Origin of the sequence: Desulfopila sp. IMCC35008, from assembly GCF_010646885.2 — a bacterium.
Classification (GTDB): domain Bacteria; phylum Desulfobacterota; class Desulfobulbia; order Desulfobulbales; family Desulfocapsaceae; genus Desulfopila.
The window spans coordinates 1,535,856-1,593,526 of the sequence record NZ_CP050700.1 but is presented as its reverse complement, the minus strand read 5'-3'; the positions used below and the strand labels follow the sequence as shown (position 1 = coordinate 1,593,526).

Genomic DNA, 57,671 nt, shown 5'->3' with positions numbered 1-57,671 from the left:
TTCTTTCACCCTCAATGGTCTCTACCTCAATAGTGTAAAGATCTCCCATATTGGTTCTCCCTGGCAATTATACGAAACGTCACAATGCTGCTTGCTGTAAAGTCGCTCCGCGTCCTAAACCGAATTTCTGTTAGGTGGGTTGTTATTCAACAACCATTATTGGAGTTGAGTAAATGATCTTCAGAAACCTTTTCCCTGGTAACAATGAGTTTATTCGACACTTCAGACAGCTTGGTACTACATGAACGGGTCACCACGCCATCTATCAGCACGTTGCAGGCTCCGCACATCTCAATACCGCAGCCAAATTTGGTGCTGGTCAGGCCGATTTTCTCCCGCAAAACCCAGACCAGCAATTCATCTGGTTCTGCCTCAACCGTATGTTGCTGACCGTTTACATTTAATTCAATCATAATTCACCAATTCTGTATAGAGATCCTACAAAGGATAATACCTGGACCAGACCTTGAAATTCGTCTGTTTGCTTAAATGAAAAAAATAATCACTAATTTCCGGAAAACAGTATATGGGTAATATCCATATGCAAATTCGACAGATTTCCGGCAAATGACCTGACAATAAATATTAGTTACTTGTCAATTTGCTGAAGGCGACATATTCTATTCGTAACTCTGGAGATATTCAGCTCTTCAATTATCAATAAGGGGCTGCATATCTGTTCTATTTCACAAATATAGTGAGGGAGATAATCATGAGCATGAGAGGCGAAATTATTTCTGAGGAATACAAGAAAATGGTATTTATCCAGGATAAAGATGGCAAGGAATATGCCTGCTATATCGATGATCTTAAAAACATAAAACGAAAAGAAGATCTTACAGACGAAGAAAAAGAAAAATGCACTGATATCAGTCAAGTCCTAGGTGACAGCTGGTAATAGGCAGAACCCGTTTATGTTAAATATAAATCCCTCTGTTCCTTATAGGTACAGGGGGATTTTTTCGTTCAATTTGCTGAACACTCACATTGAGCATTATCTCGTCAGTCGCATATTGATAAAAAATACAAGCTTTTACTAAATCAATCTTGAGGTCAGCCATAAATTCAGATGCCCTGAAAAGTGGAGTTACTACGCAGACAGAACAAGCTAATCGAGCAATGTATCCTATCATACGGTTACAAACTTCCAACAGTAGTGCAACCAGATAGGGATCTTGTCAATTATGAATCCTGATGACCCATGAATCGCAGCGCCATTGGCCAGGAGAGGCTGGAAACAATGGGGTCACGGATGTCTGTGGCCAGGACGGCCACAGACAAGTTCCAATGGACAGGTTTATGGCGTCCTAACGTGCAAAGATGATGAACACATATTCAAAACTTTGCAGCTACAAGCTATATTTTAAACTGCTCCACCATTTGCTTCAGGCTTTCAGAAAGCCGTGACAGTTCCTCAGCGCTGGCGTTGACCTGTCCACTTCCATCCGCCATCTCATTTGCTGCCTGATTGACCTCAACAACGTCCTCGGCAATTGTGGCAGCAACAGTTGAACTTTGAGCAACATTTTCATTTACATCCTGAATACCCTGTGCTGCCTGATTGACATTGCCGGCAATCTCTTTTGTAGAAGCTGATTGCTCTTCGATGGCGGTTGCAATAGTGCATACGATGTCATTGATATCAGCGATAACTTTCTCAATTTTATTGATCTCCACCACCGTACCCTCCGTAGAACCCTGTATCCCTTCCAGCTTGAAACGTATATCCTGGGTGGCTTCGGCGGTCTGCTTGGCCAGTTCTTTTATTTCATTGGCAACAACCGCAAAACCTTTGCCTGCTTCACCTGCGCGGGCGGCTTCGATGGTAGCATTGAGCGCCAGCAAATTGGTCTGCTCAGAAATATCATTGATAGTTTCAGTCACCTTACCAACATCAGAGGCAGCCTTGCCGAGTTCTCCCACACGTCCGGACACCGTCTGTGCCAACGTTACCGCTTCACCGGTAATCACTCGGCCTTTTTCCGTATTCCCAGAAATTTCATTGATAGTTGCGCTCATTTCCTCCGACGCCGCCGCTACCATCTGGATATTAGTGGAGGCCTGCTCGGAGGCAGCTGCCACACTATTCATATTAGCGCTCATTTCTTCCGCTGCTGAAGCAACCTGATTGGATTTTCCGGAAGTCTGCTCCGCACCTGCGGCCATCTGTTGGGAAATTGCAGAGAGTTCAGTTGAAGAAGAAGAAATGGTTTCAACGCCCCCGTTTATATCCTGAAACATACCCCTCAGGTTTTGAGCCATACTGTTCAACGCATTTGCAAGTATCCCGATCTCATCCTTCTGGTGAATGTCCAGCTTTTTGGTCAAATCTCCGTTTGACATAATTCGGGCAAACTCAACACCTTTGGCAATAGGTCCGGTAATCCCTTTGGCAATAAGAAGAGAAGCCAATATCCCGATGACAACAGCACAAACTGAGAATATCAGATTATAGAGTATGGCACTGTCTATACCCGTCATCATCTCTTCATCCATTCGGACATACTCATTTTGATAGCTTTCCCGGATCTCATCTAATATCTTCTTGGTATCGGCCAACGCTAACAGAGTCTCATTGTTAAAAATACCCTGGGTTTCGCCCACTTTTTCCGAAGATGCGTCGATCCACCCCATTGTATCTTCAAATTTTTCTTCAAGTAGACCGAGAGCAGAAATCGTTTCGTCTTGATATATCCTCATTGCACCTTCCATGTCACCGCGGTCAAGATAGGATACAATTTTTTCAGCAGAACCATGCAACCGTGCGTGGGGCTCTTCCCAGCCCTTCAGTAATGCGGCAAATTTCTGGTTCATTGGTTTATAAGAGTGGTACCACTTGCCGAAAGCACATGCTTTCGGATCCAGACCTCCAGTGAATTCAGTTTCAGTCATTATTGACTGGCTCAATTTTTTAATCCATACAAGATGGTCAATCCAGCGGTCAGCAAGAATACCATCCAGTGCCCTGTTGAAAGGGACATAGGTTTCCTGGATTTTAATCGCAGTATGGTGAAGTCTTTTGTGAGGCTCTTTTATATTCTCCAGAAGTGCGCCGATTTCCTTATTCTCAGCTGCCAGTTTTTTGGTTTCCTCACCATAAAGCCATTTACCGAAACCACATTTCGTATCATCGGTTTGGATATTTATGGAATGAACATCATCCTTGAACACCAGTGTGCTCAAGCTGGATACCCAATTCAGGTGATCAATCGTCTTGAGTAAAACGAACTGGTTCCCACTAGACATTTCTTCAGTTTCGTGGGCCAGATGGTCCACCTTGTTAAAACCAAAATAGGTATAAATGGCAATTCCTGTAAGTAGGAATAGTACTGAGCCAAACCCTACACCTAATTTTTTCCCGATTGATAAATCCTTCCACCTCATAATCCCCTCCATCAAAAGTATATAATTATCTAGTAATCCATATATTTACTATATTGGCATGTTCTGGCGCTTCCTGATGACGACATCAATTAGCTCAAAGTCTTTTTCATTATCAACAAGCAAGCGAGGATAGAGTTTTCGGCACTCCTGCAGCAAATCTGCATCAGCACTATCGGTCACAATGATAAGAAAGAGATCGTCAAAGAGTTTTTGTAAGATTTTTAGAGAAGTGATCCCGTCCATACTGCAAATCTGGACCACCAGAATCGGTTTTCCTATCCGATACTTCAACAACGCCATTGTTAAGGCTTCCGGGTCACTGGTGAAACAGACTTCTTCTCTGGATACTGCAGAAGTAATAATATTCTGTAATTTCAGATTGAAATCAGATGTTGATGCATTGTGGATTAGTATGTCCATTATTTCCTTTTTTAAAATATTTACGGAAACTTGCAATCCATATGCCAGGGTCAAAAACCAAAACAAATAGAATATATTCGTGTCATATCAGGTGCTTGATAATTACGAAATGTCAGGAAAATACGTCGAGAAGTGAGACTGTCCAGATATCTGGACGGAAAGTGTCCAGATATCTGGACGCGTCCAGCGTGAGGCATGAAGATCAGAATAGATTTATTGCCAGGAAAAGCCGGTTAGGAAAATCGATCGATATTATACTTTTTCAACCTGGCATACAAGCTGGAGCGGGATAGACCGGAAATACGACAGGCTTCCTGAATATTCCCCTCAGTGTAATGTACCAACGATCGCATGTACCTCTTTTCAGTCTCCTCAAGCGACATACTCAGAGATGGTAATTCACTGTTTTTAAGATGTTCATCAGAAAAGTCCTTCCTTCCTGGAGTACCATTATTTGTCATGGAATACAGCTTTGTGCTGATCCTCACATCAGTCGGCAAATGGATAGGCAGCAACACATCGTACATATGCGAATTGGCAATGGATAAATCGATGACATTGGCCAGTTCACGGACATTACCTGGCCAGTGGTACATTTTCAGGAGATCCATGAATTCAGCAGAGACACCTTTAATTAACAGGTTATAACTCTTGCAGAACAGGCCGACATAGTGAAGCACCAGTGTTTCTATATCAGACGCTCTCTCATGTAGGGTCGGCAGTTTAATTGTCGAGGCTTTGAGCCTATACAGGAGATCCTGCCGAAACTTTCCTTCGTTCACCATCTGTTCCAGATCTCTGTTTGTGGCTGTTATCAGGCGAAAGTTACTGTGCAACTCCTGTTTGCCGCCCACAGGGCGGAAATTCTTCTCCTGGAGAACACGTAAGAATGTTTTCTGCATCGATAGAGGAAGTTCGCCAACTTCATCCATGAAAAGTGTTCCTTTGTCCGCCTGGAGGATTAACCCATCACGGCTTTGATCAGCCCCAGTGAATGCCCCTTTCTCATGTCCGAAGAGTATGCTTTCAACAAGTTGTTCAGGGAATGCAGCACAATCGAGGACAACGAACGGAAACGTTGCCCGGCGACTGTTCTCATGAACCGCCCTTGCAAACAGCTCCTTGCCGGTGCCGGTCTCACCGGTTATCAGCACCGAGATGTCAGTACCGGTATATTTTGCCACTTTTTTCAGGCAAGCAAGCAACTTCGGATCACTGCCGATTATCGCATTACGCTTAAGTATCATTACTGGTTTTTCTGCCAGCTTCTCTTTTCGATACTCGAGCGCACGAGTCACCTGGAGAGATAACTCCCTTACAGATAGAGGTTTTAAAATATAATCCCAGGCGCCTGTCTCAATGGCAAGTTCTGCACCATCAGGGTCTCCCTCCCCTGTGATAATGATAATTTCAGGTTTGGAATCAATATGTTTGAGCCTGGGTAGTGCCTCGATGCCACTCCCGTCGGGGAGTCGCACATCCAACAGCACCAAATCAAATGCTCGTTCTCCAGTCTTCCTGAATCCTTGCTCCAAGGTATGAGCGACCTCAACGTCATGCTCCAGATGGCGCAATTTCTTGCACACCATTCCGCACAACATTTCGTCATCGTCTATGATTAGAATGAGGGCCATTGATTATTATTTTTTCTATTTCAAGCGAGAACTTTACGAATTGTCCGAGCTAAATCCATCTGGGTAAAAGGTTTCGATAAAAAGTCAGAGATCCCGAGTTCCTTTGCTTGTTCCCTGTTTATCAGATGACTATAACCGGTGCAAAGAATTATGGGAGTATCGGGCCTGATAGATAAAATTCTGCGAGCCAACTGGTCAGCTCTCAATTCAGGCATGGTTTGATCAGCAATAACAAGTTGAAAGTAATATGGATCCTGGACAAGGATATCAAGCGCATCTCGACTATTTGTTATCAAGGTAACCGTGTAGCCAAGCTTTTCAAGTCTCTTCTTCGTCACAGCACCAACAACAGGTTCATCGTCAACTACCAGAACCCTTTCATCTCCTCCCGGCATCTGAGAAGCGGGTCCAGCAATTACTTCCTCTCCATCTCCAAAATCTGTCAACTGAGGAAAACAGACCTTGAAAGTGGTGCCTTTGTTTATCTCACTGTCGACAATGATAGCACCGTTATGATTTTTAACTATCCCATGCACCATTGACAGCCCCAGACCTGAACCTTCTTCTTTTGGTTTGGTTGAGAAGAAAGGATCAAATATTTTATCCAAAATAAGGGGGTTAATCCCCAAACCTGTATCGGTAACTGTGATTTCAACATATGGTCCATGTTTCAACTCAAATGGCCGCTCTTGATCTTCAGGTCCAAACTCAACTGACGTAATGACCACATCTAATGTCCCCCCCGTATCCCGCATTGCATGCCCTGCGTTGACACCAAGATTTGTAACTACCTGGTGGATCTGGGTGGGATCTCCATAAATTCGAGTATTTTCAGTAAAAAAATGTTTACGGATTTTGATATTGGACGGCAATGACGCCTGCAGTAAATTGATTGCCTCTTCCACCACAGGGCCCAAAGACATCGGCCGTTTCTTAAGTTGAGAATGGCGGTTGACTGCCAGAATTTGTTTGACCAACTCTTTCGCCCGCAAGCCAGCTGCCAAGATCTCTTGCAGGCTTTCCCTGGCCGGCGAATCATCCGGGAGTTCGTCATCCAAAATGATTTCTGCATAACCAACTACTGAAGACAAAATATTATTGAAATCGTGTGCTATACCACTGGCAAGCCTACCTATGGATTCCATTTTCTGAGCATGCACGAGTTGAGCCTGAAGTTTTTCCCGCTCTTTCTCAGCTTTTCTCTGATAAGTAATATCCTGAATGATGCAATAGGTCTGTTGAAATCCTCCCTGATCGTTTTTTCCAACCCTGCCATCAAGCCTCACAGCCAGATGTGAACCATCCTTTTTACGCATCTCAAATTCGAAGCCAAGTATCTCTCCAACAGCTTTCAGTTTTGGAAAGTTTTCTTTAAACTGGTCCCTCCACTTACCAGCCAGCAAATCTCCGAAATTTTTTCCAAGAACTTCCTGCTTCTCATAACCCAGTATTTCAAGCCATGCCTGATTGATTTCGATCAAACACCCGAACGCATCAAGGGATTGATATCCCAAAGGAGAACGATTGTACAATTCTCGAAGATATTTATTTTCCCGCAATAAGGATTTTTCTCTGCTTTCAAGTTCTGCGACTCTCTTTTTCAGTTGGGTAAGGTCTGACTGTTGTTGAGTATCATTAATGGATATGGTCATCTCGGAATTACACTAATTGCACGACAGGTTACATTTATGGAGTGTGAACAAACTAACAGAATCAAAAAGTACCTTAATGTGCTGAAAATAGCAAAACCAGACCGTAATGGTAGCCAGAAGGTTGTCTGGAACAGGAACCTTGTACCCATTTGCCATCGCCCCCTTCTGTTAGTTAGTTCCCGTCCTAAAACTACCCTTCTGCCCAATCTCAGCGTTCCGGCTAAATTATTTATCCTCCGAATATCGTACATATGCGTGCGGTAAATAACTAAGCCACGCCTCGATATTGAACAGAATGCTGAGCTTTAGGGTGGGAACTAATTATGATGAACTTCAATGTAATAAAAAGAACGAGGAATGACCACTTCCTCCTCACTTCCAGATAGTTACTATCAATGCTCGACACAAAGGGTGTGCATCGACTTTTTCAGCAATGCAAGTAAGTTAAATATATCCTTCAATCCTGAGCAGACACCTGGTTAACACTGTGTAAAAGTTGGTGACATACACCAAAATAGTACACGTCATTTCACAGATCATGCTTTGCGAGACCGTATCTTTTGATCTTCCGCCAGAGAGAGACCCGGTCTATTCCCAGGATTTTTGCAGCTTCCGACTTCTTCCCCTCGACCTCTTCCAGGACCTCTAAGATATATTTTTTCTCATGTTCCTCCAAGGTCGGCCAAAGGGCGCCCTGATATTCAGAATCAGCGACAGAACCGGAAATGATATCACTCATGATATGGTGAGGTTCTATCAACTCTTCCCTGCAGGTAATCAGAAGACGTTGCATGATATTTTCAAGTTCCCTTACATTCCCTGGATATTCATACCCTTTGAGGCGTTCAAGAGCCATGTCTGACAATTGAGGAGTTTTCCTTCCAGGTTCAACGTGTTTATGAAGAAAATGATTTGCCAACAGAGGAATGTCGTTTCTACGCTCTGCAAGGGAGGGGACCTGTATGGTCATAACATTCAAGCGATAGTAAAGATCTTTACGAAAGCTTCCGGTTTCCGAAGCGTCCTTGAGATCCTTGTTGGTGGCGGCCAGCACCCTGATATCCACAGGTATTTCTTTTGAACCACCTATGCGCATCACCGTTCGTTCCTGAAGTACCCGCAGGAGCTGTACCTGGAGTTGCAACGACATCTCCCCAATCTCATCAAAGAAAACGGTTCCCCCCTCAGCACACTCAAGCAACCCTTTATGAGTCTTATCTGCACCGGTAAATGCCCCCTGCTCGTGCCCAAAAAGCTCATTCCCGATAAGTTCCTCGGTAAAAACACCACAGTTGAGTGCGACAAAACGTTTATTCGAGCGATGACTCAATTCATGTATCGTCTTGGCAACCAATTCTTTACCGGTACCTGTTTCACCAAGAATCAACACATTGCAGTCCAGTTGGGCGACCTGGCTTATCTGCTCACGCAGAGCGAGGGTTTTAGTACTACGACCAACTATTTTCAAGGTCCCCTCACCCTCTGAGACCTGTTTCCTCAATCGCCTCAACTCATTGTGCATTGCACTGCGCTCGAGCGCTTTGGGGATTATCGTAAGAAGTTCCTGAACGTTAAGAGGTTTGGCAAAATAATAATAAGCTCCTTTCTTCATGGCATCGACAGCATTATCGATACTCGCATACCCGGTGATGATGAGAACCTCTGCAGCTGGCCAGAGCTCCTTTGTGGCCTCCAGTACCTCCATTCCCCCTTTGCCCTTCATCCGTAAATCCGTAACAACGAGATCGATCTCCTGATCCTTCATGAGCCGAATCGCCTCATTGCCATCCTTGGCAAGCAAGGGATGATAACCCTCTTTTTTAAGGATGTGGGCCAGGTTTTCACGGGCTATTTTTTCATCGTCAACGACAAGAATTTTTTTCAGGCTTTCTCTCGTCTCCACTATTTATGCCTCCCTCTCTTTGACTTTAAGCGGGAGACTTATTTGAAAGGAAGCACCCTCGCCGGGCTCGCTGATAATGCGTATTTCACCCTGGTGTTTCTTGATAATTCCATAAACGACGGAGAGTCCCAGGCCGGTTCCCTTCCCTTCGTCCTTGGTAGTATAAAAAGGATCGAAGAGTTGTCCCTGAATATTCTTTGGAATACCGGGGCCGGTATCGCGCACTTCAATAACAACCGTGTCATCATTTTCACTGATGACAGCAGAAATTGAAATTTCCCCTTTATCTCCAATAGCCTGACTGGAATTTATGATGAGATTGAGAAACACCTCCTGCATGCGCTGAACATCCATCGGGATCTCCAGGTCTGGAGAGATGTTGACCCTTATCGATATATTTGCAGGAACCTGACTCTGGACCAACCTGACTGCACGTGAAGCAACTTCTGCAAGATTTGCGGTACGAAGCTTAAATTCCTGCACTCTTGAGAATTCAAGCAACCCTTTTACTACATCACGAGCACGTAAGGTCTCCTGCTCTATATTGCCGAGCATTTTTTTTATAAAATCCATATCTGCAGAACCCAAATCTTCCATGGCAATCTGGCAGGAGGTGGAGATATTATTCAGGGGATTATTGAGCTGATGCGCCACGCCTGCCGTCAGGGTGCCGATAGATGACAACTTTTGCGACTGGACCAGCTGGTCCTGCTGCTTTTCGAGTTCGAAGACCATGGTATTAAATGCCTCCATCACCTGCTGCATCTCATCTCTCGTTTGAAGAACTGTGATATGTTTGAACCTCCCCTGCGCGATATCGTCCGTGGCTTTTTTTATAATACTGAGGGGACGGATTATTTTTAAAAAGGTGATGACAGGCATGAGTATCCCAAGGATTATCGCCACAATCGACCAGAAGGACATCCGGGTTTCCAACTCTCGCAGTATACTCTGTAATTGGAATCTTTCAAATTCAAGCAGGTTTGAACTCTGGGCAGTAAGCAACTGTCCTATATCCCTTGTTTTTACTACATTAGCCTTGTATTCTTCACTCCCTCCCTGATCGCTTTTTACCAGTTGTTCAAAAGCGTAATGGTATTGATGCATGGAGTCTTCCAGCTCCTTCAGCATAGGTGCGGCTTTAAGTTTCTCCAGTTGGCGCCTGAGGGTCGCAATACTGTTTTCAGCCTGGGTGAGGTACTTTTTATGCTCTTCGAATGCCTTCGGTGTATTATAGAGTAAAAAATTTTTCTCGTACCTCCTCACCTCCAGGATAATGTTGTCCAACCTGTAGGCAGCTTCCAAAAAATTGAATTTTTCCTCAGCTGTGTGGAGATCTTCCCGGGAAACATCCCACATCAGGATGATACCAGATATATAGCAGAGCAGGAAAAACAGAATTTTAAAGGTGAAACCAAAGTGGAACTGCTTCATTGATCTCCTCCACCAGTAATGAGAGTAGAATTATTGTATCATTCCGGAGCTGCAAGGCACGAAAACTTGAAAGACTCCTTATTTTCCCCAAAAATCAGGATTCAACATCACCAGACAGGGTATCAGTTCCAGCCTGCCGACTATCATGTTGATGATAAATATCATTTTGGTGAGGGCAGAAAGGTTGCCAAAGGTGCCCATAGGGCCAATATCACCGAATCCGGGGCCGATATTGCCTATAGTTGCCGCGGCACCAACAAAACCTGTTGCATAGTTATCTTCTATGATTGCAACAAACAATCCCGAGAAAAACAGCAGTACCAGGTAGAGCAGTAAAAAACTGAGTATTTGATACTGAATGTCGTTAGGGACGGCCCTCCTGTCGATTTTTACTGACAAAACAGCACGAGGATGCAATACCTGGTTAAGCTCACGCCTGATGTATTTTGCCATAAACAGGATACGGACCACCTTGATACCACCACCGGCGGAACCGGCACACCCACCAACAAGCATGACGATGAGAAGCACCGCCTGGGCAGGAACAAGCCACAGGGCAAAATCAGCTGAAGAGAAACCAGCTGTAGTGATAATAGAGGTAACCTGAAAAAAACTGTCCCGCAAGCTGACGAGAAAGGACTGTCTGTGAGCTATCAACAAGAAGCAACACAACGCTGCACTGAGAGCGAAAACAATACCGCAATACAGCCGGAATTCTTCACTTTGTAAAAGTGGTTTGGGTTTCTGCTGAATCAGCAAACGATACTGAAGTGCGAAATTACTCCCTGCCAGAAACATAAAGAATGTAATTATCCAGGTTGCCAGCGAATTCTGATACCCCATTATCGATTGTGGATGTGGCGAAAATCCACCTGCTGCCATGGTTGATAGAGCATTGCAGACGGCATCGAAAAGAGGCATATCTGCCAGCCAGAGGGACAGTATTTCGAGGATTGTCAGCAAAACGTAAATAAGCCACAGTGACTTTGCAGTATGAGTAATACGAGGGGTGATCTTTTCATCTACCGGGCCAGGCGCCTCGGCAAAGAATATGCTGCGGCCGGCAACTGCGAATTGAGGAAGAATTGCGACAAAGAGAACAATGATGCCCATCCCTCCCAGCCACTGAGTGAGGCTTCGCCAGAAGAAAAAGTCTTTCGGGTACAGTGAAAAATCTGTGAGAATAGTAGCCCCTGTTGTTGTTATCCCGGAGACCGATTCAAAATAGGCATCTAAAGGCCCAAGGTTGTAGAAAAGATACGGTATTGCACCTACCGCGGCGGTTAGCAGCCAGGCAAGCGTTACAATCAATAACCCTTCCGGGCGACTGATCTTATCAAAATTTCGGTCCCGGCCCCCTTTCCATCGGCAGAGCAGACCGAGACCGATACCAGTGCCGGATGCAACACAAAACGGGACGATAGAACTATACTCCTTTTCTATGAGGGCGACCAGAATGGGCGTTAATACGATACCACCGAATCCGGTGAGGATGAGACCAACGGCGTTAAGGACTCTTTCTGTTTTCATAAATTAAATCTTGAAGACATCCTGAATCGAGTCGGTAGATTCAGTATGAGTAAAAACTTTGAGTGTATCCCCAGCGCAGACTGTTGTTTGACCATTCGGAATGAGAACTGCTCTTCCTCGTTTTATAGCTCCAATAATTGCCTGCTCAGGCAGTCGCAGATCCATAACCTGGGTGTCGGGAAATGTTTCGGGCACCTCGATACGCAAGACCTCACCCTGCCCCCCCGCGACAAAGGCCAGGATGTCTTCATCCCGGACCTCCATAAGGTTCAGCAACTCTTTCATGGCCGACTCCCGCGGCGAGACAACAACATCAACACCAACCCGTTCAAAAAGATCTCCATTCCGCTCATTGCTGGTGCGGGTAATGATACGTTGTGCTCCCAATTTTTTTGCAAGTAGTGAGCAAAGCAGGTTTTTTTCATCATTATTGGTAACGCAAATAACAACATCCTGTTGACCGACAGCCTCTTCTTCAAGAAGTTCAATATCAGTGCCATCACCCTGTAACACCAGACTTTTCCCTAAATTCATAGCAAGAAATGCACAACGTTTCTCGTCATGGTCGATGATTTTGGCGCGTATCCCCGACTGCTCCATCTGGCGGGCAAGAAAGAATCCGACATTTCCGCCTCCGATTATCACAGCGGAATCGATTTTATTCTTTTTCTTGGAGAGTTGAACGGCCAACAGATCAAGCGCCTGCCCTGTTCCCATGAAGACCACCTTGTCATCGAGGCGTATCATTGTCTGCCCTCGTGGAATCGATAAACTGCTGTCATGGGTAATTCCGACGATAATCACGTTATCCGGAAAGTCGCAGTCCATCACCCGCATGTTGCAGAGCGGGGAGTCCTCCTTAACCCTGTATTCAAAGAGTTTGGTACGGCCTCCGTCGAAGTATTCAACATCTAAAGCTTCCGGGACAAGAATTATCCTGAAGATATCCTCTGTGAGCAGTTGTTCAGGCCAGATGACATTATCGATATCATATCTGGTGTGGTAACGATGCTGCACATCACTGACCAGGTTGTTGTAGATGTCACCCCTGCTGACAAAACAAACTGTTTCGATATCGGAAATCTTCTTTATCGTCCAACAGGCAACTATATTGGCCTCATCATTCTGAGAACAGGCGATAAACAGTCTGGCCTTTCCTTCGTCTGCATTCTCAAGGGTAGAGATATCCGTTCCGCTGCCAGTGACATGACGAACATCCAGGGCGTTGAATTTCTCGGGCAGACGCTCGCTCTCATCGACGAGCGTGATGTCATGTTCCTGGCATAATCGCCCAGCTATCATATAACCGACTTCGGTTGCGCCAAACACTATGAGCCGCATTATTCATTCCTTTGCAAAGTTCAAGTTCAATATCATTGAGCTACTCACTTTTCTTGGCTATCAGGATAGGACATTGGGCAAGTGAGGTTATTCTCTCTATAACGCTGCCAAAAAACATTTCTAACCCCCAATGTTCTTTTGGGGCTCCCAACGCGATGAGGTTGATTTTCTTCTCTCGTGCATATTCCACAAGACTGCTCTCAGGTAGGTTTCCACGGACAGCCGTAATAACAGGAGCCTCATACTCTCTTGAGAGAGTAAGGAATTCTTGTAATATTTTCCACCCTTTCTGTTCCGCATCCCTCATGGCACCATAACGGAGAAGTCGATCCGTTGATAAGTCAGTCGCATAAACAGCATGAACTTCCCCCCCATAGGACGATGCCAATCCCAGGGCTCTGACACCAGCTTCCAAACTTTCAGCTGAACCATTTATTCCAACAAGAATTCTTTCAAACGATATTTCCCTATCCTCAGGTAACAGCATGACATCACATGGACCATTGCAGATCACCTCAATTGTTGTACGGCCTAGCAGAATTCTTTCAACCTGCAACCTTTTCGAGCACCCGAGGAGAATGAGATCAGCATTCATTTCATGTGCTATTGCAGAAATTTCATCTGAAGGTTTACCTACCCGGTGAAGAGTACTCATCTGAAGACCAAGAGAGGACGCATATTCCCCAGCTTCATCCAGAACTGTTTTCAGTGGTATTTCAAGCTGTTTCTCCGCATCATTCAGGAAAACACGATTCATATTACCTTCATAGCGTGGTGTTATCGAAGTAACAACCACTTTCGCCCTCATAGAAGACGCAAGTGCAAGTGCCTCTTTGAAAAGAGACCTGTTCTCCTTGGAATTATCCATTGCTGCCAGAATGTTCTTAATCGAGTGTGTTGTCATGACAAGAGGCTTTAGTGTTTATTTTTATGCCACTATAATTGGCCAATCTTTACATATTATCAATGACTTTTTAGTCACCTCAAGAGGAATATTTGTCTCTATCTTCCAACTCTTTGTCCGGGGTATCTTCCGGCTCTCTCAATTTACAGGCAAGGGCAGGAATTCGATCAGTCTCCAACTGTCCAGGCCCCCGAAGTTGCCTTTTTAGTGTATTATCACAAACCGTGAAAACCGGTACAGTTGAGCTGAGGGCGACGCTGTGTGCCTTGACTCCAGAGTCGGCAATAATAAACTCAAGGTTGTTCAACATGCGGCACAATCGGCTGACTACTTTACTGATTTTACCGGAATCCTGAACAGAATTGACGCTGACACCATACATTACAGCATCTCGCTGCAGCTCCATACTATCCTGCCGTGCAGCCTCATTGAAACTCCGGTGCCGACTTCCTCCATCTGAGAGAAGCGGCATCGTATTGATATATGCTACAAGTAATCTCAAGTCGAGCCGTTTTGCGACATTCAGACCATGGCTTTTGACTTTTTCTGATAAGTGCCCACGATGGGTGACGATGAGAACACAGGGTTTTTTCATATCGTTTGAAATTATACCATTCAAAAGTTTAGAGAGTTTTGGTTAGCGTACATATCAGACAAAAAAGGTGCACTGAATTCCCCTAATGATTTTATTCAATTTCCTCAATAAGTAATGGTTACATTTCACTGCAAAAGATATTCCGGTTTGATAGTAGAACGTAATTGTTCGATATAGATGAATTTCCTGCTTTATGCCTTAATATATGCCCTGGGAGCGTTGCAAATTGTAACACCCCACAGGAAAACCAGGGTATATATTTTTTACAAACTCGGATTCGAATTCCGACAATCATCTATCAACATATAAAGTTTATTTATATCTTATACTTAAATTGACATGTGGATTCCAGAAGTCCAGACCGTTCTTGGCCAGAACCACTCTTTGCCGTTGCAATTCGCAACACTTCTTTAATTTATCTGATTTTTCCACCTATTATACTGATATCGCTACTTAAAACAAATCAGACTCCTGTTTTAACGTTGCATTATGCAACACCTCCTTTCCCGACCACCAACTATTCAACGTACTAATATTTAACGTTTTATTGGTAACATTCTGTATGGCACTCATGTTGCAACTTTGAAGGTGTTTCTTCCTCCTGCATGAAAAAAGCCGCACATTGCAGGGGATGGCTGAGCAGAACATCCTGTATCACGAGCGAAATTGCACTTTCATCAACAGTGGAAGTTTAACAACCTTCAAAACAACAGAGGAGGATAGTATGAGAGCAACAGATCCCTATCAGACCCGGTTAGTTGTCAATAAGACTACTGATACGAAAACCCACGTCGGTACAACAACGACCACCGACAAAAGAAAACAACCGATGGTCAGGAAGAAACGTCCCGTCGCCAAGATGCTGTTTTTCGGAGCGGCATCCGGAGGGGCCTACATGCTTCTTTTTTCAAACGCAGCCCTGGTTACCAACACCTACACCCTTGGAGGATGGCACGCAATATTCCCGGTGGGAACCGCTTTTGCGTTCTCCTTTATCCATGGTGCATTCGCCAGCAACCTGCTCAGTGTACTCGGACTTGAAGCCAAACAATCATAACATTCTGCCCTGATTAATTGGAGAAATAGCTCATGAAGAAGATCATCATTTTGATGCTTGCAGTATTAACAGCCTTCACATTTGCCAGTAATTCCTTCGCTGGCGGTCCTCCTCCAAAAAATGTTGTTAAGGGGATCTTTACTCAAGTTGACGGGACAAAAGGTACTGCAGTCATCAAGGTAGACGGCCATGATGAACTGCGCACCTTGTCACTCGGCAAAGATATGACTGTAGAAGACATCATACTTGAGAAAAAAGTAATGGTCAGTCTCAATACAGAAGCTGGTCCGAATGTTATCAAAGACGTTTCTGTCATGTTTTTTGACATGACGATAACGAAAATCATTGCTCTTCTCGTAGTCGGCCTCATCGGCGGGCTTCTCTCAGGGTTCATCGGTTCTGGAGGGGCATTTGTCCTGACACCGGCGATGATGTCACTCGGGGCTCCCGGGGCTGTAGCAGTTGCCAGCAACATGTGTCATAAATTCCCCAAAGCAATGGTCGGTTCGTACAAGCGTTGGAAATACGGCCAGGCCGATATTAAACTTGGTCTGGTGATGGCAGTTACGGCGATCATAGGTGTTGAGGTGGGGATCAAAATGCAGAAATGGATCCTCTCCCACTGGGGAAATGCCGGATCAAACCTTTACGTCAGCGTGGTCTTTGTCTTCGTCCTGATAACTGTGGGAGCCTATGTCCTTCGAGATGCCCTACGGTCATCAAAAGGTGTTGTCGAAGAAAAGACCTCAAACCTCGCACTCTCACTCCAGAAAATTGAACTCTGGCCAATGATGGAATTCAAGGTTGCCAAGGTTCGAATATCCGCCTGGGTCACTATCCCTGTCGGCCTTTTTACAGGCTTGCTTGCAGCGACAATTGCGGTGGGCGGGTTTATCGGTGTTCCCGGGATGATCTATGTAGTGGGTGCTTCAGCCATGGTTGCCAGTGCCACTGAACTTGTGGTGGCATTTGTCATGGGTGCCTACGGTTCTGTTCAATGGGGTATTTCCGGCCTGATCGATATCCGCATGACACTGCTCATACTTGCAGGTTCCCTCATTGGCGTACAGCTCGGCGCACTTGGCACGACATACGTGAAAGACCATACAATCAAGCTGGTCATGGCTGCGGTTATGCTCATCGTGGCACTATCTCGTGGAGCGAAAGTCCCGGGATATCTTGCCGATCTTGATCTCATTCCAGCATTAAAGTCACAGTTGGGATACCTGTTGAACGGCATTAGTTTCTGGGCCCTGATCGCAGCCCTGGCAGTAGCCGGAGTTATCATCTCAGTGGCGATGATTAAGGGAATTCTCCAGGATAAAGCGGAAAAACGGCAAAATCAAGGAGTGCAAGAGGCTGTCAGTTAAGAATAACAATGAAGCCGGCCTTCGTTAGGGCGAAGGCCGGGATTGAACCCCATGGGATCTTGCCAAGAAAAACATAGGTAAAGACCCACTTGCTAAAGAGGTGCAACCATGGAACTTAACATGATCTTTTCCTCTCTCATTCTTCTCATCGGTGCATTCCACCTGGCTGCTCAGGTGTCATCCTTCATCCAACGTTATTTCTTTTCAACTAATAACAAGGTTCTCGGCACCGAAAAAAAAGCAACTGTTCGAGATGACTGGTACTTATTTTTTCATTGCTCCAAGCTTACCGGGAACCCAAAAGAAAAGAAACAAACAGTACCGAGCAGTGAACAGTTGACAACCAAAACAAAAACCGTAACAACAAAAGATGATCGACACAAACGAGCACATCGCATGGCGTGCTGATCTCTGTACCCAGATAGTTACCATCAGACACGGTTTTCGACGAATACCATCATTTTACTGTTGGCTTGGGACATTCCATTTTCATGGACTTCTCCCCCCGGAGGTAATCGCCAAAGCGAAGAACCCAGGTATTCGAAACTGATTTTCCATACACCAAGTGTTGATGGTTGCAACCAGGTAAGCTAGTTATTTTGAGATGGCGAAACGAACAGGGGAACTCTATGTTCTTTAGAAAACCGGCACCAGACGTGAAACCAGAAGAAGAGCCACCTGAAAACAAATTTCCGTTATCTTCTCTTCGTGACAAAATCGATAAAACCGCTCTTCCTGCTCACGCCTCAGATGCCGCAATCAGGGAATTCGAAAAGCTTCAGAAAACTGACCCTGCTGTTGCAGAATACACGGTTGGCCTCAATTATATCGAGTTGCTTCTTGACCTGCCCTGGCAGGAACATTCCCAATGTAATTTCGATCTTATACGAGCGCAGAAGATCCTTGATTCACGTCACTGCGGCCTCAAGCAGGTAAAACAGCGTATTCTCGAATTTCTCGCAGCAAAAACACTTCGTGGCAGCGTACAACCCCATATCCTGATTGTGGATGACGAGGAAATCGCCAGAGAAAACATGGCTCACGCCCTCAATAAGGCAAAGTATCATTGCGAAACAGCCGCGAATGGCATTGAGGCCGTAAACATCCTGAACAATTGTGACATCGACCTGGTCATCACTGACCTCAAAATGGATGGCATGGATGGTATTGAATTGCTGGAACACATCAACAGGCAATGTCATGAAACGCAGGTGATCATGGTCACCGGTTTTGCCACTGTCAACTCTGCAGTTGAGGCTTTAAAAAAGGGAGCAGCACACTATCTTGGTAAACCGGTCAATCTTGAGGAGCTCAAACGTACTGTTGATGAAGTCCTTACCAAAAAATTAACCGTGGAGATGGGCAGAGGCCCAATCCTGTGTTTTTCCGGGCCACCTGGTACCGGAAAAACTTCAGTTGGCCAGGCAATAGCAGAATCATTACATCGGCATTTTGTTCGGGTCTCAGTAGCCGGTTTGCGGGATGAAGCAGAACTGCGTGGTCACAGAAGGACATATGTAGGGGCGATGCCTGGCAGAATCCTGACAGAGTTGCGAAGAACCGGGGTCAGTAATCCAGTGTTCATGCTCGATGAAATTGACAAGATAGGTCAGGATTTCAGAGGTGACCCCGCTTCGGTTCTCCTCGAAATTCTCGACCCGGAACAAAACAGTAAATTCGTCGATCATTACCTGGATATTCCGTTCGACCTGTCAAACATCATGTTTATGGCAACAGCCAATGATCTGTCCAAGTTGCCCGGTCCCCTTCTTGACCGTATGGAACTTATCCAGTTTACCGGATACACAGAGCATGAAAAACTGCGCATCTCAAAACACTTCATCATCCCCAGACAGTTGAAAGCTGCCGGACTCAACAGGGAGAATGTCACATTTTCTGATAATGCCATATCCAACATCATTAATAATTACACCAGGGAATCAGGGCTTCGGAACCTGGAACGTGAGATTGCCAACGTTTGCAGGAAAATCGCGTTGTTGAAACTCAATGCAGAAAAGAGCCAGGAGATAAGCTCCATTGACCAGGATACCATTACCTCCTTTCTCGGCCCCAAAACATTCTTTCGGGAGGTAGCTGAAGAGGAAGACCGGGTAGGGATAACAACAGGTCTTGTCTGGTCGGAAACCGGAGGGGAAATTATCAGCATAGAGACTGCAAAAATGCAAGGTAACGGTGCTCTGATCATGACCGGTTCACTCGGTGAGATACTCCAGGAGTCGGCCCAAACGGCATTGAGTCTCATTCGTAGCAAAGCAGATGAATTTGGTGTCCCCGCAGACTTCTTCCCTAAATGGGATATTCACATTCATATTCCGGCGGGCAGTGTCTCAAAAGACGGCCCATCCGCTGGAATTACCATATTTGCTGCCTTGTTATCCCTTCTGACAGAACGACCTGCAAAAAGAAGTGTTGCCTCAACAGGGGAGATGACCTTGAGTGGTAAAATCCTTCCCATCAGCGGTATTCGTGAAAAGCTTCTCGCCGCTCAGCGTGCTGGAATAACCTTGGTACTGGTGCCGGAAGCTAACCGGGACGAAGTAATGTCACTCCCGCAGGATATGTATAGCGGGCTTGAGGTGATGATGGTGAAAAATGCGGAGGAGATGATAGAGAAGGTCCTTACATAATGCATGCCTGCCCTCGCTTCTGAGCCAATAGATGCGGGTCAAGGTATCGCTTAGGCCCGCATATCAATCCCTTACACACGTAAGTATTGCCAAATGTTAACCAACTTTCTCAATTTTCACTCTGGTACTGCTGAGTACATTTAAAAGGGCGACACAGAAAACCCCATAGGTAGCGTTGCTGTAACAGGAAAAACCGTTCTTCTTTGCGGCCTCCATGAGGCAGCGGTTGTACTCCATCTTGGGCTGGCCCCAAGTGCGGTTGATCCGGCAAGGCCAAGCAGGAACACCTCTGTTCGTTTCAGAAAAGTTCTACGCTCTTCCATAACTTCATTCTCCATAACGATGGTGGATTGCTGCACCAAAAAAAATGGGACCATCGAATGACGGTCCCATAAAGAGAGGTAAGTAGTTGCTTCAGCCTACTTGGTATAGGTAATGGTGTATTTGAATGAGGCGGGATCAAGCCAGTCGATTATCTCACCACCAACCTCAGCATAAGGATAGCCGAAGGTATTGAGAGGTTTTCCCGCCTGGGGGGGATTTAACAGTAAGTCACGGCCCACAGCCAGTTTTACGCGATACTGATCCCACGCTCCCCAGAAATATTCACGATACTCCTTGGTTTTTTTGTCCTCAAGTTTCAGGTCATGTTTCAGCATCATTTTACGGACATCCGCAGGGTCAACAGGTACCCAGCCATATCCTGGCAGGAAAAATTCAGCCCAGCAATGCTGCCATTTGGTGATATCGACCACACTTTCTTTCCCTTGGCGGATCCCAAAGACCTCCCTTGCCGGTACGCCGACAGCACGCGCAAGTGCCACAAAAACAGAGTGAATGTCGGTGCACTTTCCTCCCGGAGTCGCGAGCAGAGAGCATACATCACCGGGGCCGCAGCCTTTGGTTTCAGGATCTCTGTACATGTTCTCACAGATCCAGTCATATATAGCCTTAGCCTTGTCGTAAACGAAGGTTTTATCAGCCACAATTTTGTCTGCCAGGTCTTTCACAATACCATCAATTGGACCAAGGCTGGTTGGGCTCAGGTAGATTGTATAGTCCGCAGGATTCCATGTACCCTCTTTGTCAGGAAAATCCTTTTTTACAACTTCGTTACGTACTGCATGAAAACTGAAAACGAGTTTACGACTCGTTGCCTCCTTGTCCCAACGGGCATAAAGCATTGGTGTTGAGTATTTCTGATCAGAATAGACTGCTGACTCCGCAAAATCCCCGCTGATCGAGACCTTTGTGACAAGCTGGTCATCATCCGATAAAGGGTAGGGTATCCAGAGCTTTGCCTCTTGACCGGCAGGCTGTTCAGACAGATCGAACTCCATGGATATTGTTCCAGATGCCTGTTTAGCTGCCATACCTGCAAGCGGCCATAAGAGGCACAGTAAGGTTCCTATCAGTAGAAATGCTTTTTTCATGTTGTATACTCCTATTGTTGGGTGTTTTTATATATTCATCACAGTGGGAACCAGTCGAATATCACCAAATTATCTGTAATCATTAATAAAGTACAATATTTTGTTTCGATTAATGTAACCCATGAAATAGGACATGACGATACTACACTCATTGAACAAAACATAAATAACGACGGGTCTCGACTCTCCTCCCCCAAAAAAGCATTGCACCAGGATTAACTGATAAGAGATAGCGTATATCCATAAATCTGTTAGATTCCAGTTTGGAGTGCAAAACTGGTTTTGAAAAATCGGTTTACCAGAGAGAGATTCTTTTTTGTTTGGTAAAGAATCCGGATTAATATACAAGTGAAATTGAAGCCTTGCTCAATCATCACTCATAGGATTTGATAAGGTATGAAATTTATTAAAGAATCAAGCATCGTTGGCAAGATGTTTTTGAGTTATTGTTTGTTAATCGTCATATTTGTGTTGTATGGCCTCCTCTCTTTTTATGATCATCGTACACTTTTCGGTTTAACCCAGAACTTGTTCAATCATCCACTCGTTGTCTCGAATGCAGCGCTTCAGGCCAACGTCTCCATAGCAAAAATGCACCGCAACATGAAAGATGTTGTCCTGTTCAAAACTCCAGATCGAATCAAGCAGTCAGTCGCAGCAGTAGAGAAGGAAGAACGCAATGTTTATAAAAACCTTGATATCATCAAAAGTGAAATTTTAGGTTCAGAGGGAAAACATCTTGAGGGTGAGTCCAGGATTCTATTTGATAATTGGCGGCCAATCCGTAGCAGAGTTATTCAACTTGTAGGTGATAACCAGACTGAAGTGGCTGCCGCAATAACACTTAATGAGGGAGCAAACCACGTCTTATTGCTTGAACAGAAAATGCTGGAGCTTACCAGATATGCAAGGAATAAGGCGACATTATTTATGACGGAGTCGCAAGACACCTACCATGGTCTCATTATTAAGTCGAGTTTCTTTTTGTTCCTGGGGATTGCACTATCACTGGCCATTGCGCTTTTTACCTTGAAGAGGATTGTTCGAACCGAAAACGCACTTATAGAAAGTGAAGAAGTGTATCGTTCACTGGTTGAGAGTCAGATCGATCTTATCTGCCGTGTCAAGCCTGATGGCAAATTAACGTATGTCAATAAAGTGTTTTGTGATTTTTTTGATAAACCAAAAGAGAGTTTGATCGGCACAGCATGGAAACCGGTTCCTGTCGATGATGATCTAAACATAGTAGAAGAAAAGCTGGCATCACTGTCTATTGAAAATCCCACAGTCATAATAGAAAACAGAGTACGTTCCGGTACAGGAAAGGTACACTGGGTACAATTTATTCATTCCGGCTTTTTTGAACCAACTGGTGATTTGGTTGAGATTCAATCAGTAGGAAGAAATATTACCGGACAGAAGCAATCAGAAAAAGAAAAAGAGGCCTTAGAGGCACAGTATCGTCAGGCCCAGAAAATGGAGTCAATTGGCAGACTTGCCGGAGGCGTGGCCCATGACTACAACAATGCTTTAAGTTCTATTATTGGCTTTACTGAACTGGCACTCGATCAGGTCGACCCTACAGGACCTGTACGTAATGATCTTCATGAGGTGCTCTCAGCTGCAAGACGAGCGACTAAGATAACAAAGCAGCTGTTGGCTTTTGCTCGAAAACAGACCATTGCTCCCAAGGCTATTGACTTAAACGATAACATTGAAAAAACACTCAAGATGCTTCGTCATCTCATCGGGGAAGATATTGATTTAAACTGGTTACCGGATTCAGATCTGTGGGCCGTTAAAATGGATCCATCACAGCTCGATCAGATTCTTGCAAACCTTTGCGTCAATGCCAGGGATGCCATTGACGGAGTTGGCAAGGTTACGATTGAAACCAATAATGCAATATTTGACGAGGCTTACTGTGCAAACCACAACGGGTTTTCACCTGGTGAATATGTCATGTTAGCTATAAGTGACAACGGATGCGGAATTGAAAAGGAGCATCTGGACAAGATTTTTGAGCCATTCTTCACCACCAAGGATGTGGATAAGGGTACAGGGCTGGGATTGTCCACAGTCTATGGAATAGTTAAACAGAATGAGGGATTTGTTAATATCTATAGTGAGGTTGGCTCAGGAACCACCATCCGGGTTTATCTCTCCCGCTATTATGGCGAGATTGAAGAGACTCAAGAAGAGTTCGCCGAAAATTTACCATTAGCCAGAAGTGAAACTGTCCTGGTTGTTGAGGATGACCTGTCAATCCTGAAACTTGCTCAACAGATACTCGTGGGACTGGGGTATAAGGTGATAACAGAGGGAAACCCTAAAAAGGCAATAAACTTAGCTAAGAATTACCAGGGCGATATCGATCTTCTGGTGACAGATGTTATTATGCCGGACATGAACGGACTTGAGCTGGCAGTTAATCTGCAATCCGATTATCCTGAACTTAAACGTTTATTCATGTCGGGATATACTGCAAATACGATAGCACATCATGGTGTCCTTGATGAAGGTGTGCTCTTTATCCAGAAGCCTTTTGCTAAAGCCGATTTGGCCACAATGGTTCGTAAAGCCCTGGACGAGGCATAGCCTGGCGCCCCTGTCATTTAATAACTCAGGGAGATGATTTCAAAAGGAATCAAACCATGATTTCAGCCACCACAGGTTTATCATTCACATCTGGAAGACTTCTGCAGGTCCGCCGCAATATCAACGGGGAGTATTGATAGCAGGACTTTCGTCCAATACTTTTCTCACTATTCTTGCAAGTTCTGTCTTATGAAGTGGTTTTGTCATCAGAGCACTCACCCTATATTCTGCGATGTTCTCCTGGTCAATATTATCACTATACCCAGTGCATAATATCACAGGTATGTCGTTTCTTGTTTTCACAATATTTTGCGCGAGCTTGTGACCAGGCATTTTCGGCATTGTAACATCGCTGATGACAAGATCAAATTGAGAAGGATCATTGCGAAATAACTCATAGGCTTCAACAGGATTCGTTACCGATGTCACGTTGTACCCTAAACCATTCAACAATCGTGTTATAAGTTTCGCAATCTGGGGTTCATCATCAACAAACAAAATCCTCTCCTTTCCGGACTTCAGTTCGCCTGTCATGTTATTCTCATGTAGATCACCTGCCTGTGAAACAGGCAGATAGATTGTAAACGCGGTTCCTTGTCCCACTCTACTTTCTACATCAACAAATCCTTCATGGCGTTGGACAATTCCATAGACCATAGAAAGCCCTAAACCCGTTCCTTTTCCTTGTTCTTTTGTCGTATAGTATGGTTCAAAAATAGATCCGAGTTTATCGGCAGCAATACCGATACCCGTATCCGATACTTTCAAAACCAGGTATTCTTCAGCTTCCGGATGCCTAAATTTATTTGCAAGATCAGATGTTTTTTGTTGATACAATTCTACTTTTAGTATGCCACCTTCCTGTTCCATCGCATGTACAGCATTGGTACACAGATTCATCATTATCTGATGTATCTGAATAGCATTACCATGAATATTGGCATTGCTCTCCAATGATTGTTGAATCTCGATTGTGGTCGGTATGGTTGGTCTGAGAAGCCGCAATGCTTCAATGATGATTGACTTGGGTTTTATGGTTTCGAGCGCATCATTACTTTGACGCGAAAAGAGAAGGATCTGCTTAATAAGTTCTTTGGCTCGATTCCCAGCTGAATATATCTCATCCAAATTATCCCTGAGTTCGCTATCCTTCTCTGCAAAATCAAGGGACAGTTCGGCAAACCCGATAACAGAAGCAAGAATATTGTTGAAATCATGTGCAATACCACCCGCAAGGGTGCCTATTGCCTCCATTTTATGGGCTTGACGAAGTTGCTCCTCGAGTTTTCTCTGTTCGGTAATATCATACTCCGTAGTGAGTATTAATGACCTTCCGTCACTCATATCTATACGCTGTGCATTTACCGCGACCGGAAAGGTTGTCCCATCTTTTCGGATATGGGTATTCTCAACATAAAATGGTTCACCAGTCATAATTTCTGCTGTGTGTTTTTTTACTAATCGCTTTCCATCCTCATCGTCTATATCAGCAACAGGTCGTCCCAAAAACTCATCACGAGTGAAACCATGGGCTGCGCAAGCAGACTTATTCGCATCAATAATAATTGGAATGCCATCAGCTGTATTGGGATCGAGAATCATGCAATATCCGCCAGCCTGTTCAAATAGAGCTCTAAACCTCTCTTCACTTTCCTTTATTGCATTCTCGTTCTTCTTACGCTCGGTTACATCAATCGAGGTCGTTGGGTAAATCTCCCTTCCATTTTCATCGTGGGCCAGACGGGCATACATAAGAACATCGAAGACACTCCCGTCCTTTCGTTTGGCGAGGAATTGCTTTATGCAGCTCCCATTCTTTTTCAATTCTGCGATTATTTGCGATGGAGTTTCAGGGTCCTGACAATGAGCAGCAAGAGATGTACCTAGGATCTCTTGCGTGTCGTCATACCCCCACATATCAACGTAGGCTTTGTTGACATAAACAAATCGTGCACTCTCATCGACAATATCAAAGCCATTCAGGGAGTTCTCGAGCGCTTCGCTTTTTAAGCGCAATTCAAGTTCGAGTTGCTCACGTTCCTGCATTTCTTTTTCGAGCTGGTCGTTGCTATTTTGGAGATCGGATGTCCGTTCTTTGACTTTTTTCTCAAGTAGCTGGTTAGAAGAGATTAATGCGTTTTGCAGTTTTGATTTCTCGAAGATGTACAAGAAAAAAATCAGTCCTGTGAGAAGGAACAAAACGGCGAGTATATAAAGTAAAATATTTAGCCGTTCAATTACTGCAAGAATACTGGCTTTTACTATGGAAAAAAAGTAGCTCTCCAGCTGCGGATAAAGGTTCTGGTATTCTTCCAATATACCAATACTTTCATGAACACCGGGTCTACTTTCGTCCATAAGAACCTGAAGCTTCTGCCTGGTACCGACATCTCCAAGTGACCTAATGAAGGAATCGTTAAACTTCTTGATCATCAGCAGCTTTGGGTGGATTTCGCTAAGCTGCAGGTGCAACAGTAAAGGGTCGTCAGGCGCTAGCATGTCTAACAGATCGTCATTGATGTTCCGACCTATTTTGTAATATCCGGCTATTGACCTTGCAAGACTCCCCAACATCTTGAGATCATCGTTATAATCATTGCTGATCTCAAATTCCGAAATCTTGTAAAACGCTGTAAGGGACTTGTTGACATACCAGGTATTTTCTAACAGGTCTTTTTGAATAAACGAGTAGTAATCCGCTGTCTGACTCTTCATTGACGACACAATATTCCACATCAAAATAACGACAACAACCAGACAGAGCGAGCTGCTGAGTATCAGCGGAAAAGCAAAACGAAATCTTTCTTGTGACATGCGTATCCTTGTACCATTATCCCGAGTCAATCGAAGTCAGTTGAGATTCACTCTATTGTTATGTTTTCTACGAACCAGACCAATTGGTGCTTATATATATCGAAATCGAGCCCGGGATGTTTATCAAAATTGATGATAATTGCCAGTGGCCCCCTATCCTCCTCTGATGGTAACTGATTGTAAAACTTACCGTTCTTCTTATAAGACAACAAATATTCAAAGCGGTTAATATCATTTATTTTCACTACAGATTTGTAATTGTTAGATGCCCTGATAATGAGATAGCTTGAGTCCGGGGCGATTCCCAGATGGTTAAGAAAATCATCGAGCAGAATTCCTGTATACTGGTTTCTCTGCCCGGTGACCGAGTGATGTATGCTGATGGTTTCAGAAGGTAGCTGGATGAGATCGTTCAAATCAAACTTAATCGGCTTATTTCCTTGCACCTTCCCGCCAACTGTCAACACAGGTTTAGCAGTACCTTCAAATTTATGTATTTTCAAGAAATCCCAGTCGGCAGAATTAGCTTTATTGGTCAAAGGTACTAAGAAAATGAGGAAAAATGAAAATACAACTACCTGTACGAAGTGGTACAATCTGGCATCCATTTATAAATTATCCCCTTTTTGATAGTACGTTGTCCCTATCCTGAGAGATGTAACAGTCTGGAGTTGGTATAAATAAAGACCCTTATAAAAGTATACACCTAATCAATTTGAAATGTAATCCGATCTCGCTGATTCATCTGCCGGGAATATACAACGCAATTAACAAGCGGCTTGATCTGTATCTGCACCATGAAAGGCACACCTGTCCCCAATCAAATATATTTTTCGTTTTCGGTAATCGAGCTAAACGCGAACACCTAATAAAGGATTCTGCTGCCAGAAATGAAGTGAAGTAGACGAAGATAATTGTTATTTTCAGGTGTGAGTTACTTACCAAAAGCTATATATAGCTAATTAACTGTAAATTTTTATTAACTTAGTAGCCTTGTCTTGAAAATGAGCACTATTCCCCCAAAAGTAAAAGCATTCCTGCATCGTCATGACCTTTCAGCCCTTGAGTTCGAGCCGGGATCAACACCAACTGCTGAAGCAGCAGCCCAGCGAATAGGCGTACCTGTTGGCCAGATAGCAAAATCCATTTTATTTAAAGGAAAAGATGAGAAATACCGAATGGTTGTAGCTGCCGGCGACAAGAAAATCAACAGTGGCGCCCTCAAACGCACAACGGGTGCTAAACACAGGATGGCCAGTGCAGAGGAAACCAGGGAAGTTACAGGATTTATTCCGGGTGGTGTATGCCCATTCGGACTGGAAGATAGTCCTGTAGTTATTTTACTCGACGTATCACTCAATGAGTATGACACCATATACCCTGCTGCCGGTACAGATGCCACAGGTGTTCCTTTGAGCCCCGATTACCTCCAGCAGATTACCGGTGGAAAAAAGGTTGAAGTGACCTGATCTTCCTCTGTAGCGGGAACTACTCTGCTGTTAAATCCGGGTTATCCACTGCTTCTTTAACTGCCATACCGAGACGTTCCAGCATATAACGCTTTTTGAGATACCTCCCGGCTCCCGCTTCGCGTACCGTCTCAGTCTCTGAGTATCTGCTGGCAATAATTGTTCTTGGGTAGGGATTGATCTGACATGTTCGTTTGTATGTTTCCAGGCGAGAAGTCAAGAGAAGTAAGTACCCATCGGCAAAGCCGTTGGGTTACTATAAATTTGAAGGTCTTTGTGTCAGCTTGATCGATTTTGCTCAAGCTTGCGGTTTAAAGTGTCGGCCAACACGGCTCTATCGACAGGTTTTTCCAAAATAGTGACAATTGCCTTGAGATGAGGATTCTCTTCTATGGCAGCGCTGTATCCCGAACAGAGAACAACGGGTAGGCTAGGCCTCAATGCCTTGAGTTTCACTGCAAGCTCATCACCGTTCATGTTTGGCATGGTCATATCGCTGACCACCAAATCATATCCATTCGGGTTTTGTTCAAAAAGTGAAAGCGCTTCCTGAGCTTCGCTACAGGCAGTCACTTCGTACCCTAACTCCAGTAAGGTTCTCTGAATCACCTCCAAAACCATCGGCTCATCATCCACCAGCAAGATTTTGCCGCTGCCGTGAGTCAGCCGAGGTTGAATGGTTTCCGCCGATGCTATTTCTTCACTTTCTGCTTCCGGAAAGAAAACCGTAAATACCGTTCCATGAGGGACATTATCTGAAAAAGAAATATAACCCTTGTGACTCCTCACGATAGCATGCACCTGGGAAAGTCCCATACCTGTACCCTCCCCTACGTTTTTGGTCGTAAAAAACGGTTCATAGATTTTCTCAACTATTTCCGGGGAAATTCCTTTTCCAGTATCACAAACTTTAAGCATTCCATACTTTCCTGGAGTTAATCCGGGATACTCTTCTGCTGTCCCCTGCCCCGCAATATAATGTGCCACTTCAATCGTCAGGGTACCACCGGTTTTTCTCATCGCATGTTCTGCATTTGTACACAGATTCATTATAAGCTGGTGAATACTGGTTGGGTCAGCAAGGATCTTGACATCGCTACCACATTCAACCTTCATTGCAATGCTGGCGGGCAATATGGCTCCTACCAAACGCACAACCTCATCGACCACAACCGACATCTGCACAACCCTCGTTGACTGATCCTGCTGTCGGGAAAAAGAAAGGATTTGCCGAATAAGGTCTTTGGCGCGTTTCCCAGCCTTAAGTACCTGCTGCAAATCTGTGCGTGTTCGTTGATCATCCTTGCTGCGCAGTAATGCAAGCTCGCTATAACCAATTATTGCCGTTAGGATATTGTTGAAATCATGTGCAATCCCACCAGCCAGCGTACCTACAGCTTCCAGCCTGTTAGCCTGGTCCAGTTTGCGTCGCATCTCGGTTTCAACACTTCTATCTATGATAAATCCTAAAGAGCATGGCTGGCCTAGATAGCGAATCAGAGAAACCCAGGCAGACACTTCAAATTTTTCACCGTTTTTCCTAAGACCTACGGTTTCATACATGGTCGGAACAGGCTTGCCGGCGACTCTGTCTCTGGAGTATGTCCGCTGACGCTCTCTTTCTTCCTCGGCATATAATTCCTCAACAAACCTGCCAAGTATCTCATCAGCAGACTCATATCCGAACATGCGGTAATAGACATCGTTTACGAATGCGAATCTTCTTTCTCTGATGATACAGATACCAATCGGAGCCGCCTCAATTATTTGTTGGGTTAATTGTACACCCGCAGTTGAACCGACAGACCTCTCCCCCCGTCTTCCTCTGAGAACACCCAGTCCGAAGACCACCAGAAGAACGGTAAACGTTAATAGACAGAAGAAAATTATCTGCTCAATACTTAAAGTACTTGGCACCACGAACCCTTACAAAGAAGAATTTAATAAAAAATGAATCAATGGGAAATATACAACCTTTATTGCCACAAGCCAGAGGAAAATATACCAGCTTATCCTGAAAACTCCTCTTCCATGATATATTAGGCGTTAAACCGATATGGTACCAATTATAATAGGTATTTGTAATTTCAGCCATGATGGCATAGAGAATTTCGACTGATCCCGATTTGAACCATTACCATCTGCTGGCACCGTTGTTATACAGAGTTAAAATAAGACTGTACGATTGCGCAGACTGCTCCCCATGCCTTGTTTCAGAATCTACCTTTTGACTAAATTTCTCTCCCCCCATACAATTATTATACAAACACTCGCTGAATACATGAACAACTATAGAGAAGTTGGGGCGCAATGCACGAGACCACCGGCATATTGATTCTCATCTTTGTCGTAGCATCGCTTATTATCGGTTCAGCGGTTCGAAATCTGCTCAAGGGAACCAGCATTCCCTATACCGTAAGCCTGCTGGTCATTGGTCTACTTCTTGGCATGGTGCAGCGTAGCGAATATTTCGGCGAGCACATCCCGACCGTCTCTGCCACCTTAAAACTGGTCGCAGATATTGAACCACATCTCATTCTGTATGTCTTTCTGCCGACCCTGATCTTCGAATCCGCCTTCGGTATAGAGGTTCATCTCTTTCGCCGAATGTTCAGCCAAATCGTAATACTTGCAATACCAGGATTACTTCTGGCTACTATGGCTACCGCTGTGCTGGCAAAGTTTCTCTTTCCCTGGGAATGGAGCTGGGCATTATGTTTTCTCTTTGGTGCCCTGGTAAGTGCCACGGACCCGGTAGCAGTGGTGGCTCTTTTAAAAGAGGTCAGTTCACGCAAGCGGCTGGAGACTTTACTGGAAGGAGAGTCTCTTCTTAATGACGGTACAGCCATCGTTCTGTTCGGCCTCTTCTATGGCATGATCATCAATACGGATGGAACTTCTGATTTGAGTATCATCGGGGTGGTGGGGGACTTTTCCTGGGTTGTTTTACTCGGGCTATCTATTGGGCTGATTGTCGGTGGTCTTGCTATTTTCTGGATAGGCCGGGTCTTTAATGATCCAATGATCGAGATTGTCGTGTCCGTTGCCGCCGCATACCTGGTCTTCGTTCTTGCCGAGAATGTGTTCCATGTCTCAGGAGTGGTGGGGCTCGTAGCTCTAGCGTTACTGTTTGCCAGCGTTGGACGCACGCGCATTTCCCCAGAAGTATCCGGATTCCTGCACCACTTCTGGGAAATGATGGCGCACATGGCAAATACAGTTATTTTTCTCCTTGTAGGTATCGTAATCGCCAGCCGGGTGCCTATAAACGATATTTCACTCTGGTGGACACTGATCTATCTCTATCTGGGGTTGCAACTGATACGGGCGACAGTAGTCGCTCTATTAACCCCGGTGCTAAAACCCATGGGCATTGGGATCAACAGAGAAAAGTCAATAGTCCTGATTTGGGGTGGATTACGAGGTGCTGTTTCGTTGGCCCTTGCCCTGATAGTTGCACAGGATGCGGTATTTCCGCAACTGGTTGGAGACCAGGTGCTGTTTTTATGTGCCGGGATTGTCGTTTTAACCATACTCATCAATGGCACATCGATGGGTGCAGTCCTGAGATGGTTGAAATTGGACCGTTTGCCGCCGGGGAAGCAGGCAACTGTAAACCGAGCTTCTCACTCCATACATCAGGAGTTGCAACTCCTGAACAAACAAATGCAGGACAACGATTTTTTCATGGGGGCCGATTGGGATGAGGTGAACTCGCATATCAAGATGGGCGACACTGAGCCCTCCTCCTCTACCGGTGCTCCCACAGAGGCAAGTGAACAGGACCAGGCGATTGCCTTTCGTAGAAGGATTCTCGAAGCTGAACGACGTGTCTACTGGGCGCAATTTGAGGAAGGGGCACTCGGACGAACTGCCACCCTCCTACTGGTTGAAGCTGTTGAACATGCGCTGGATGGCGCTCCCCTGATCCACCCCCGAAAGGACCTGCAGGCTCTTTGGGGTATGCCAAGACTGTTTGAATATCTGAGGTATCCGATTTTAAACAAACCGGTGATTGCGATGACAATTGACCGTATGGCGTTAGGCTACGACATGGCACGAGGCTTTGTCAAAGCTCAGGATGAAGTCGCACTCCACATTGATGAACTCGCGCCTAACGAAGAAGAGGGTGAAACAGTGCGCCGGGAAATCATGAATAACAAGCGGGAAACGCTTTTACATATCGAAAAATTTCGCCAGGCCTTCCCTGAGATAATTAAGGTGCTGGAGACATGTGCTGCAAGCCGGGTCTTATTAAATCGGGAAAGAGCGGTGATCCAGGATTTGCTCGCTTCTGCCGTTCTGGATAAACCGGAAGCAGACCGAATGATCAAGAGTGTTGAGTTACGTATGGCATCTCTGCAAAAGGCACATCAGAAGATCAGACAGCCGAATCCCGCACAAATGATCAGAAGTGCAAAATGGACTCAGGGCCTCAGCAAACCCACTCTGGAAAGGTTGGAGGCGATAGCCGTTCAGCGGTTCTATGGCTCTGGAGACATCATCATCCAACAAGGCACTTTAGGGGGGGCCCTGGGCATGATTTTTCGCGGGGCTGTTGAAGTAACAGAATATGCCGATGAAGAAGAACGAGTGATAAGCATATTGGGCCCCGGGGAACTCATTGGCGTGAGACTGTTGCGGTCCGGTTTCTGCCGTTACACAGTGCGTGCTGTCACTCCTGTGGCAGTAATATGGCTGGATGAGAACAAACTCAAGCCGATATTATCTGATGATGAGTTGCTTGCTACGCGGATAAAAGAGCTACGATAGGGGGATAGATCTCGATATAACCTGACAGTTCAATTCAGGGATGAGGAGAACAGGAAAATGACTTGTCAGCCATTTATCGTATGTATTTCCTCGAAAATTCTCAGGGTTTGGCGATCGCCCCAGTGAGGTAAAATATGAAAAAACTAATTATATTATTGAGGTTAAGCTATTGGACAGCCGCTATAGCGGACTTTGTGGTCGCGATACTATTATTGATACCTGAAAGGATGGGTGCAACCGAAATAACCTATCCGATGGGTCTTGCGTCTGCTGTTGTATTCTCCTGGGCTGTAATGTTGATGATTTCAGATAGAAAACCAATTGAACGAAAATGGATACTTATTCCAACAATTCTCGTTGTTGCAATGATCGCTATCGTAAGAACATGGTTTTCTTTGGAAGGTGTTATCGAATTTAATTTAGCCCTGCTTCTCTTTGCAATTGCTCTGATTATCCTGATGGCGTACAGCTATTACTACGCATGCAAACATGCAACGAGCAATTGACACTTCAATCATCTCGCTTAGCAACACGGCTGCACTGGACATTTTGCTCCGTTATCGCTTCGCATCATTCCAGTGTGTGAGCCGCAGCGCTAATATTGCCACATCGAAGGCTTGAGTATTCTGTCAGCAATTCTATTTTACCTTAATTCCTGTCACCTCAAATTGCTCCCAAACGAATTGCACGTTAACTTTCAACCGGTAGGTGTACAGGAAGACCTACAATTTGGGAAATAACCTAAATATACGACATTTGACCAGGAAATATAAAGCTCACCGCTGCTCAATCAGAGCAACGGTGAGCAACGCTTAATCGTGAGATAATCTGATCAGATATCAACTGTCGTTCCCCATTACCATCACATTGGCAAGCTTGCTAATCACGCCACAAGTACAGCCGATACCATGGTTGTCTTGACCATGATTATGGCCTGAATGATCAGCCGCCAAAGCTAACATGCGGGCGAATGCCTGAGTACTGAGGCTATTCGGCTTAAAAAGAGCAGCGGCCTTGTCTGTGCCTGACATTTGATAAACAGTTTTACCTTCCTTTATCGTTTCCGTAACTTTTATTTGATCAAGGTTTTCAGGGTCAATTGCGGTTGGATCTCTATCCAGGATAACGAAATCGGCCAGTTTCCCAACTTCAATTGATCCTTTCGAGTCTTCCTCAAAATGCTGCCAAGCAGGCCAAATAGTCATTGCCTTCAGGGCGGTCATCACATCAACGCGTTGGGCTGGTCCAATAATATCCCCCGAACGTGATCGACGGGTAACGGTTGCATCAAGTATACGCATTGAGTCAGGAAAAGCGACGGGTGCGTCGTGATGGGAACTGAACATCATGCTACGTTTTACACACCAGCCGGTCGGCGAAATATTGTCGGCGAGTTCAGGACCGACGGTATGCTCGCGATGCCAGTCACCCCAATAAAACGTGTGCATGGGAAAAAGCGAGGGAAAGATGTTGAGTCTCTTAAACGAATCAACCTGGTCTTCCCGGAGAAACTGGCCATGTATCAGGACAGGGCGACGATCCCCTGCACCATATTTTGGGGTGGCCGCATCAATAGAGGCGATCAATTGATCCGAAGCAGCCTCACCGTTGGAATGGGTCAAGATCTGGATGTCGTTGGCATAGGCCCAATCAATTGCGTCCAGTACCTGCTCAGAAGTTGCGGCCGGATAGCCGACATAGCCTGGAGGGTAGTTTCCAACAGGTTTGTAATACGGCCGGTCGCGCCACGCCGTGAACCCTTGAGGCGAGCCGTCAATAGTCAACTTGGCACCGGCGACGCGGAAGCGGTTCTTGTAGGATGGGCTATATTCGTTTTTGATTATTTCCCGATCAACGAGCACATCCGGGTAACTCACGACATCGATTTTCAGTGCACCGGTCTCTGCTACTTCTTTGTATGTTTTTATAGCGTTTGGCATCGTTCGGCCGTCTTGTGCGGTTGTATAGCCAAAACTTGCCCATAGTTCCGTCCCGGCTGTAATGAAAGTCTTTGAGCCTTCCGGTCCCACAAGTGCAAGCAGTTTAAGTAGAAGAGGGAACGCTGCCGTCTCTTCCAGCACGCCATTGGGCTCTTTCCCTCCCTCAGTACGTTGAATAACCCCGCCTTCCGGATTTTCGGTTTGCGCAGTGATCCCACCAAATTCCAAGGCCTTTGAATTTACAGCAATAAGGTGCCCAGACTGATGAAGCAAAACAATCGGCACATCCTTTGATACCTCGTCTAGGTCATCCCGTGTTGGATGTCGCAGTTCGGCAAGTTGCGCATTGTCATAACCGAAACCGACGATAAGACCGATTTCCTTTACAGCCTTGAGATTGTTTTTCATCCACTCCCGAAGTGTCTCCTGTAGTGAAGCGATATCTTTCACCTCGCCATCCGGTGGTGCAAGGATGTTGGCGGATAGCGCCTGCAAGCCGCCGCCCATTACATGGCCATGGGCATCGAAAAAACCGGGAAGCATGGTGTTGCCGTCAAGGTCGATCAACTTGGTCATGTCTCCCTTGGACTTGAAGACGTCTGTTTCAGTGCCAACAGTCAGGATTTTTCCATCCATTACCGCCACCGCTTCAACTCTTGGCTGGGCGTCGTTGATCGTGATAATGTTTCCATTGTGGTAGATCATTTCAGCAAGTTCCCCTGCAAATACTGGCGTAAATATTCCGATAGCCAGAATGATACAAACCAATGACAGCACCATTTTTTTAGACATGCCCGTCTTCCCCCTCTTTTTTCAATTAAAAGGACCTGACTGGATTTCTTAGATGAAGTATCGGCTTTTGCTGAGTATTCTCAAATAGACTTAAGATCTTCAGCTTACCATTGCCAATATTTGAAAATCAACATACTTGTTAGGATTAGATTGTTCCTGTGCTCTAAAGGGCGAAGAGCAGTCCCCGCCCTTATAAGACCACCTACCCGTACAGTGTTTCGATCCACCTCAGTCTATATGAGTAATAGACCTGAATACTAAATGCTATTGGGATAGTTCCGAAACTATCAACATTATTGATGTACTATAAAAGACCACTCTGGTTGCTGAAGGCCAGAGTGGTTTTATATCTGCTAATTTGCTTCACACAGCCTTTCAAAAATCAATATTCTCTTTCTTATAACCGGCCTGAAACTCATGGAGATTGGATACCTGCTTAATGAGTCGCTCCACATTTTTTCCAAATGTAATATCGATATCTTGAAAATTCTTCCCCCAACTTGAGTAAATAGTCGCCAGATAGTCTACAATTGTTGGTTGATCGCCCGTGATGAATTGTTTTTTTTCCAATTCTTTATCGAGAATTGCCCATAAACTGGAGACAGATGGAGCTAATTGTTTTAATACGCTGACTTTCTCATTTTCATCCATGTTTACTCTGTACATAATAGTAAACATTTTACCATAGGCAGGATGCAGCGTCGCATAGTCAAACATTAACCACCTGAGAAATTCGGCTTTTTGGGCAAGGTCGGTAGGTATCATTGGTGAATTGTGTTTCTCAAGCAGGTAGAGAACAATCGCAGCCCCCTCTGTAATAATCTGACCATCGGGTAATTTCAATGCAGGTACCTGGTTAGTTGGCACTAGCTCAGAATAATTTGATACGTCTTCACGTCTAACCGGTGTGTATTCAAGTTGCAGTTTCTCAAGCAGGACGACAATACCAGAGGAACAAGAGCCGGGAATGGTATAAATTGTGTACATGATATCTCCATTTGAGTGTGATTAACTCTGTGAATTCAGATAAATCAACGGTGTAGCTCAGTTCATTACTTCGACAGCTAAAAGTCGGTCAATGAACCATAAAAATGTAACTGTAACCACTTTTGATTGTCGATCAATCGTTCGATCTCTTCAGGTCTGACAACCTACTGAAAAAGAGAAAGTGGGTTCAGTTGAGAAATTTCGGATATGGGGGGGATTGCCGTGACTGCTGCCATTACAGAATCGTGCAGTCTCAATATTGTAAATTGGCACTACCAATAATAATTTTTAATGAACCAGACATCACAACTCTAAATCGCACGCTTTTCGCTTTTGTTTCGTATAACGCTGGTCCAGCTAAAATTTCTAAATTGAGAAAAAAGGTTTCTCAGGCTGACCTTGACCTAAATATATAGTTTGGCAATGTGGAAATTATGGCAGCAAAGTTTATTGGTCGTTAAAATGTTCAATATGGTAGCAATATATTCATAAATTATACTGCTTATCACTATTTTTGAACAATAATTAGCTCAATAGAGAACACGCATTCTCTATTGCTAACATTATTTCACATAGCCACATCTGCGAACAAATACCAAACATATTTACATGTCATATTTTACGTAGTACAAATATTCCTCTGCACAAAGTCAAGTATTTGGAAAAAAAATTAAGATAAGTTTAAGAGTTGTTTTTATTAATTACGAGCAGCTACACATAGCATGAAATATCTTTGGAACCGCATTTCTATATCTTTTTCTCTCTTCTCCTATCGTTTATTACAAACATACCTTCAATATATTTCAATATATTGATCCCTATCCATAGTGAGAGATTAAATATTCAATATTATTATTTTGGAACTGTGAAGACATAGCAACTAAGATTGATTGTATACAAACGCCAAATACTTTCCGCGTAATTTCTCTACATAATAATGACTCTAAAATAATAGAATTATTAACTCACAAACAACACTCTCCCCTTACACAAAGCAAAATCATTTAATATTTAATAACAGAATGTATCAATTAATATTATTTAAAATATTCCCTCATAGCAATAAAGTATTTTTTCACATCAATAATACCCTGAAACATATTGATAATTCGTTTTATGTCGCAGTCTTCAGAATGAGTGAAATACAATACATTTTTCTCAATTCTGCCTTTCTAGCATTTGACTTTTTTGGACTCAAGAATGAACAATTTAATATTTTAAAACTGTCTTGATTAAAAAATATTGTAACCAATCACGTTGATTATTGAGCTTACAATTAGTTCATAAAACATCTCTAATATGTATTTACCAATCTATTAAGTTAAATTTACTTTCTTTGCATTTTCTTTGCCCTTATCTTTGAATTTTAGTTTCTACAATGTGCTTTTAAATATATTTAACCCGTATCATAGGCGAGCAGTGAGAGCACCTTACTGTGTAAACGCAATTGGAGTCCTACTGAATCAATACAGCTTTTAGAAACGACACAGAATCCCTATTACACCCATATACAGGCATATATGTGCACGTAATGTGCGTTTTAGGAATGTTACTTTCTATTTTTTATGTTATTAGTAATTTTATATTTTATCTTATATATGCTTATTGCATTTTCTAACAATACTATTCTACATGCTTCCTTTATTTTAACTTATAAATACTATTAAGTGCTCTATCATAAATGTATATACACTAAGAGCGATACCTAACATTAACAATACATAGTATATATATTTCAAATTAGGATATTAATATTATGGCCTTGCATTGTTACTTACATAGTGTATTAAAATTTTAGCAATAAGTAAATATGACATTATTTCACACCTCCAAGAGTCAAGAATCAAAATAACGTTCAACAAAAACTAACACATAAACTTGTTGAATAATAAGATAGTAGCATTAAGTTTTAGCAAAGATTTGAAAATGAATTCATAAATCATGATAATGAACTGACTGAGATAAATTTTTCGCCTTTAAAAAAATCTGAGTTGGAACTAGTTTATTGATAGCATTGTTGAAGTTGGATATTTGTATTGCAAGGACCAAGAACATCTAGCTACCTAAAAATTGTTAAATATTCATGATTTACTCAACGCACCATTAATCTTTTTATCGCAATTTACAAAGACCAACGTCTCAGTACATATGTGTCCCAGCTAGCGACTTCCTGGGGTACACTATACGGACCAACAAGATTTGATGACGATGTATTTGAAGATGACACCAATAAGAAACGTATTCAACCGAATTTGATTCGCAAAGATGTAGTCAAGTTATTGAAAGGAGATGATGACACCAAAACAGACCCTAAAGACAATATGTTTGCTGATAAAGCAAAATAAATGGTCACATACTTTGATGATATTGACCAGAAAACTTTAGATATAATATTTAAATTATTAGTAGGGTAATTCAGATATTTACCCGTAATCCATCCAGGAATTGCAAAAAGGAGAGAATGACTCCACCTGATGAAGAGATAACAATGGAGAGTCCCCTTAAGGAAAACTGTGGTGTGAAAGAACTCTAAAGGAAAGTCTCGAAAAGGCGAACTACTGAAATTGAGAACAAGAAGTATATTTGTCATACGTAATAAAAATCAATTCGTCCCCAACTTTTAACTGACATTGCCTCCCACTTTTGAGATAATAAAATGACTCACGATAGATGTTATGTATGCATGAACATTTTGGCCTGGGTGAGTATTAGTAACAACCTCCATGGCAGTGGTCTCTAGATCTCCGGAACAGGACAGATTGATATGATTATATATCCGAATCAGGATGGTATCATCAAAATCGTCTCCCCTATGACAAGCACCGCATGCTCATCAAGGAGTGAGAAATATGAATATCAAACAATGGTACCTTGAAACTGGTGTACAGATGAAGAAAAGAACAGAGAACCAGCCGTTTTCATTGCGCACCCCGAGTTTTCCGCCAGCCAAATTGAAGGTTCTCTGCACCCTATGGATGAAGCTGCACAGATAAAAGTACTATTATTTTATAGAGCGCTCATACGGATCTTTTCAGAGGATTCGCTCACCCCCGGAAGACACGGATGAGCAAAAGATCGAGATTACGGGTGTTGAGGGGGGGGACCATGTAGTCTCGGTTCCAAAAAGCCTGAAGTCTTAAGTCGCCACCTTTGTTGTGAGAGCCCCTTGGGATAATGCATCCTTTCAATCAAACATGAGTGGGAGGGGTAGAACGTGATATACAGCAATTATTTTTCTTCCAATACTGACAATTCTTCAGCTGAGTACACCGGCGATGAGACAGTTTCCGACGACCTGGTTTTGGTATCTGATGTAATCCCAAACCAGATACTCATTGCGCCTGCGACATCTGGTCCGGTTTTTCCAGGGGTGCTCCAACCAATCCCATTTTCAGGACAAAAATTCATAGATCTCATCCGAACGAGCGTTGAGGAGCTTAACGGCTACTTCGGCATGGTCATGGTAAAAGAAGAAGACAAAAAAAACTTTTTCCATTCCGAACTCTACAAAGTGGGTACAGTTCTTAAAATCTATAAAGTTGTTCAGTTTGAAGAAGCGGTAGTCAATGTTTTAGCTCAGGGAATACAACGTTTTTCATACATACGTACAGCCCGCCAATCTCCCCTGCTCACTTGGGAGGTGGAGTATCATCCTGATCAGCTTGTCAAGCCTTCGGATGAGCTGAAGTCCTATGCATTGTCCATCATTTCTTCTGTCAAAGAACTGTTAAAAACCAATTCGATCTTTCACGAACAGTTAAAGCTCCTCTCTTCGTCAATTTCGCTTGAAAAACCGGGAACCCTGATGGACCTCATAGCATCTGTAATTTCTGCAGATTCAGATAAGCTACAGGATCTCCTAGAGACTTTCGACCTTTTAAAAAGGGGCGAAAAACTCCTTATATTGCTTCAGGAGGAGATTGAACTCACTCATTTACAGGAAGATATCCAACGTCAGATCCAGGAGAAGATGTCCAAGCATCAGCGCGAATTCTTTTTGCGCGAACAGCTGCGGGTCATCAAGAAAGAGCTGGGCATGGAAAAGGATGACAAGGCCTCTGAGATTGAAAAAATCGAAAATAGAATAAAGAACCTGGCGTTGAGCAGCGAGGCTGCCAAAGTTATTCAGGAGGAGTTGGAGAAACTGCAGGTTCTGGAAACCAGTTCTGCGGAGTTCCATGTGACCAGGGGCTACCTGAATACCCTGACAGAGCTGCCCTGGGGTATTTTCTCGGACGACAACCTAGGACATACATAAAGCCAGAACCATTCTTGATAACGATCATTACGGCCTTGAAGAGGTCAAAAAGCTCATTTTGGAAATAATCAGCACAATCATAAAGAGAGGGAGAATATCAGGGACCATCATCTGCCTGGTAGGGCCACCTGGGGTTGGGAAAACTTCAATCGGGAAATCAGTCGCTTCTGCCCTGAACCGAGAATTCTTCCGTTTTTCTCTGGGCGGCATGGTCGATGAGGCGGAAATCAAGGGGCATAGACGGACCTATATTGGCGCTATGCCTGGCAAAATTATCCAAAGCCTGAAGCGTACCGGCACGTCAAATCCAGTGATTATGCTGGATGAAATCGATAAAATCGGGACGAGTTTTCGCGGTGATCCTGCCTCAGCACTTCTTGAAGTCCTTGACCCTGAACAGAACAGGGAATTCCTCGATCATTACCTTGATGTTCGGTACGATCTCTCCAGAATTCTCTTTATGACCACAGCAAACCAGCTTGACACCATTCCCCGCCCTTTGCTTGACCGGATGGAGGTGATCAAGCTTCCCGGCTACATCCTTAAGGAGAAAATGGAAATTGCCCAAAAATACCTGATCCCGCGCCAGCTTGAAGAGCACGGTTTGATGGCAGACGAAGTGGTAATTGAGGATACCGCATTGCTGAAAATCATCGACAGTTACGCCAGAGAGGCTGGAGTGCGCAACTTAGAGAATCAGATCAAAAAGATTATGCGCCAGGTTAATCTGAAACAGGCTGAGGGCGAAGGAGTGAACTTTCAAATCGATGAAGAAAGTGTTGAAATATTTCTCGGCAAACCCACGTATCTTTCTGAAGAATTATATGAACGGGCTATTCCCGGGGTAGCCTTAGGCTTGGCATGGACTCAGTATGGAGGTGCAACACTCTACGTCGAGGCCTCGTCGATCTTAAAAAAAGGCGGTGGCTTTAAACAGACTGGACAATTAGGCGATATCATGAAGGAATCAGCGGAGATTGCCTACTCATTTATCCACTCGCTTATCGACAATACCGCTGGAAAGGAGTCATTCTTTGCCGACCGTTTTATCCATCTGCACGTTCCAGCAGGGGCCACGCCGAAGGACGGCCCTTCTGCAGGCATCACAATGGCCTTGGCCCTGCATTCCCTGGCTGTTGTCAAGCCTGTCCGTCCCGGACTGGCGATGACAGGAGAATTGACCCTGACAGGCAAGGTATTGCCCGTTGGAGGCATACGGGAAAAGGTTATTGCGGCTCGTCGAATTGGTGTAATGGAGCTTATTTTCCCCAAGGATAATGAGAAGGATTTCGCCGATCTGCCTGAATATATCAAGGAGGGCCTCTCAACACATTTTGTTGACTACTTTGAAGACGTTCTCGCTGTCGCCTATGCTGATTGATTAGACACGAAGGTTGTTGTCAATCCTATAACATCAACCCCGGACAACCGTTTAGGCTCTCAACTGTTCAGCCAGCAGAGCCTGATGGAGATCGACCCGCTTCCCTGTTAACCGATCTGAAGAGAGAGCAGAGTATGGGTACAGCAATTATTGCCTTCAAAATCCTCGGTGGTCTTGTCATCTTCATGTTCAGTATCAGAATGCTGAGTGATACCATGAAACGAAGCGCGGGCTTCCGGTTGAAAATAATCCTCGAAAAGGCAACCGCTAATCCTCTTACCGGCATGGCTGCCGGGGCAGTGACAACTTTCCTTGTTCAGAGTTCAAGTGTCACTGTACTTCTGCTTTTGGGGTTGGTAAACGCAGGGATTATGAGACTGAATCAAGCTGTCTATGTCATTCTTGGATCTGAAATCGGCACAACAATGACTGCCCAGATTGTCGCCTTTAAAGTATCTCTTTTTCATTTTCCTCTCATCATTAGCGGCTTTGTTGTACATAGCTTATTCCATCGTCATGAGAAGGCCAGGGATTTGGGGGAAATTCTATTGTGTCTTGGGCTTGTATTTTTTGCGATGAATACCATGACTGATGGTGCCAGACCATTGAGGGAGTTCCCTGCAATCCTGAACATGATGAGCCAGTTCGGCAGTTTTCCTTTATACGGGATCATCATTGGAGCAGTCTTTACTGCCATTACCAGCAGCAGTTCAGCTACTACCAGCCTGGTTATTGCCATGAGCATGGAGGGCGTTATCGACCTCCCCTCCGGCATAGCGCTTATTGTTGGAGCCAATCTCGGTACATGCGTCCTCGAACTAATAGCGACCATAGGTACTTCCATTTCAGCCAGACGAACTGGCTTGGCGCAGTTCATGATCAACATGCTTGGTGCTGTAATGATCTTTCCCCTCCTCACACCATTCAGCAATATTATAGCTATGTCCGCTGAGACAGTTCCCCGGCAACTGGCCAACAGTCATACTGTATTCAATGTGGCTGTGAGCTTTTTGCTGCTTCCGTTCACAGGCTTTTTAATAAAACTGTTAAAAATAATCATCCCTGGAGAGGATCAGAAAGTGCCGGATATAATGACCAGTCTTGATAAGCGCATCCTCAACGTTCCTGCACTTGCACTTTCAAGGATAGAGGAAGAAACTCTGAAGATGTTTTCAATAGTCTACGAAACGCTCAAGCTTGCCGGCAAGGCCTTTTTTGAGGGGGATGCCGACGCCGGCAAGGCAGTAAGGGAGAATGAGAGGGTTATAAACGCAATGAACAGTGCTCTTATCGCATACGGAAATAGCATCAGTAATATGCTGCTTACCGATAAGGACATTTGCCTCAAAAGAGCTCTCATACACTCGCATACGGACCTCGAACGCATCGCGGACCTTGCAGAAAATATGGTTATATATGCCGATCAGCCCGAGATCGTATTTTCCCAAAAAGCGCAGAAGGATCTCAGAAACATTTTCGATACTGCAGTTCTCACATGCGATACGGCCCTGCAGACAATGAAGCGTGCCAGAAAGGTTGTACATACAGATATAACGGACATTGAAACCCAGGCCAGCATGCTCAAACTGGAGCTGCGAAGAAAATTTATTCTATGGCATGCGAATGAACGAGAAGAATGGGCAACAGATTCTTTTTACCCAGGAATACTGCGAGATCTTGAACGTATCAGCAGCCACTCCTACAATATCATCGAGCACTTTGAAAGGCTGGAATAAGAGACCGCGAGAATTTGGCAGACATATGATATTTACCTGGAAGTATTAATAATTCATCTACACCCTGGTCTCTTTGACCGGCAACTGACCGATACCGGTCAGTTGCCAGCAGCTATAGGCCCTCTTCCAGCGAAGCCCCCTGGTCGATGAAATCACCTTCAACCGGGATGTTCGTAATGTTTCAGGTGGTAATTTTAATGACCTTTTTTACTTTCTCTCCCGGGTCAGTATATCCTTGAAGTAATCTGTAAATGTCTCGTCTTTGAAATCAGTGAATTCACCGGCATCAAAGAACACACCATAGCAGATGGCGCAGGACTCATACCAGATGTGACTCTGTTTGCTGTCGACCATTTTCACCATCCTGGCTTTGCAGTGGGGGCAATTGATCGAATCTTTATCGTTGAATTTTTTCCCTACATTCGGGTCACCGATATCGACCTCCTCTGAACCATCCATCATCTTCAGCTGTTCATGCTCCAGGAGATCGAACCAGAGCCCTTTGCAGTCCTTGCACCTGTCGATCTCAACAGTCTGGAAGTAAACCTTCTCCATATCAGAATGACATTTCGGGCATTTCATACTTACCTCAATCATTTAAGTCGATTTCCGATTTTTTGAGATTTTCATTTTCGGGGTCGGGACGAACTAAAAAAACTAGAATTTACCGGACATCCCAAGATTTTTTGTCACCATAGAGCTATATTTTCAGTGTCTTACTCAGACAACCGTTTGGCGATGCGCCGATAGGTTTCTTTCAGCTCCTCGCCGATTATCTTGGCCTTAGCTATGTACTCGTCAGAGGTCTCAACTGCCTCATCCGCAATATCCGAGGCTTTTAACTTTACATGACCCCATTTCTCCTCTGCTTCCTCAAACTCTTCCTTTACCTCCATGGATGCCAGATGCATTTTCAGTTTCAATTCATCCCGTTCTGTTTTCAGTCGGTCTGCAAGTTTGGAAAAGTCCTCATTCAATCCCATAGTTCACCTCCTCTTTTTCACCAGTAAGAGCCTTTTGGTCGACTCTCTGGCTCAATGAACAGACCATGATATACACGGATCATAAGCCCTGAAAAGCATGACAGCGAGCTTTTCGATTTCCTTGGCCAGCAGTCCTGCCCCAACCGATTCAGACGTTAGCTCTTGAAGAGCGAGCTGTATGTTGCCATTATTCTGGCTCGTGAGAATAATACAGCTGCTCTGGTTATCCTCCCCTGCATGTCGAACGCGTACATGTGATACAAAATCCCTCTGGGAACGTCCACCGCCCCTACCCTTTGTGCCTCTCTGGCCTCTATTTCACCGGATGGAGATATGGCTTTTCGGGCAGGGCCAATAAGGAGGTTGTAGGAGAGTAACTCGAAAAGCGTGCTGAGTTCATCTTCAGGGAATAGGAGCAAGAGCATACGCGACCTCGTCTTCCGGGGGATTGAGTGAAATGGTTCCTAACTTATTATACCCCCTCAAGGCACTTGCCAGCCAATCTTTTTTCCAGCTGAGATTTCACCGCATGCCGGGTACACGAAATATACGAAACATGATGGGATCAGCCCCAAGGGGTAAATCAGCAGATCGATAAGACGAGTCTGCCTATGAGGTCTTGCACTTACTGATATGTGAGGAAAGAGCGCCAGATCATGCCTTATCCAATCGTAACCAAATCCTGATTTTTTTCCTGACTTTTCCTTCGGATTGTGAGAAAATATAAGAGTCTATAATATGAATGTTGTGTTTACATGATGAACAAATGAGTCAAGGTCAATAGCAGCCTTAAAAACCTTTACACACTGTCAGATTCATGGATACAAGGCATAACATAAGTCACCAGCATTCCCCCCTAGCATTATCCACATATGCAGGACAGGAGTTGAATGGCAGAGCATATTCCTCCACCAGCAATGTCGATGGCCTGAATCAAAAACACAGCCTTATCGGCACCTGGGAGCGGGATATCAGAACAGGGAGGGTTTTCTGGTCACCAGGTCAACATGACATCTATGGCCTTGATACAACAACATTTTCCCCTTCAGTACATAATTTTCTCGATTTCGCCCATCCGAAGGATCAGGATTTTCTGGTAACTGTCATATTGGGCAAGGCTGAGTTAGCAGCTATTTCATTGTCGAAATCGAATTCAATCGCCAGTCATATAAAAGATACTCATAAGGTTTCGCTGCACGCCAATGATATTCCGGTTATCGACTGTACCGGTCATAATTCGCTGGCAGGTGATAAGAATAACCGCAATATGAGATTTGAAGCGTTCATGATGAACCCGGTATCCAATGCAAAGCTGTCTGAGGTGGTACGGAACGTGCTCGATGCCGCCCAGGTGTTATGTTGAAAAAGCTATTGAAACCCAAATGCTGATATTCAATTGGGGCGGTAATTATGATGCCTGGCGGGGAGTGTGTCGGAGAATTGCCATTTTGGCTCAGATCGAGGCAATTGTAGAAAATTTAGCACAGCCATATAACTGATATTGCAAGCATATATTTCCCGCAAATAACGAAGAGATGGGTCAAAAGGATTTTCCCCGACACGCTCCTCGTTGTTAAGAACAACACTGTGGAGGGGGATGAGGCATATGAAAATGAGAGGTTCGGGCCCGTCTTTCGCAGGCAGTCCTTTATCTCTTCGGAATAAGGAGTTTTTGAAAAAATGAGTCCGGTTCAGGAAGAGGCCGTTCCGGATGAACTCCTGAATCTCATTCACCACTTGCTCCCCAAGGAGGAGGAACCATGGATATAAAAAAATTGGCACCTTGGAATTGGTTCAAAGATGAGGAAGAGAGCAGCACAACAACCGTTCCCATTGCACGCCCTGAGTCACCCGCCAGCCTCATTGAAAGTTCCCATCATCCAATGATACAGCTGCACAGGGAAATGGACAGGCTGTTCGAAAATGCCTTCAGGGGTTTTGGCATGTCGCCATATAGAACCGATTTCCCGTCAGCGAGCCTAGCCGGTTTTATGAAACCCCAAGTCGATGTCGCCGCCAGTGACAAGGAATATACAATAACCGTTGAAGTCCCCGGTGTGAATGAAAAGGACGTCAAGGTGGAGATTGCCGGCAACGCCATGACGATTCGGGGGGAAAAAAAGCAGGAAAAAAAAGAGCGGGAAAAGGATTATTATTGCATGGAGCGTTCATACGGCTCATTTCAGAGGATTCTGTCACTTCCGGATGATGCGGATGAGGAAAAGGTCAAGGCGGAGTTCAGGAAGGGTGTCCTGAACATTACCATCCCTCGGAAGGCCTTACCACAATCGGAAGTGAAAAAGATTGAGATCAAGGGTGTGGAGGAGTGAGCAGGTTGACTCGCCAACAATGGCTGGGACAGAGATCAAGCTCGACAATGTTAAGCATGTCCTGCTTTGTGTGGTAGATGCGCCTGACGAAGTTTCAAACAAAAGATTGGAGGGTTACGTGCGATGTCGCCAAAAATAATCAGCTATGACAGGGACGCCCGTGAATTCATTCTAAAGGGTATCAACGCCCTTGCCAATGCCGTAAAGGTAACTCTTGGCCCTAAGGGTCGTAATGTCCTCATCGAAAAATCATTTGGCCCTCCAATAGTAACCAAGGACGGAGTTACTGTGGCCAAGGAAATCACCCTGGAAAGAAAGTACGAAAATATGGGCGCCCAGATGGTGAGGGAGGTTGCCAGCAAGACAAGCGATACGGCAGGGGACGGCACCACAACCGCCACAGTTCTTGCCCAGGAGATTTTTCGTGAAGGCAATAAACTTGTTGCTTCGGGTCTGGATCCCATGGAGCTGAAGCGCGGTCTTGATAAAGGGGTTGAGGCAATTGTCAATGAGCTCAAAAACATTTCCAGGCCGGTCAAGGACAAGAAGGAAATCGAGCAGGTCGGAGTCATTTCAGCCAACAATGATGCCGCCATTGGTGTCCTTATTTCTGATGCCATGGATAAGGTCGGCAAGGAAGGTGTTATAACCGTGGAGGAGGCCAAGAGCATGGAGACGACTCTCGAGGTCGTCGAGGGCATGCAATTTGACCGCGGCTATATCTCCCCCTATTTCGTCACTGATGCTGAAAAAATGGAGGTTCTTTTGGAGGAACCTGTCATTTTGGTGCACGATAAAAAAATTGCTGCCATGAAAGTACTCCTTCCCCTTTTGGAGGAGATTGCCAAGACCAGCAGACCGCTGTTGATTATTGCGGAAGATATTGAGGGGGAATCCCTGGCAACGCTTATTGTCAATAAGCTTCGTGGAGCGCTGAACGTTGCGGCTGTAAAATCCCCCGGTTTCGGCGACCGCCGGAAAGCCATGCTTGAGGATATCGCTATTCTTACAGGAGGCATGGTTATAACTGAAGACCTGGGAATAAAACTTGAGAACGTAAAGCTGAGTGATCTCGGTACATGCAAACATGTGAAGATTGACAAGGATACTACTACAATTGTGGATGGGGGAGGCAGCAAAGAATCCATCAATGAACGCATTAAGCAGCTCAGGGGCCAGATGGAAAATACAACTTCAGAATATGATCGTGAAAAATTACAGGAACGGCTTGCAAAACTGGCCGGCGGCGTTGCTGTTCTAAATATCGGCGCTGCAACAGAAGTGGAAATGAAGGAAAAGAAGGCCAGGATTGAGGATGCTCTGCATGCAACACGAGCTGCCGTAGAGGAAGGAATTGTTCCCGGCGGAGGCGTTGCCCTCATCCGCTGTATTAAGGCCCTGGACAATGTAACCGCAGAGGGCGATGCAAAAAATGGCCTGAATATTTTACGCAAAGCCCTGTGTGCGCCTTTGCGACAGATTGCCGAGAATGCCGGTTGGGAAGGATCCGTTGTTGTCAATGAGGTGTTGGAGGGCGAAAATGATTTCGGTTTCAATGCACAGACCGAAACCTATGAAAACCTGTATACTTCTGGAATTATCGATCCGACTAAGGTGGTTCGCTTTTCCATTCAGAATGCTTCTTCTGTATCGGGCCTGCTGCTGACTACACAGGCTTTAATTGCGGAAAAGCCGGAAAAGAGAAAAAAGTCGGGAATGGCTCCAGAAGACCTGGATGAAATGGAGTATTAGCAACTGGCAGGGGTTGTGAAATAAAAGGGGAGATTCAAGGAATCCGATTGCCGACGGAGCAGTTATGCACTCGGCTTTCCGCTTCACCAAAGACGATTGCTCCGTGAGGTGGATGATAGTTGGGAAATCCCGGCCACCTCCAGTAAAACCCCTGCCCTGCTGCATTTCACCAGCGGCACGACCTCGCTTCCAAAGGGGGCGATACACGTACACGAAGCCATGTTGACCCACTATGCCACCGGCTTCTATGTACTCGATTTTCACTCGAATGATATCTTCTGGTGTGCCGCCGATCCCGGCTGGGTGACAGGAACCTCATAGGCGATTATCGCCCCCTTGGTGCATGGTATCACCGTGGTATGCGATGAGGCCGAGTTCGATGCCGGTCGCTGGCTGCAGATTTTGGCAGACGAAAAGGTCAATATCCTTTACACCTCTCCAACCGCGATCCGTCGCTTGATGCGCATCCCAGAAGCTGCCTGGCAGGATTGGGAATTCCCGAAGCTCCGCGCTATCTACAGTGTCGGCGAGCCGCTTGATCCCACATGCGTGTTGTGGAGTGTGCGGGTCCTGGGACTGCCGATTCATGACAACTGGTGGCAGATATTTTTTGATTCCTCAACAAGCCAACTTTCTGCAACGATAAACAGACCTGCATACTCAGAATAACCTGAATCAACCAACTTGAGGTGAAACGTATACAGGGCGGATCCTGATCTGGACGTTATAACACTGCCTTCCATGTTACCACCGTGGAGGCCAAATACGCGCCGGGCCTGCATGGCCTTCTGCTTGAATTTTTCTAAAATGCCTCGATCTGAGAAAAAATTGCTGTTCTCAGATCGAGGCGTTGAGGGAAAAGGTGATTTGCGGACAGCCTCCTAAGCAAGTACAGCGAGGGCCCTGTCCAGATCGTCTTTCAGGTCCTCAATATCTTCAATACCGGTGGAGTAGCGGATAAGGCTTTCCGGGATTCCCATGGCCTTTCGCTCTGCTGCACTGCATTCGACATGGCTCGTGGTTGCAGGGGGGCCTACGATTGTTTCAACTGCACCAAGATTTGCGGCAGCATGGGCATAATTCATTTTTGCAATGACTTTTCCCACAGCAGCAAGAGACTCATCTTTCAGTATGAAACTGAGCATTGCTCCAAACCCTGACATTTGTTTCCGTGCTATGTCATGACCTTCATGGCTCTCCAGCCCTGGATAAAGCACTTTTTTTATCTGGGGATGGGAATCAAGATGCTGAGCTATTGCCATGGCATTCGCATTTTGTTTTTCAATTCGCAAAGCGAGGGTTTTCATACCTCGAAGAAGTAAATAAGCGGACATCGGATCGAGGGTTGCTCCGTTTATTTCTCTATAGTGATAGATCTCTTTTATAAGGTTCTCTTTGCCACAAATCACTCCTCCCAGAGCATCTGCATGCCCGCCGAGGAATTTTGTTGCCGAATGCAGGACCAGGTCAGCACCAAGTGTAAGTGGTTGCTGGTTGATGGGGGTTGCAAAAGTGTTATCAACAACCACAATGGCGCCCACAGCTTTTCCTGCTGCCGCCAACCTCTCCAGGTCAATGATCTTGATAGTCGGGTTTGTTGGTGTTTCTAAGTAAAGGACATCGCACCCTTGAGCAATTTCTCTCTCAATTGCGTCATGATCAGTGGTGTCGCACAGCGCTACGTCGACGTTAATCTTGGGAAGAAACTCGGTGAATATCTTGTTTGTTCCGCCGTACGTATCCTTTACAGAGACGACCCTTTTTCCGGGATGCAAAAAGGTGAAAAGTGTACTGCTGATTATTCCCATTCCTGTAGATGCACTTGTTGCCGCTTCAGCACCTTCCAGTTTACATATTTTATTTTCGAAAACCTCAACTGTAGGGTTGGTGTTCCGCCCATAGATATGCCCCTTTTCTTCTCCCAATGCGACCTTTTGCCATTGATCTATATCGGAATACCCATAAGAAACACTGTGTACAACGGGGACCTGTGTTGCGTTTTGCATGAGATATTCTTCCTCTCCACCCCATACACATTTTGTGCCTTTACCAATTTGTTTGTCCGTCATGATATTTTCCTTTTTAAATCCATAGCTGCCCAAACAGCTGGTTTTGTTTTTTCAATATTAGAATCGGGGAAAATGACAAATGGTTTAAACCACCAAGTTCCAATTCAGCAATTTTCACATCTTGCCCCACTAATTCGAGTAGCACCCTGCCAACTTCATCCTGAAGTTATTAATACAAGCACCTCCAATTAAGATCTTTCAGTTATACTGACTCCATCAACAATGTATCCTTTTTTCTTCAGAGGGTGTTTTTGAACTAAGGCAGCATTTAGAATAATTTTCTTTTTTACGGTCTATTTGCAGTTGTTTTATCTGTAAGATTCGAAATGGGAATCGAGCAAAGATTTTTTATCGGTTTTGTGACGATATAAGTAAAATACTTGTCGATTCCAATATCATCCTCGAGTAAGGAGTCCATAATACGCTGATAATTATCTATATCAGAGGTCATGATACGCATCAGATAGTCGATGCCTCCTCCTATAGCAAGGCATTCAACAACTTCAGGAGCAGAGGTGACCGCATCCTCAAAACGTTTGAAATCACCTATCTGGTGACGCTTAAGTACCACTTCAACCATCACCGTGGTTACAGGTACAATATTTTTCAAATTTACCCTGCCATAATATCCGGATATGACACCGCCATCCTCGAGTCTTTTCAACCTCTCCCAGGTCGGACTCGGGGACAGGTTGATCTTCTCTGCAAGCTTCGTTTTGGTAATTCTGCCGTCCTTCTGGATAGTTTCAAGGATTTTCAGATCATACTCATCGAGTTTCATGCCCATTGTTTCCCTGAATTATGAAAAAATGCTGCTCTGAACAACTACAATATTCGCTAAAAACATAGTTAGTTCCCGTCCTCAAACTACCCCTCTACCCAATCTCAGCGTTCCGGCTACATTATTTATCCTCCGAATATCGTACATATGCGTGCGGTACATAATGAAGCCACGCCTCGATATTGAACAGAATGCTGAGTTTTAGGATGGGAACGAGTCAGCCTGAACTGGTTAGAATTTCGGGCTAGTTTTTTACAAACAATTCACGTGGTACATGAGCAAGAGTTTCAACACCGTTTTCTGTAATCAGAATACTTTCAGTAATCTCAAGCCCCCATGAATCCAGCCATAAACCTGTCATAAAATGAAATGTCATATTGGGCTGGAGAATCGTCTTGTCGCCTCGACGCAGACTCATAGTACGTTCGCCCCAATCCGGAGGATAACTGAGACCAATAGAGTACCCGGTTCTGCTGTCTTTACTGATCCCATATTTTTCCAATACCGTAAAAAATGAAAGTGCTATATCTTCACAGGTATTCCCTGGCTTGGCAGCATCAAGTCCTGCCTCCATACCTTCAAGAATTGCTTTTTCTGTATCAAGCATATCCTGAGGTGGCTTGCCCAGGAAAACTGTTCTCGAAAGAGGGCAGTGATAACGACGATAGCATCCTGCTATCTCAAAAAACGTTCCCTCATCCACCCGCATAGGCTGGTCATCCCACGTAAGATGTGGGGCTGAAGCATCTTCACCGGATGGTAGAAGTGGTACAATTGCAGGATAATCACCACCCTTCTCCCCTACCCCGCGGATGCCTGCGTCGTAGATTTCTGCGACCAGATCACATTTCCGCATACCCGGTTCAGCTGTCTCTCTAATCCGTTGATGCATCGACTCAACAATCTTTGCTGCCACCCGCATATACTCAATCTCTTGTTCAGACTTCACCGCACGCTGCCAGTTAACAAGAGCAGTGGCATCTAAAAAAGTGGTTCCGGGAAGATTTCTCTGTAATGATACATATGCTGCTGCAGAAAAATAGTAATTGTCCATCTCCACCCCTATTCGCAACGAATCCCACTTCCATTCCTTCAGTTTTTGGGCAAGATAATCCATTGGATGTCTCTCAGTTGACTGGACGTAGTCATCCGAATATCCGACGAGGCGGTCCTGAGCCATAAATACAGTACATATCGCACCGTTAAGATCCATTTGCCTGCCAAACCAGATGGGGTCTTCATCGAGGGAAAGAATAACACACTGGTGGACATAAAAAGACCAACCGTCATACCCCGTGAGCCAGGCCATATTCGAAGGGTCGGTAACCAACAGGAGTTCAATATTTTTCTGCTGCATGGCTTTACGCGTCCTGGCCAGGCGATTGCGGTACTCTTCAACACTGAAAAAAAGACTGGACTGTATACTCATAATAATTCCTTATCGCTCTATATCTACGCAAGCAAACACGCCTTAAATAATTAGTATTTTGAAATTTTACTGCATCTTTGATGACAGTAATTTCCCATATCCGGATGCATCAGGTACTATACAGGCTATCTTCAGAGCCTTCCATGCTGCTGCCTGGTTGCTGGTGACAACGGGTTTGCCAATTTTTTTTTCTATCAAACCGGCTACTTCAGCAGACCGCAGTGCAGTGCAGGAAATAAAAAGAGCCTCCGCATCGCCGGAAATAGTTTCTTTGGCAGCGGCAATGATGGACTCTGCTTTGATCCTGGCCATTTCCCTGTCATCAACCAAACCCATATATGAAATATTCTGGACAGTGAAACCACTGTTTTCAAAATAGCTTCCAACTGGCCTTGCCACATTTTCAGTATAAGGGGTGAGGATACTTAGTTTCCTGGTTCCCAAAGCTGTAAATGCGCTGGTGGCAGCAGAGAGTGGAGTGATAACAGGAACCCGGCCAACGGCGGATTGTATTTTTTCAGCCACTGTTTTATCACCCAACAGAGCCCCTCCTGAAGTACAGCTGAAATATACAGCCTGCAGCGGGATGTCCGGTACAAGCAATGCCGCAGCCTCAGCCAGACCATCTTTCATGGCACGAAGATTTTCTGGAGTCACCGGGTTTTTGTACTCAGTTCGAGATATGTGGAGCCGTATTCTCCCGTTGTTACAGATCTTTATAAAGTCGTGTTCACTTGTAAGATCGGTTGCCAGTACTATAAGTCCAATTCTACAGAAGGAGTCTTCCGGACTATACAAAAGAGGTGATGCGGTTCTGTTTAAGGAAACAGCTGTCATAAATGATTCTCCATGATCATAACTGCTGACACTAGCGGTAGTACATTGGGGAGATCTCTTTTCTTCTCTTTCAACAATCTCACCTGCATCTTCACAATGAGGCTAAAATGAATCAAATGCATACTCTTCTTCCCTGTCAAGAAGCTGGTCGATCACATGAAGACCTCGCTCCAGATCACTTTTTCCCGCAGCGCCAAGAGATATTCTGACAGCCCTCACATCTGCATCGTTATCAATAATAAAAGGCCCTGACGGGGCTACTGCAACACCCTGCTTCATCGCCTGGGCTGCGAAAGGATCAGGGCGCCAGCGACCTGTTAAAGGCAACCAAATATGTAAAGCATTAACGTGTGACTTGATTCCTCTATGGCCAAGTATCTGTTCTACCAACCGGTGTCGTTCATGTAATGCTCTTCTCTGCCAGAGTATTAATTTTCGCGCAGTACCATCAAGCACCCACCTTGAGGCTATTTCAGCAATAAGTGGGGTGGCCATCCAAGCTGTCGCCAACAGGCGACTTCTCACGACGCCCAACATCCCTGGTGGTACAACCATATATCCCGTGCGGAGACCTGGCATAATACATTTTGTAAAACTGGTTACATAAATAGCCTGCTCAGGAATAATCTCGACAAAAGGTCTGGGCTTATTGGTGACAAGGGGGCCCAGAACATCATTTTCTATTATGTAAACATTGTGTTTCCTGGCAATCTCCCCTATATCCTCCCTCCTTTCTTCCGGCATGAAGTACGCAGTCGGGTTAGATAGATTTGGTATAAGATAAAGAGCACTGATATCGCGGGTCTCACAAACCTGTTCGAAAACTTCCGGGAGTATTCCCTGACTGTCCATTTTCAGCCCGATAAGCTTCATTCCGAGACTGGAGCAAAGTGCAGCCAACGAGTGATGACCAACTGCCTCGGTTGCGATAATCGCCCCTGGCTTACTAATGGCAAGCAGTGCTGAGGTTGTACCCTGAGTTACCCCGTTGGTGATGAGAGTTCGGCTCCTTTCGGCATCTAGACCACAGAGTTTAAGCCACTCTCTTGATGAATTGAGATGACGTTCGATTCCCTGGTTAGGTCTAAATGAAAAGATAGTGTCTGTTGGCAAATCACTGCCTAGAACCGTCAATGCGTCTTTTATTAAATCTTCATGCAGTGACCCGAGCACCGGCTTGTAGATAGACAGTTCTACTATGGAATCAGGTGCGGGTGCGGTTCCAAAAGGCATTGCCTCCGGTCTTGGTCTCGTTCTTACAAATGTACCTCTGCCCACCTCTCCCTGAATCAATCCACAGCGTCTTAGCTCATCATATGCCCTGCTGACAGTCTGCAAACTGACCTCAAGGTCGTAAGCTAAATCTCTTTGCGGCGGTAGCCTTTCACCTGGTTCGAGTTCACCAGACTGAATGGCAGAAGCAATTTGCTCAGCCAACGATTTATAGGCAGGTTTTTGTAATACTGACTTGTCTGGGAGCCAGTTTGTCATTTGTGGTTTCTCCCCTCATTAAATGGGTATCGGAACGGTACCAAGGTTCAGTCTAATCCTCATTGTCCCCTAAAAACTGATAACTCTCTACAAATTGTGTCTTTCTAATTCATCATGAGATGAGGCAAAAACAGTGCTATTTGGGGGAATACTACTAACAGTACTGTAACCAGGATAAGTATGAGCAAAAACGGCAGTGCATGTCCAATTACCTCAAGATAGGGTCTCCTGAATATCAGCTGTGCAGTAAATATGTCGCAGCCAAATGGCGGTGTTGCTGAACCAATTGCAGCCTGAAGTGTGACAAGCGTTCCTAACAGGATGGGATCTACCCCTGCACCAACAACATAGGGTTGAAAAATAGGGCTGAGGATAAATATCGCCACAATAGGGTCAACAAACATGCAGGCCACAAAATATACACAGACTACAATCATAATAACCCATAGCATTGATGGATCCGGGCCGAAAAGTGGTGGCAGAAACTGCTGTGGAATCTGGAGAAATCCAATGAGCCAGGAGAAGGCCTGTCCAGCTCCGACAAGGATGAACACCACTCCTGTGATAATTCCGGTTTGAAGAAAAGCGTCAACGGTTTTGTTAAAAGTTAAACTTCGGTAAACCAGTGTTTCTAAAATAAGTGCATAGAGTACTGAAACTGCTGCCGCCTCGGTGGGGGTGAAATACCCGGTATAAATGCCTCCAACAACAATGAAGGGAAAACCCATGACAGGCATGCCATCCTTAAGGGCAGCATACCTTTCATTCCAGCTTGCTTTAGGGAGCAAAGGTATCTTTTTTGCTTTGGAATAAACGTAACAGTAAATGGAAAATAACAATAGAATGAGAAGCCCTGGTAGGATTCCAGCCAAAAACAGCATGCCAATCGAAGTACTTGTGGCAACACCATATACGATAAAGCCGATACTTGGCGGAATCAGAAAGGCAATATCGCTCGAGTTTATGATTAAACCCAGGGTAAAAGAGCTGGGATAGCCGGCATTCAGCAACATGGGTCTCATCGTGCCACCAATAGCTGCAACGGTTGCCTGGGTTGATCCTGAAACGGCACCGAACAGCGTACAGCTGGCATTAGTTGTAATAGGAAGCCCCCCCGGCAGGTGTCCGACACAAGTCAGTAACATGCGTATGAGCTTTTTGGCAGATTCACCAGATGTGACAATACTGGCGCTCAGGATAAACATTGGTACACAGACCAGAGTTGGCGGTGAAATACCGGTAATTACCTGCTGCACCATGATAAGAATAAGCTTCGGCGCCATTTCAGGCATATAGACGACCAGGTAAAGAATCAATGATGCCAGCAGGATCACCATAAAAGGAAAACCAATCAGCAGCATTGAGGCCAGATTAATACCAAAAAGCATCATTATGGCATCCCCTCAATCTGTTCTTCCTCATATTCACTCTTTTGGTCCGGCGACTGCCAGGGATCACTCTCGGTTAAATTTTTAATTATAGTCCGTAAATACTGGATAGACGCCAGACCGAAACCGATAGGGACAATTATATAAAAGGTCCAGGTCGGAACACGCAGAGCTGGCGTTCTGTGAGACATATTCATGGCATTAAGTAAATATTTGTACGAGAACCAGGCCATTATCGCCATGGTAATGGCACTGATAAGGGATATGAAGATGATAAAGACTTTTTCCACCTTTGGGGGCATTGCATCTAATAAGGCTCCCATTCGAATATGTCTTGCCTTGCGTACACCGTAACTGACCCCTGTAAATGTTATCAGGATCACCAGAAATTTGGATATTTCTTCAGCAAAGTAAATACTTTGAAAGAATGTCCTGCAGAAAACATTGGCTATGAGTAATACAGCGAGTGCAGCCACGCAAAAGACCAGAATGGAAACCTCAAACCCATTAATAATTTTTCCAAGACGTCGGTTAAAGCGCTTTAGAAAACCGGTCGGC

The 57,671-nt window shown here is 44.8% G+C and carries 45 protein-coding genes and 1 pseudogene (2 of these 46 cut by a window edge); 17 read left to right on the top strand and 29 right to left on the bottom strand.

The features are described 5' to 3' along the window. Positions 1-49, bottom strand: the 5' portion of a protein-coding gene (locus GA520_RS07040; RefSeq protein ID WP_163339431.1) for a glutathione peroxidase. It extends 443 nt beyond the left edge of the window; the window shows 49 of its 492 coding nt (coding positions 1-49); it begins with the start codon at positions 47-49; the stop codon falls past the left edge of the window. Between the two features lie 97 nt (positions 50-146). After that, positions 147-413, bottom strand: a complete 267-nt coding sequence (locus GA520_RS07035; RefSeq protein ID WP_163339430.1) for a (2Fe-2S)-binding protein — start codon at positions 411-413, stop codon at positions 147-149. A 299-nt stretch (positions 414-712) separates the two neighbouring features. On the opposite strand from GA520_RS07035, the gene GA520_RS07030 reads away from it, so the two are divergent. Continuing rightward, positions 713-898, top strand: a complete 186-nt coding sequence (locus GA520_RS07030; RefSeq protein WP_163339429.1) for a hypothetical protein — start codon at positions 713-715, stop codon at positions 896-898. Positions 899-1,356: 458 nt separating this feature from the next. On the opposite strand, the gene GA520_RS07025 is transcribed toward GA520_RS07030, so the two are convergent. From GA520_RS07025 to GA520_RS06980, 10 genes are all read right to left on the bottom strand, one after another. Next, a complete protein-coding gene (locus GA520_RS07025) occupies positions 1,357-3,384 on the bottom strand; it encodes a methyl-accepting chemotaxis protein (RefSeq protein WP_163339428.1) in 2,028 nt (675 codons plus the stop codon). Between the two features lie 48 nt (positions 3,385-3,432). Further along, on the bottom strand, positions 3,433-3,804 hold the full coding sequence (locus GA520_RS07020) for a hypothetical protein (RefSeq protein WP_163339427.1): 372 nt from the start codon (positions 3,802-3,804) through the stop codon (positions 3,433-3,435). A 233-nt stretch (positions 3,805-4,037) separates the two neighbouring features. After that, positions 4,038-5,438 carry a sigma-54 dependent transcriptional regulator gene (locus GA520_RS07015; RefSeq protein WP_163339426.1) on the bottom strand — a complete coding sequence of 467 codons (1,401 nt, stop codon included), beginning with the start codon at positions 5,436-5,438 and terminating at the stop codon, positions 4,038-4,040. Between the two features lie 20 nt (positions 5,439-5,458). Further along, the gene (locus GA520_RS07010; RefSeq protein ID WP_163339425.1) at positions 5,459-7,090 is read right to left on the bottom strand and encodes an ATP-binding protein; all 1,632 of its coding nucleotides are present in this window, start codon (positions 7,088-7,090) and stop codon (positions 5,459-5,461) included. A 529-nt stretch (positions 7,091-7,619) separates the two neighbouring features. Further along, entirely contained in the window at positions 7,620-8,993 is a 1,374-nt protein-coding gene (locus GA520_RS07005) for a sigma-54 dependent transcriptional regulator (protein WP_163339424.1), read from the bottom strand. A gap of 3 nt (positions 8,994-8,996) precedes the next feature. Beyond that, positions 8,997-10,427: a sensor histidine kinase gene (locus GA520_RS07000; RefSeq protein ID WP_163339423.1), complete on the bottom strand. Its 1,431-nt coding sequence runs from the start codon at positions 10,425-10,427 to the stop codon at positions 8,997-8,999. A gap of 78 nt (positions 10,428-10,505) precedes the next feature. Beyond that, complete coding sequence (locus tag GA520_RS06995; RefSeq protein WP_163339422.1) at positions 10,506-11,957, bottom strand: TrkH family potassium uptake protein; 1,452 nt, start codon at positions 11,955-11,957, stop codon at positions 10,506-10,508. Positions 11,958-11,960: 3 nt separating this feature from the next. Continuing rightward, on the bottom strand, positions 11,961-13,298 hold the full coding sequence (gene trkA / locus GA520_RS06990) for a Trk system potassium transporter TrkA (protein ID WP_163339421.1): 1,338 nt from the start codon (positions 13,296-13,298) through the stop codon (positions 11,961-11,963). A gap of 40 nt (positions 13,299-13,338) precedes the next feature. Next, positions 13,339-14,202, bottom strand: coding sequence for a universal stress protein (locus GA520_RS06985; RefSeq protein ID WP_163339420.1), 864 nt, complete (start codon positions 14,200-14,202; stop codon positions 13,339-13,341). A gap of 79 nt (positions 14,203-14,281) precedes the next feature. Next, entirely contained in the window at positions 14,282-14,797 is a 516-nt protein-coding gene (locus GA520_RS06980) for a hypothetical protein (protein WP_163339419.1), read from the bottom strand. Positions 14,798-15,521: 724 nt separating this feature from the next. On the opposite strand from GA520_RS06980, the gene GA520_RS06975 reads away from it, so the two are divergent. The 4 genes from GA520_RS06975 (at position 15,522) to lon (GA520_RS06960) (ending at position 19,872) form a co-directional block, all read left to right on the top strand. Continuing rightward, positions 15,522-15,854 carry a hypothetical protein gene (locus tag GA520_RS06975; protein ID WP_163339418.1) on the top strand — a complete coding sequence of 111 codons (333 nt, stop codon included), beginning with the start codon at positions 15,522-15,524 and terminating at the stop codon, positions 15,852-15,854. Between the two features lie 314 nt (positions 15,855-16,168). After that, positions 16,169-17,224 (top strand): sulfite exporter TauE/SafE family protein, encoded by a 1,056-nt coding sequence (locus GA520_RS06970; RefSeq protein ID WP_163339561.1) that lies wholly within the window; start codon positions 16,169-16,171, stop codon positions 17,222-17,224. A 108-nt stretch (positions 17,225-17,332) separates the two neighbouring features. Next, positions 17,333-17,632, top strand: a complete 300-nt coding sequence (locus GA520_RS06965; protein ID WP_163339417.1) for a hypothetical protein — start codon at positions 17,333-17,335, stop codon at positions 17,630-17,632. 221 nt (positions 17,633-17,853) lie between these two features. Next, positions 17,854-19,872, top strand: coding sequence for an endopeptidase La (lon, locus tag GA520_RS06960; protein ID WP_163339416.1), 2,019 nt, complete (start codon positions 17,854-17,856; stop codon positions 19,870-19,872). A gap of 140 nt (positions 19,873-20,012) precedes the next feature. On the opposite strand, the gene GA520_RS06955 is transcribed toward lon (GA520_RS06960), so the two are convergent. Continuing rightward, entirely contained in the window at positions 20,013-20,195 is a 183-nt protein-coding gene (locus GA520_RS06955; protein WP_163339415.1) for a hypothetical protein, read from the bottom strand. A gap of 96 nt (positions 20,196-20,291) precedes the next feature. Next, positions 20,292-21,305 (bottom strand): transglutaminase-like domain-containing protein, encoded by a 1,014-nt coding sequence (locus GA520_RS06950; protein ID WP_163339414.1) that lies wholly within the window; start codon positions 21,303-21,305, stop codon positions 20,292-20,294. A gap of 396 nt (positions 21,306-21,701) precedes the next feature. Here GA520_RS06950 and GA520_RS06945 point away from each other — a divergent pair, with 396 nt between their 5' ends. Beyond that, a complete protein-coding gene (locus tag GA520_RS06945) occupies positions 21,702-23,903 on the top strand; it encodes an ATP-binding protein (protein ID WP_163339413.1) in 2,202 nt (733 codons plus the stop codon). 120 nt (positions 23,904-24,023) lie between these two features. Here GA520_RS06945 and GA520_RS06940 read toward each other — a convergent pair whose 3' ends face one another. Both GA520_RS06940 and GA520_RS06935 read right to left on the bottom strand, forming a co-directional pair. Next, on the bottom strand, positions 24,024-26,219 hold the full coding sequence (locus GA520_RS06940; protein ID WP_304511305.1) for a PAS domain-containing sensor histidine kinase: 2,196 nt from the start codon (positions 26,217-26,219) through the stop codon (positions 24,024-24,026). Between the two features lie 545 nt (positions 26,220-26,764). Beyond that, positions 26,765-27,220, bottom strand: coding sequence for a molybdopterin-dependent oxidoreductase (locus GA520_RS06935; protein WP_163339411.1), 456 nt, complete (start codon positions 27,218-27,220; stop codon positions 26,765-26,767). 501 nt (positions 27,221-27,721) lie between these two features. Here GA520_RS06935 and GA520_RS06930 point away from each other — a divergent pair. Further along, positions 27,722-28,186 (top strand): YbaK/EbsC family protein, encoded by a 465-nt coding sequence (locus GA520_RS06930; RefSeq protein ID WP_163339560.1) that lies wholly within the window; start codon positions 27,722-27,724, stop codon positions 28,184-28,186. 279 nt (positions 28,187-28,465) lie between these two features. Here the strand turns inward: GA520_RS06930 and GA520_RS06925 are convergent, their stop codons facing one another. Next, complete coding sequence (locus GA520_RS06925) at positions 28,466-30,103, bottom strand: ATP-binding protein (RefSeq protein ID WP_163339410.1); 1,638 nt, start codon at positions 30,101-30,103, stop codon at positions 28,466-28,468. 393 nt (positions 30,104-30,496) lie between these two features. On the opposite strand from GA520_RS06925, the gene GA520_RS06920 reads away from it, so the two are divergent. Together GA520_RS06920 and GA520_RS06915 are read left to right on the top strand one after the other, a co-directional pair. Continuing rightward, positions 30,497-32,959, top strand: a complete 2,463-nt coding sequence (locus GA520_RS06920) for a cation:proton antiporter (RefSeq protein WP_163339409.1) — start codon at positions 30,497-30,499, stop codon at positions 32,957-32,959. A 134-nt stretch (positions 32,960-33,093) separates the two neighbouring features. Beyond that, complete coding sequence (locus tag GA520_RS06915; RefSeq protein ID WP_163339408.1) at positions 33,094-33,465, top strand: hypothetical protein; 372 nt, start codon at positions 33,094-33,096, stop codon at positions 33,463-33,465. A 333-nt stretch (positions 33,466-33,798) separates the two neighbouring features. Here GA520_RS06915 and GA520_RS06910 read toward each other — a convergent pair whose 3' ends face one another. After that, positions 33,799-35,691, bottom strand: a complete 1,893-nt coding sequence (locus GA520_RS06910; RefSeq protein WP_205749335.1) for an amidohydrolase — start codon at positions 35,689-35,691, stop codon at positions 33,799-33,801. Positions 35,692-36,066: 375 nt separating this feature from the next. Continuing rightward, a complete protein-coding gene (locus GA520_RS06905; protein WP_163339407.1) occupies positions 36,067-36,678 on the bottom strand; it encodes a glutathione S-transferase family protein in 612 nt (203 codons plus the stop codon). Positions 36,679-39,527: 2,849 nt separating this feature from the next. Here GA520_RS06905 and GA520_RS06900 point away from each other — a divergent pair. From GA520_RS06900 to GA520_RS06885, 4 genes are all read left to right on the top strand, one after another. Continuing rightward, positions 39,528-39,671, top strand: coding sequence for a hypothetical protein (locus GA520_RS06900; RefSeq protein WP_163339405.1), 144 nt, complete (start codon positions 39,528-39,530; stop codon positions 39,669-39,671). Positions 39,672-39,892: 221 nt separating this feature from the next. Beyond that, a complete protein-coding gene (locus tag GA520_RS06895) occupies positions 39,893-40,936 on the top strand; it encodes an LON peptidase substrate-binding domain-containing protein (RefSeq protein ID WP_205749334.1) in 1,044 nt (347 codons plus the stop codon). Beyond that, complete coding sequence (gene lon, locus GA520_RS06890; RefSeq protein WP_205749346.1) at positions 40,929-42,317, top strand: endopeptidase La; 1,389 nt, start codon at positions 40,929-40,931, stop codon at positions 42,315-42,317. Before GA520_RS06895 ends, lon (GA520_RS06890) begins: the two co-directional genes overlap by 8 nt. Positions 42,318-42,451: 134 nt before the next feature. Further along, positions 42,452-44,053, top strand: coding sequence for a Na/Pi cotransporter family protein (locus GA520_RS06885; protein WP_163339404.1), 1,602 nt, complete (start codon positions 42,452-42,454; stop codon positions 44,051-44,053). Between the two features lie 207 nt (positions 44,054-44,260). On the opposite strand, the gene GA520_RS06880 is transcribed toward GA520_RS06885, so the two are convergent. From GA520_RS06880 to GA520_RS06870, 3 genes are all read right to left on the bottom strand, one after another. Next, positions 44,261-44,635 (bottom strand): zf-TFIIB domain-containing protein, encoded by a 375-nt coding sequence (locus tag GA520_RS06880; protein WP_163339403.1) that lies wholly within the window; start codon positions 44,633-44,635, stop codon positions 44,261-44,263. A gap of 134 nt (positions 44,636-44,769) precedes the next feature. Then, a complete protein-coding gene (locus GA520_RS06875; RefSeq protein WP_163339402.1) occupies positions 44,770-45,036 on the bottom strand; it encodes a hypothetical protein in 267 nt (88 codons plus the stop codon). Positions 45,037-45,191: 155 nt separating this feature from the next. Continuing rightward, positions 45,192-45,461 (bottom strand): hypothetical protein, encoded by a 270-nt coding sequence (locus tag GA520_RS06870; protein WP_163339401.1) that lies wholly within the window; start codon positions 45,459-45,461, stop codon positions 45,192-45,194. A gap of 461 nt (positions 45,462-45,922) precedes the next feature. Here GA520_RS06870 and GA520_RS06865 point away from each other — a divergent pair, with 461 nt between their 5' ends. From GA520_RS06865 to GA520_RS06850, 4 genes and pseudogenes are all read left to right on the top strand, one after another. Further along, positions 45,923-46,399 carry a hypothetical protein gene (locus GA520_RS06865; RefSeq protein ID WP_163339400.1) on the top strand — a complete coding sequence of 159 codons (477 nt, stop codon included), beginning with the start codon at positions 45,923-45,925 and terminating at the stop codon, positions 46,397-46,399. 397 nt (positions 46,400-46,796) lie between these two features. Beyond that, positions 46,797-47,366 carry an Hsp20/alpha crystallin family protein gene (locus GA520_RS06860; protein ID WP_163339399.1) on the top strand — a complete coding sequence of 190 codons (570 nt, stop codon included), beginning with the start codon at positions 46,797-46,799 and terminating at the stop codon, positions 47,364-47,366. 123 nt (positions 47,367-47,489) lie between these two features. Then, a complete protein-coding gene (gene groL, locus GA520_RS06855) occupies positions 47,490-49,118 on the top strand; it encodes a chaperonin GroEL (RefSeq protein WP_163339398.1) in 1,629 nt (542 codons plus the stop codon). A 108-nt stretch (positions 49,119-49,226) separates the two neighbouring features. Continuing rightward, positions 49,227-49,787 (top strand): annotated as a pseudogene (locus GA520_RS06850) (AMP-binding protein). Between the two features lie 212 nt (positions 49,788-49,999). On the opposite strand, the gene GA520_RS06845 reads toward GA520_RS06850, so the two are convergent. The 7 genes from GA520_RS06845 to GA520_RS06815 form a co-directional block, all read right to left on the bottom strand. Further along, positions 50,000-51,187 carry a cystathionine gamma-synthase family protein gene (locus tag GA520_RS06845; RefSeq protein WP_205749333.1) on the bottom strand — a complete coding sequence of 396 codons (1,188 nt, stop codon included), beginning with the start codon at positions 51,185-51,187 and terminating at the stop codon, positions 50,000-50,002. A 286-nt stretch (positions 51,188-51,473) separates the two neighbouring features. Next, positions 51,474-51,968 carry an Lrp/AsnC family transcriptional regulator gene (locus tag GA520_RS06840; protein WP_163339397.1) on the bottom strand — a complete coding sequence of 165 codons (495 nt, stop codon included), beginning with the start codon at positions 51,966-51,968 and terminating at the stop codon, positions 51,474-51,476. A gap of 244 nt (positions 51,969-52,212) precedes the next feature. Further along, complete coding sequence (gene doeA / locus GA520_RS06835; RefSeq protein ID WP_163339396.1) at positions 52,213-53,397, bottom strand: ectoine hydrolase DoeA; 1,185 nt, start codon at positions 53,395-53,397, stop codon at positions 52,213-52,215. A gap of 66 nt (positions 53,398-53,463) precedes the next feature. Beyond that, positions 53,464-54,234: an aspartate/glutamate racemase family protein gene (locus tag GA520_RS06830; RefSeq protein WP_163339395.1), complete on the bottom strand. Its 771-nt coding sequence runs from the start codon at positions 54,232-54,234 to the stop codon at positions 53,464-53,466. Between the two features lie 102 nt (positions 54,235-54,336). Next, positions 54,337-55,725 (bottom strand): PLP-dependent aminotransferase family protein, encoded by a 1,389-nt coding sequence (locus GA520_RS06825; protein WP_163339394.1) that lies wholly within the window; start codon positions 55,723-55,725, stop codon positions 54,337-54,339. 104 nt (positions 55,726-55,829) lie between these two features. After that, positions 55,830-57,116 carry a TRAP transporter large permease gene (locus GA520_RS06820; protein ID WP_163339393.1) on the bottom strand — a complete coding sequence of 429 codons (1,287 nt, stop codon included), beginning with the start codon at positions 57,114-57,116 and terminating at the stop codon, positions 55,830-55,832. Further along, positions 57,116-57,671: the 3' portion of a TRAP transporter small permease gene (locus tag GA520_RS06815; protein ID WP_163339392.1), read on the bottom strand. It continues 26 nt past the right edge of the window; the window shows 556 of its 582 coding nt (coding positions 27-582); its start codon lies beyond the right edge, outside the window; its stop codon occupies positions 57,116-57,118. The genes GA520_RS06820 and GA520_RS06815 overlap by 1 nt, the downstream gene beginning before the upstream one ends.

Bases quoted from the DNA above. Each gene is read 5' to 3' on its own strand.
- GA520_RS06860 (WP_163339399.1), top strand. From the start codon at position 46,797: ATGGATATAAAAAAATTGGCACCTTGGAATTGGTTCAAAGATGAGGAA.
- GA520_RS06840 (WP_163339397.1), bottom strand. From the start codon at position 51,968: ATGAAACTCGATGAGTATGATCTGAAAATCCTTGAAACTATCCAGAAG.
- GA520_RS06825 (WP_163339394.1), bottom strand. From the start codon at position 55,725: ATGACAAACTGGCTCCCAGACAAGTCAGTATTACAAAAACCTGCCTAT.
- GA520_RS07020 (WP_163339427.1), bottom strand. From the start codon at position 3,804: ATGGACATACTAATCCACAATGCATCAACATCTGATTTCAATCTGAAA.
- GA520_RS06905 (WP_163339407.1), bottom strand. From the start codon at position 36,678: ATGTACACAATTTATACCATTCCCGGCTCTTGTTCCTCTGGTATTGTC.
- GA520_RS06970 (WP_163339561.1), top strand. From the start codon at position 16,169: ATGTTTTTTGACATGACGATAACGAAAATCATTGCTCTTCTCGTAGTC.
- GA520_RS06920 (WP_163339409.1), top strand. From the start codon at position 30,497: ATGCACGAGACCACCGGCATATTGATTCTCATCTTTGTCGTAGCATCG.
- GA520_RS06975 (WP_163339418.1), top strand. From the start codon at position 15,522: ATGAGAGCAACAGATCCCTATCAGACCCGGTTAGTTGTCAATAAGACT.
- GA520_RS06910 (WP_205749335.1), bottom strand. From the start codon at position 35,691: ATGTCTAAAAAAATGGTGCTGTCATTGGTTTGTATCATTCTGGCTATC.
- GA520_RS06845 (WP_205749333.1), bottom strand. From the start codon at position 51,187: ATGACGGACAAACAAATTGGTAAAGGCACAAAATGTGTATGGGGTGGA.
- GA520_RS06955 (WP_163339415.1), bottom strand. From the start codon at position 20,195: ATGGAAGAGCGTAGAACTTTTCTGAAACGAACAGAGGTGTTCCTGCTT.
- groL (WP_163339398.1), top strand. From the start codon at position 47,490: ATGTCGCCAAAAATAATCAGCTATGACAGGGACGCCCGTGAATTCATT.
- GA520_RS06950 (WP_163339414.1), bottom strand. From the start codon at position 21,305: ATGAAAAAAGCATTTCTACTGATAGGAACCTTACTGTGCCTCTTATGG.
- GA520_RS07015 (WP_163339426.1), bottom strand. From the start codon at position 5,438: ATGGCCCTCATTCTAATCATAGACGATGACGAAATGTTGTGCGGAATG.
- GA520_RS07000 (WP_163339423.1), bottom strand. From the start codon at position 10,427: ATGAAGCAGTTCCACTTTGGTTTCACCTTTAAAATTCTGTTTTTCCTG.
- GA520_RS06995 (WP_163339422.1), bottom strand. From the start codon at position 11,957: ATGAAAACAGAAAGAGTCCTTAACGCCGTTGGTCTCATCCTCACCGGA.
- GA520_RS06870 (WP_163339401.1), bottom strand. From the start codon at position 45,461: ATGCTCTTGCTCCTATTCCCTGAAGATGAACTCAGCACGCTTTTCGAG.
- GA520_RS06875 (WP_163339402.1), bottom strand. From the start codon at position 45,036: ATGGGATTGAATGAGGACTTTTCCAAACTTGCAGACCGACTGAAAACA.
- GA520_RS07035 (WP_163339430.1), bottom strand. From the start codon at position 413: ATGATTGAATTAAATGTAAACGGTCAGCAACATACGGTTGAGGCAGAA.
- GA520_RS06965 (WP_163339417.1), top strand. From the start codon at position 17,333: ATGGAACTTAACATGATCTTTTCCTCTCTCATTCTTCTCATCGGTGCA.
- lon (WP_163339416.1), top strand. From the start codon at position 17,854: ATGTTCTTTAGAAAACCGGCACCAGACGTGAAACCAGAAGAAGAGCCA.
- GA520_RS06915 (WP_163339408.1), top strand. From the start codon at position 33,094: ATGAAAAAACTAATTATATTATTGAGGTTAAGCTATTGGACAGCCGCT.
- doeA (WP_163339396.1), bottom strand. From the start codon at position 53,397: ATGAGTATACAGTCCAGTCTTTTTTTCAGTGTTGAAGAGTACCGCAAT.
- GA520_RS06880 (WP_163339403.1), bottom strand. From the start codon at position 44,635: ATGAAATGCCCGAAATGTCATTCTGATATGGAGAAGGTTTACTTCCAG.
- GA520_RS07010 (WP_163339425.1), bottom strand. From the start codon at position 7,090: ATGACCATATCCATTAATGATACTCAACAACAGTCAGACCTTACCCAA.
- GA520_RS06980 (WP_163339419.1), bottom strand. From the start codon at position 14,797: ATGAAAAAACCCTGTGTTCTCATCGTCACCCATCGTGGGCACTTATCA.
- GA520_RS06930 (WP_163339560.1), top strand. From the start codon at position 27,722: ATGAGCACTATTCCCCCAAAAGTAAAAGCATTCCTGCATCGTCATGAC.
- GA520_RS07025 (WP_163339428.1), bottom strand. From the start codon at position 3,384: ATGAGGTGGAAGGATTTATCAATCGGGAAAAAATTAGGTGTAGGGTTT.
- GA520_RS06885 (WP_163339404.1), top strand. From the start codon at position 42,452: ATGGGTACAGCAATTATTGCCTTCAAAATCCTCGGTGGTCTTGTCATC.
- GA520_RS06945 (WP_163339413.1), top strand. From the start codon at position 21,702: ATGAAATTTATTAAAGAATCAAGCATCGTTGGCAAGATGTTTTTGAGT.
- GA520_RS06985 (WP_163339420.1), bottom strand. From the start codon at position 14,202: ATGACAACACACTCGATTAAGAACATTCTGGCAGCAATGGATAATTCC.
- GA520_RS06900 (WP_163339405.1), top strand. From the start codon at position 39,528: ATGAATATCAAACAATGGTACCTTGAAACTGGTGTACAGATGAAGAAA.
- trkA (WP_163339421.1), bottom strand. From the start codon at position 13,298: ATGCGGCTCATAGTGTTTGGCGCAACCGAAGTCGGTTATATGATAGCT.
- GA520_RS07030 (WP_163339429.1), top strand. From the start codon at position 713: ATGAGCATGAGAGGCGAAATTATTTCTGAGGAATACAAGAAAATGGTA.
- GA520_RS06820 (WP_163339393.1), bottom strand. From the start codon at position 57,116: ATGATGCTTTTTGGTATTAATCTGGCCTCAATGCTGCTGATTGGTTTT.
- GA520_RS06830 (WP_163339395.1), bottom strand. From the start codon at position 54,234: ATGACAGCTGTTTCCTTAAACAGAACCGCATCACCTCTTTTGTATAGT.